This window comes from Erythrobacter dokdonensis DSW-74, assembly GCF_001677335.1.
In the GTDB taxonomy this organism is placed as follows: domain Bacteria; phylum Pseudomonadota; class Alphaproteobacteria; order Sphingomonadales; family Sphingomonadaceae; genus Erythrobacter; species Erythrobacter dokdonensis.
The window spans coordinates 1-57,230 of record NZ_LZYB01000002.1; the positions used below are offsets into that span (position 1 = coordinate 1).

A 57,230-nucleotide genomic window follows, 5' to 3' on the forward strand; every position below is an offset into this window, starting at 1 on the left:
GCCGAAGCCGGGCTCGGGCGCGGGTGTGACGGCAGCTTCCTGTGCGGCAGGCGCGGCGGTGGTCGCAGTTGCCGCGGGCACGGGCGTTGCGGCGGCCGGAGGCGCCGGAGGCGGTGATGGCGGCGGCGTCGGCCCCGCTTGCGGAGAGGTTTGCCCGGGAGGCTGCGAGGACAATGTTGGCGGGGCCTCGGGCATCAGCACCGGCTCTGGCGCGATGCGCGGCGTCTGCTGGCTGCGCGGCGGGATCGGCACGCCCGCAAGTTCGTCGGCAGGACCCTCGGGTACGGGGGCGGGCGCAGCGGTGGGCGTGGAGCGCGGTTCGGGCAGGGTGAAGTTGCCGGGTGTCTGCTGCGCACTTGCTGTCGCAGCGAGTGCCGCGACGAACAGCGCAGGGGCCAGCGTGGCGGGCAGCATCGCGGGAAGGCGGAGCGGGAGGCTGGGTCGGGTCATCATGTTCGGATCGAAAGGGTCTGGCCGGCCAAAGGGCCGCTTGCCCGTTCTCATAGGGATGGCGCGGCCCGCCCGTCCAGTTCCCTGCTTGCGCGCATCCTCCTTTCAAGGCAACAGCGCGGCATGAACAGCACACCCGAAAAGCCAGATGTCCGTCCCCAGTTCCTTGGAAAGGACACCCCGCTGCCCTCCTCGCCGGAAGAGGCGGTGCTCGATTATGTTCCGAACCCGCGACCGGGCCTCACCTATCTGGTGCGCTTCGTGTCGCCCGAATTCACCTCGCTGTGTCCGGTGACGAACCAGCCCGATTTCGCGCATCTGGTGATCGACTATGTGCCGGGCGAGACGATTGTCGAGAGCAAGAGCCTGAAGCTGTTTCTCGGCAGTTTTCGCAACCACAACGGCTTTCACGAAGACGTGACGGTCGGGATCGGGGCGCGCCTGTTCGAGGAGATGCGCCCGCAGTGGCTGCGCATCGGCGGCTACTGGTATCCGCGCGGCGGGATTCCGATCGATGTGTTCTGGCAGTCCGGAACGCCGCCCGAAGGCCTGTGGCTGCCCGATCAGGGCGTCCCGCCCTATCGCGGGCGTGGCTAGGGCCGCAGACCCTGCCAGACCCCTCTTCGACCCCGTCCAGACCCCTTTCAGCCCCCCGTCAGACCCGCATTGCGGGCCTGTTTCACGTGAAACAGGCCGGTCAAACGCCGAGATCGAGCTGCACGAAGGCCGGCGCGCTCTTGTGCGCCTCGCGCCACTTGGCAAGCGGGAAGGCTCCGGCTCCCAGCGCCGCCAGCGGAATGCCCGCCTCGGCCAGCGAATAGGGCGAGATCCGGTGCCGGGTCATGAACCCGCCGCTGCCATCGCTGATCAGCGGGGTCTCGAACTTGAGGCCCTGGCTGTTCTCGGTGGCGTTGACCACCTTGCTCACCACGAGCTGTCCGTGTCCGAGATCGAGCACCACGTCGGTGCCGACCGGAACACCCGCCAGACCGTTGATGCGGGCGCCGGTCTTTGACAGGTTGCGCAGGATCACATCGTAGTAGTGGTCTTCGTGGATCAGGCCGACCTTGCGGAAGATCGAGATGCGGTCAGCCCGATGCCGCGGCGGCCCGCTGGGCGTGACCTGAATGCTGCCGTCGGCGAACCTGGCCAGAACGTCTTCCTGCGGGATTGCAGGTGAATAGACGAAGCCCTGCACCAGATCCGCGCCGCGTTCGCGGACCAGCGCAAGCTCGTCCATGGCTTCCACGCCCTCGGCGACGGTTTCCATGCCGAGCGCCTTCGCAAGCGCGACGATGGCGCTGATGATCGCCGGGTTGATATCCCCGTTTTCGGTGCAGCCACGCACGAAACTCTGGTCGATCTTCAGCTTGTTGAAATGACCGTTCTTCAGATAGCCGAGCGAGGAATAGCCGGTGCCGAAGTCATCGAGGGCCAATCGCACGCCGAGCTTCTTGAGCTCCTCGAACACGGCATCGACCACCTTGAGATCGCCCACAAAGACGGTTTCGGTGATTTCCAGTTCCAGGCGGTGCGGGGCAAGCCCCGATGCTTCGAGCGCGGCAGCGACGATCTTGCGGAAACCCGGACGCACGAACTGCTTGGCCGAGACATTGACCGCAACATGGATGGAATCGGGCCAGCGGACCGCATCGCTGCAGGCCTGTCGCAGGGCCATTTCGCCGATCCGGATGATCAGATCGTCACTTTCGGCAACCGGAATGAAATCGGCGGGCGAAATCGCTCCCTCGTCCCCGTCGACCCAGCGCAGCAAGGCCTCGAAGGACTTGACTTCGTTGGTAAGCGGATCGACGAGCGGCTGATAGGCAAGGTCGATTTCGTTGCGCTCAACCGCGTCGCGAAGCCGGTCGCCCAGCTCGGCGGTCTTGGAAGCCGCATCGCGCAGGTCGGTCGTGAAGAAGCAGAAGGTGCCGCCGCGGGCCTCCTTGGAAGCATAGAGAGCCATGTCAGCTGCGCGGGTGAGCTCGTCTGCATCCACCCCGTCATAGGGGGCGATGGCAATCCCCACCGAGGTGCCGATAATCGCGCGCCTTCCCTTGATCTGATAGGGCTGTGACAGCGACTGGACGATCCGGTTGGCAAGTTCGCCCAGTGTGCCGCGATCATCCATGTCCGGCAGCAGCACCTGAAATTCGTCCCCGCCAAGGCGACCCACTTCGCCGCCGTCCCTGACGATGCCCTTCAGGCGTTCGGCTACCTGCCTTAGCAGTTCGTCGCCAGCCTGGTGACCCATGGTGTCGTTGACATGTTTGAAGCGGTCGAGATCGAGCATCATCAGCGCGCAGCTGCGCTGGCTCGCGCGGAACGCTGAAAGCGTTGTCGTGAGCCGGTCCGTCAGCTTGCGGCGATTGGCGAGACCGGTCAGCTCGTCGACCTGCGATTGCAGGGCGACCTGCATTTCATGCTCGTACTGGCTGGTGATGTCGATCGCGCTGCCGCGATAGCCCAGGAAGTTTCCCCTCTTGTCCATCATCGGTCGCCCGTTCAGTCGCCACCAGCGCGTGCGCGCCTCGCTGTCGCGCCTTCTGGCGGCTTTCACCGCGATGATATGCTCATCGATCTTGGAGCGGGCGTTGAGCTTGAAGCCGATCGCGCGCTGCTGTGTCGCGCCGATTTCGGGATCGCTGTCGCAGAACACCTGTGGCAGGGGCTTGCCCAACAGTTCTTCGCTTCCCTCCCCCAGCTCGTCGAGGGCGCGCTGCGAAAGGAAGGTCAACCGGCCTTCTGCATCGGTCGCCCAGAACATGCCGATGCCGAGTGCCTCGACATCGTTCAGCACGGCGATACGGCTTGACCGCGATGCGGTATCCCCAGGCCCGCGCCTGGCCGGGCCCTGCCGCCCGACCTGCTGCTTGACCGATTTCAGAAAGCCCATTGCCATGTGATTTCCCCGGGACGACGTTCGGACAGTCAAACGCCTGGTCCCAGACCATCGCTCCCCTGTCCGACCGGCTCGCCTGTGTCGCGCAAGTGCTTGTGATAGCTGGCGGCGATTGAAAAAGCGTTACGTGCGCGCAACCGCTCACAATCCGTCGACAGGGCTCTTTTGCCTCTGGAACGGATCCGGCGGTGCCGCGTTATGGAATGGAAGGTTACGCTGGCACATTATTGCCGTGAGGCAATTTCCGGCGTAATTTTTTTGCATTACTGCGGCCCGCGGGGGTGGTGCACGCGGATTTCTCACGTGTTGGGGGGGAGAAGATCATGCCTGAAGCTGCTACGGTCACAGCCGGAGCCGATGCTGCGGTCAATCGTGTCCGGACCCGTGCGGAGTGGGAAGCCATGCGAGCAGCGGCTCTGGCAGATCCGGGCGCCTTTCATGGCGATATCGCCGCGCGCAACATGCACTGGTTTGTCGCCGTTTGCGGTACGCAAGGCGCCTGGCTGGCGAAGGCTGAAGACGGGCGCTGGCATGGCTGGGATGCGGCCACCGCAGCGCCGGTCAGCCCTGATCTGCCTGCGGATTTCACGCCGTGGCATACCGGTTTCGACGGCTCCAATCCGCCGCACTGGCGCTGGTTCGTGGGCGGGCGCACCAATGCCGCCTTTTCCGAACTCGACCGCCACGTGCTCGCCGGCCACGGCGATGAAGCCGCGCTGATCTTCGAGGGTGACCGCTGGGACATGTCGGCGATGGGCGGCAAGGGCGCGCCGATCGACTGCTTTACCGTCACCCGCAAGCAGTTGCTGCTCGAAGTGGCGAAGTGCGCGGTCGCGCTTGAGCAGCTGGGCCTGAAGCCGGGCGACCGCATGGCATTGAACATGCCCAGCATCGTACCGCAGATCTACTGGACCGAAGCGGCCAAGCGCATGGGCGTGGTCTACACGGCGGTGTTCGGCGGCTTTTCCGACAAGACCCTGTCCGACCGTATCGCCGACACGGCAGCACGGGTCATCGTCACGAGTGACGGGTCCTATCGCAACGCGCAGGTCGCCGCCTTCAAGAACGCCTATACCGACCCTGCACTCGACAACTTCGTGCCGGTGACAACCGCGCTCGAAATCCTCGGCGGGCTCGATCTCGAGCTCCCGCAAGCGGATCACGATACCATCCTCGCCGCCGTGCGCGAGGCGCTTGCCGGAGAGATCACGGTCGATCGGTCGGACGTGATGCGCGGCGTGGGCCGGGCGCTGATCCAGCTTGGCAGCGATGGCCGTATCACCAGCGCCGATGCCGCCCGCGTGCGGATAGCGATTGCCTCCAGCCTCGTCACCCTGCCGCCGCGCGTGGAGGCGGTGATCGTCTGCCGTCACACCAACCAGCCCGACATGATCTGGCGCGAGGAACGCGACCGCTGGAGCCATGAACTGACCGACGCGGCGCTTGTCACCGTGCTCGAAAAGGCGCGCGATGCTGGCTTTGCGGTTCACACTGCCGATGATCTCCTGGCGCTGCCCGATGCCGATTTCGTGCGCGCGATTTGGGCTTCGTCCAAGCCCATGCCGGTCGATGCCGATTACCCGATGTTCTTCATCTACACCTCGGGTTCGACCGGCAAGCCCAAGGGCATCGTCCACAGCCACGGCTATGCCGCGGGCGTGGCCGAAACCATGGCAGCCAGCTTCGACGCGCGGCCGGGCGATGTGCTTTACGTGGTGGCCGATCCCGGCTGGATCACCGGCCAGAGCTACCTCATCTGTGCGCCGCTGATGACGCGGGTGACGAGCCTCGTGTCCGAAGGCTCGCCGGTCTTCCCGCATGCAGGCCGCTTCGCCTCTATGATCGAGCGGCACAAGGTCGCGATCTTCAAGGCCGGGGTGACCTTCCTCAAATCGGTGATGAGCGATCCCGACAACCTGGCCGATCTCCAGCGCTATGACATGAGCGGCTTGCGCGTTGCGACCTTCTGCGCTGAGCCGGTTTCGCCGTCCGTGCAGGCCTTCGGGATGGAGCACGTCACGCCCCGCTATATCAATTCGTACTGGGCGACCGAGCACGGCGGGATCGCCTGGACGCACATGTTCGGCAATGACGATTTCCCGCTGCGTCCTGATGCCCACGCCTATCCGCTGCCGTGGATCGTCGGCGATGTCTGGGTCGAGGACGCGGATGGCGCTCCGGCGGATGTGCCCTTCGCCCGCAGCGATGCCGGCGGGGTGCCGTGGCGACGCGCGCAAACCGGCGAAAAGGGCGAAATCGTCATCGCCGCGCCCTATCCCTATCTCGCCCGCACCATCTGGGGCGATATCGCGGGCTTCAAGGTCGAAGATGGCCGGGTCGATCCCTCGTGGCGCGGCGATGCAGCACGCTGGGAAGAGGGCTATTGGAAGCGCTGGAAGGGCGCCTGGGCCTATACCCAGGGCGACTTCGCCATCCAGCATCCGGACGGCTCCTTCTCGCTGCACGGCCGCTCTGACGACGTCATCAACGTTTCGGGCCACCGCATGGGAACGGAAGAAATCGAGGGTGCCGTGCTGCGGGACAAGGCGCTCGCTCCGGACTCGCCGGTCGGCAACGTGCTGGTGGTCGGCGCGCCGCACCGCGAGAAGGGGCTGACCCCGCTCGCCTTCGTCGTGCCGGTGGCGGGCCGCAAACTCACCATCGAGGACAAGCGCCGCCTGTTCGATCTGGTCCGCGCCGAAAAGGGCGCGGTCGCGGTTCCCGCTGACTTCATCGAGGTTTCGCAATTCCCGGAAACCCGCTCGGGCAAGTACATGCGCCGGATGGTGCGCGCGCTGGTGGTGGGCGAGGATGTGGGCGACGTGACCACGCTGCGCAATCCCGAGGCGCTCGAAGAATTGCGCACTGTCATCGCCGAGTGGCAGCGGAAGCAGCGGCTTTCGGACGAGCAGGCGCTGTTCGACCGGCATCGCTACTTCCTCGTGCAGTACAACACGGTAATGCCGGGCAAGCAGGTTGCGACCGTCACCATTACCAACCCCCCGGTCAATGCGCTCAACGAACGCGCGATCGACGAGCTGGTGCTGGTCACCGATTATCTCGCGCGCGACGATAATGTGGTCGCGGTGGTGTTCACCGGCCAGGGCACTTCGTCCTTCGTCGCGGGCGCGGATATCCGCCAGATGCTCGAGGAAATTCACTCGGTCGAAGAGGCGATGGTATTGCCCAACAACGCGCACCTCGCCTTCCGCACTATCGAGCGCATGGGCAAGCCCTGCATTGCGGCGGTGCAGGGTGTGGCGCTGGGCGGGGGCATGGAATTCGCGCTCGCCTGCCATTACCGCGTGGCCGAACCGACCGCGCGTTTCGGCCAGCCCGAAATCCGCCTGCGCCTGCTGCCCGGATACGGCGGCACCCAGCGCCTGCCGCGCCTGCTGCTCGACCGGCGCGGCGAAGAGGGCGTGCGCGATGCGATGGACCTGATCCTGGGCGGGCGCAGCATAGATGCCGATCAGGCCAGCGCCGTCGGTGTGATCGATGAACTGGTCAGCGGCGCGCATGATGCGCTCTCGCAGGCCCATGCCGCGGTGCGTGACTATGTGCGCTACGGCGCGGATTCCGCGCTGGGCAAGGCCTTTGCCGAGCGGCAGGCGGCGGTCACCCGCTGGGACGATGCGGCCAATGTCTCGCTCGACCGGGTGATGGAGGACGATTTCCTCCAGCGCATCCTGCGCCAGCTCGACTGGGCCGGGCGCGGACAGGCGGGCGCCCGTGCGCTCGAAGCCGTGCGGACCGGACTCGAACAGGGCATCACCGCAGGCCTCGCGCGCGAGGCGCGGCTGTTTGCCGAAGCCATCGTCGATCCTGAAGGCGGCAAGACCGGTATCCGGCAATTCATCGACAAGGTCGCCGCGCCGCTGCCCGTCCGGCGTGATGGCGTGTGGATCGATGCCGAGCACGAAATGCGCGCGCAGGCGTTGGAAGCGGAGGGCGATCTGCTGCCCGTCGGCGCGCCGTTCTACCCCGGCGTCACCCCGATCCCGCCTTACCAATATGCCTTCGGCATTGCCCGCGATCCCGATACCGGCCAGCCCCGCTTCGGCCCGCCCGCGAGCCACGAAAAGGAGCTGATCGTGAAGGTGCCGGAGCCCGCGCCCAACGAGGCGCTGCTGTACATGCTGACCAGCGAGGTCAACTTTAACGACATCTGGGCGCTGACCGGCATCCCGGTTTCGCCCTTCGATGCGCATGAGGAAGACGTGCAGATCACCGGATCGGGCGGGATTGCGCTGGTCGCGGCGCTCGGCTCGGAAACCCGCGCGCAAGGGCGGATCAAGGTCGGCGATCTGGTGACGGTTTACTCGGGGACCAATGACCTGCTTTCCCCGCAGGTCGGCAATGACCCGATGTATGCTGATTTCTCCATTCAGGGCTACGAGACCGAAACCGGCAGCCACGCGCAGTTCCTGACTGTGCAGGCCCCGCAAATGCACAAGGTGCCGCCTGACCTGACGCTGGAGCAGGCCGGCAGCTATGTTCTCAACCTCGGCACGATTGCCCGCTGCCTGTTCACCACCTTGCAGATCGCGCCGGGGCGGACGCTGTTCGTCGAGGGCGCGGCGACGGGGACGGGACTGGATGCGCTGCGTTCCTCGGTGCGCACGGGCTTGCAGGTGACGGGGCTGGTGTCGTCGCAGGATCGGGCGGACTTCATCACGCAGGTGCAGGGCGCGATGGGTGCGATCAACCGCAAGGATCCCCGCTTTGCCGAGCTCTACACCGCGGTACCCGAAGACAAGGCATCGGCGCAGGCCTGGGAAGCCGCGGGCGCACCGCTGATCGAGGAATACAAGGCGCTGAACGGCGGCAAGCTGGCCGATTACGTCGTCAGCCACGCAGGCGAGACGGCCTTTCCGCGCTCGTTCCAGCTGCTTGCGGAGAACGGCACGCTGGCCTTCTACGGTGCCTCGTCGGGCTATCACTTCAGCTTTATGGGCAAGAGCGGATCGGCCACGCCCGAAGAAATGCTCCGGCGCGCCGCGCTCAGGGGCGGAGAGGCAGTGCTGATCTTCTACGGGCCCGGTTCGTCCGAATTGCTCGACGAAACCGGGCTCGAGATGATCGAGGCTGCGCGCCTGTTCAACGCCCGCAGCGTCATCGCTACCACCACCGATGGCCAGCGCGAGTTTCTGCAATCGCTTGGCCTGGAGGATGCGATCGAAGGGATCGTTTCCCTCGAAGCGATCCGGCGGCGCGAGGGCGCGAACTTCCACTGGCCCGACACCATGCCGCGCCTGCCCGATGCCAAGGCCGATATTGAGGTCTTCAAGGCCGCGGTGCGCGATTATCAGGACCGGGTGATGAAGCCCTTCGGTTCGGCGGTGGGCAAGATCCTGCGCTCGCCCGACAATCCGCGCGGCAGCCCCGATCTGGTGTTCGAGCGTGCCGGGCAGGACACGCTCGGCATCTCGACCTCGCTGGTGAAGCCCTTCACGGGCCGCGTGATCTTTGCCGAGGACCTCTCCGGCTGCCGCTTCACCTTCTACGCCCCGCAGGTGTGGACCCGGCAGCGCCGCATCTACATGCCCACGGCCAACATCTTCGGCACGCACCTGTGCAACGCTTTCGAGGTGGCGCGGATGAACGACATGATCGCGGCCGGCCTGCTCGAAGTGACCGAGCCGCTGGTGGTGCCATGGGACGGCTTGCCCGAAGCGCATCAGGCGATGTGGGAGAACCGGCACACCGGCTCGACCTACGTCGTCAACCACGCTCTGCCCGAACTGGGGCTCAGGAGCCGCGACGCGCTGCTCGAGGCTTGGGCAGCCCATGAGACGGCGCGATCCGGCGGGGAACCTGAAGGCTGATCCGCGCGTTGCAATAATTGAAACGTTCTTCCCTCTCCTCCCCAGAGAATGAACGAAACGCAAAGCGAAGCCCTGCTTCGTGGTAATTCTGTGAGGAGAGAGCTTATGGCCAAATCGAAAGCTGCTGCCGCCGCGCCCGCCTTGCAGGGCGATGTTCCGGGCCGTCTGGCTGGGAAAATCGCGGTCGTCACCGGCGCTGCAGGCAATCTCGGCGGGCATATCGTCACGCACTATCTTGCAGAGGGTGCAACCGTAGTGATGACGGGCCGCACGCCCGATCGCACCAAGGCGGCTGCTGATGCGCTGCTCAAGTCGACTGGCGCAGATCCGTCGCGGCTTGCCACGGTCGCCTTGGACGGCGGAGACATAGCATCGGTGCGCGCCGCGATTGCCGAGGTGGTGCAGAAATTCGGCCGGATCGATATCCTCGTCAACAACGCCGGAAGCGCCGGGCCGAAGCAGCCGATCGAGAACCTGCCGCTCTCGCCGGAAGAACTGGCGGCGCTGCAGAAGACCGGCAGCACCGACAGCGAGACTGTCGCCGATGCTTTGCGCAACATTTTCGGAGTCGCATGGAATGTCGCGCGGGTGGCTGCGCCGCATATTCCGGAAGGCGGTTCGATCATCAACGTGTCGACCATCTTCAGCCGCACGCCCTATTACGCGCGCGCTGCCTACGTCGTCCCCAAAGCGGCAATGAATGCGTGGAGCCGCGAGCTGAGCCTTGAGCTCGGGCCTAAAGGCATCCGCGTGAACCTCGTCTATCCCGGCCCGATCGAGAGCGAGCGCATCCGCTCTGTCTTTGCCGCGATGGATGCAGCGCGCGGGGACGAGGCAGGCACCACTGCCACACAGTTCTTCGACATGATGAGCCTTGAACGGGCCACCGGCGGGAACGAGAAGGCCAAGACCTTCCCCACGCCCGAGGACATCGCCACCACCTGCGTATTCCTCGGCTCGGATGAAAGCGCGGCCTACAACGGCCACGATTTCGAAGTCACCCACGGCATGAGTGTGAGGAAGGAGCAGCGCTCGACCTATCTTGCGCGGCCGACCATGCGCTCGATGGACGGCACGGGTTTGGCCGTGCTGATCGCGGCGGGCGATGACTGGGAGGAAGCGCTGGAAATCGCGCAGGTGCAGCTGGCCTGCGGGGCGCAGGTGGTGCTCGGCCTGCCCCGCGCTGCCGATGTTGCCATTGCCGAGAAGCGCTGCAAGGCGCTGGGCCTTACCGAAGGCCTCTCGATCATCCGCTTCAGCCGCAAGGATCCGGCGGCAATGGAAGCCGCGCTCGAGGAATATACCAGGGGCGGCACGCCGATCAGCGGCGCGCTGTTCATGCCTGCGCTGGGTGCGGGCGAGCTTTCGGGCGCCGTCACCGAGGCGGAGGACAATGCAGTTGAGGCTCTGATGGATGCCGAACTTGCGGGCAACATGGCCCTGGCGCGGACAATGAGCCGCTACTGGAAGCGCCACGACAACCTGCTGCAGCCGCCGCGCTTCGTGTTCGTCAGCCATGCGAGCGACGGGAAGGGCGATATCTATGGTCACATCCTGCGCGCCGCCACGGAACAGTTGATCCGCATCTGGCGCGACGAATCCGAAATCGACACCGCCCATGGTCGCCGCCGACAGGCCGAGTGGGGCAACCAGATCGTGCGCTTCACCAACACCGAGGCGGAGAACATCCGCTTCACCGCGGGTCACGCGGCGCGCATCCTGCTGAAGGAAAGCAAGCTCGGAGAGATCACGCTCTACGTGCCCGCCAATATCGGCGAGGCGACCGGGGCGAGGAAGGCCATGCCGGGCTTCTCCGAGAACATCACCGGGCTGCACTTGGGCAAGGTGGCGCTGATTACCGGCGGGTCGGCGGGCATCGGCGGGCAGGTCGCGCGCCTGCTGGCGCTCGCGGGCGGCAAGGTGATGATGGTCGCCCGCCGTGAAAGCGAGCTGGCGGTGGCGCGGGCGCGGATCGTCTCGGAGCTGGAGGACATCGGTTTCGCCGGGGTCGAGCGCCGCGTGCAGACCCTAGCCAACGTCGATGTCAGCAACTTTGAATCCCTCAAAGGCGCGGTCGACGCGACGCTCAAGGCCTTCGGGCGGATCGACTACCTCATCAATAACGCAGGCGTGGCCGGCGCGGAGGACATGGTTGTCGACATGGGCGTGGATGCGTGGGACTACACGCTCGATGCGAACCTCGTGTCGAACTACTTCCTGATGCACCACGTCGCGCCGCTGATGAAGGCGCAGGGATCGGGATATATCCTCAATGTCTCGTCCTATTTCGGCGGAGAGAAGTATCTTGCCGTCGCCTATCCCAACCGCGCGGATTACGCCGTGTCCAAGGCCGGGCAGCGCGCGATGGTGGAGAGCATGGCGCGCTATCTGGGGCCGGAGGTGCAGTTCAACGCGATCGCGCCGGGGCCGGTGGATGGCGACCGCCTCTCGGGCACGGGCGGCAAGCCCGGCCTGTTCGAGCGGCGCGGGAAGCTGATTCTCGAAAACAAGCGTTTGAACGCCGTCCACGCCGCCGCGATCAAGGCGATCCGGCGCGGGGTGCGGGTCGAGGCAGTGCTGGCGCGGCTCGCGCGCAACGATACCGTCAAGATGAGCCACGACACCAACAACCCGCGCGAGTTGCGTGAACTCGCGCTGGCCTGCGCGCGCGAGGGGGACGGCACCTGTACCTGGGACCAGTATCTCCTGACCCCGCAGATCGCTGCCGCGCTGGTCAGCCGCTTGCGTCAGGCGGGTCTGTTCCTCGATGCGCCCGAATGGTCCGAACGTCCGGTAACCGAAGACGGCGACTGGCTGCTGCGCGTGCCGCCGGAGGACGCGCCTTTCCTTCCCGCCGACAAGATCGCGGCCGAAGCCAAGAAGGTCGGCGGCGGGGTGCTGTCCAAGCTCTATCTCGGCAAGATGCCGACCGAGCATGACGTGGCGCAGGCGACGGTGTTCTTCCTCGCGGACCGCGCTGTGTCGGGTGAAACCTTCATGCCTTCGGGCGGCCTCAGCGTGGAGCGCTCGACCACCGAGCGCGAGCTGTTCGGCAGTCCCAAGCAGGAGCGGCTCGACCAGATGCGGGGCAAGACAGTGTGGATTATCGGCGAACACCTCGTCGATTACCTCGCCGAAACCGCGCGCGCCTTCATCGAGGATTGCCATGCCGCCAACGTGGTGCTGATCACCCGCACCGCCGAAGGTTTCGATGCCGTCGAGGCGCAACTCGACGAGGACGTCGCGCAGTCGCTGACCTCGCTGGTTGTTTCGAGCGATATCGAGGCGGCGATGGACGAGGCGCTCAGCCAGTGGGGCAGGCCGACCACGATCCTCTCCACGCCGTTCACCGCACTGCCGGGCAAGCTGTTCGAAGCGCAAGACCCGCTGACGCCGGACGAATTCCGCGAAGTTGTGGCCGACAATCTCACCCACCACTTCCGCGTCTCGCGCCGCGCCTCGCTTTATGATGATTGCCAGCTGGTGCTGACCAGTCCCGACGTGGCCATGGGCGACAAGTCCCCGGCCTTCGCGCTGGCGAACTTCATCAAGACGACGCTCCACGCCTTCACCGCGACGCTGGCGGTCGAAAACGAACGTCTGGTTCACGATGTGCCGGTCAACCAGATCAACCTCACCCGCCGGGTGCAGTCGGAGGAGCCACGCGATCTCGACGAGCATCTTGAAGAGGTGCGGCGCTTTGCCCGCGCTGTGCTGCTGGTCGGCGCGCCGCTGCCGGACGCCGAAGATTCGCGTTATCGCGCGCGGATCTATCGCGGCATGTCGATGACGGTGTGATACAGGGTCAGGAATGATCCAGTATCTGCCCTTCGAAAAGCCGATCGAGGCGCTCGACAAGCATGTGGCGGACCTTGCCGCCCATGCCGAGGGTACCGAGGAAGCGCGGATGCTGCGCGAGCGGGCGGACAAGCTGCTGGCGGACACCTATGCGCGCCTCTCTCCATGGGAGCGCACGCTGGTGGCCCGCCATCCGCAGCGTCCACGGTTCGAGCGGTTGGTGGCCGGGCTGTTCTCCGAATTCATCCCCATCGCGGGCGACCGCACCTTTGGCGATGATCAGGCGATCATCGGCGGCTTTGCGTGCTTTGAAGGGCGCAAGGTGATGGTGATCGGCCACGTGAAGGGCGAAGACACGCCGGGGCGGCTCAAGCACAATTTCGGCATGGCGCGGCCCGAAGGTTATCGCAAGGCGATCCGGCTGATGGAACTGGCCGACCGGTTTGGGCTGCCGGTGGTGACGCTGGTCGATACCCCCGGCGCCTTCCCGGGCATCGATGCCGAGGCGAGAGGGCAGGCCGAGGCTATCGCCCGCTCGACCGAGGCCTGTCTCGGCTTGAGCGTTCCGCTGATCGCGGTGATCATCGGCGAGGGCGGATCGGGAGGCGCGGTGGCGCTTGCCGCGGCGAACCGCGTGCTGATGTTCGAACACGCGGTTTATTCGGTAATCTCGCCCGAAGGTTGTGCATCGATCCTGTGGCGCAGCGCCGCGCAAGGCCCGGCCGCTGCCGAGGCGATGAAGGTGACGGCGGGCGATCTGCTCAAACTCGGCGTGATCCACCGCATTGTCTACGAACCGCGCGGGGGCGCGCACCGCGATGCCGAGGAGACGGTGAAGCGCCTGACGCTGGCGCTGCGGGCGGAGCTGGATGCGCTATCGGCCATGTCACCGGCCGAGTTGCGCAACGAGCGTGAGGAATTCTTTCTCAGGCTCGGGTGAGACCCGTTTCAGGGGGCGGGGCGCACACCCTGGGTCACGATTGCCGTGTGGCTGTTCCCCGTTTGGCTGACGCTCGAAACGTGGGCATCACCGAACTGGCCCACGATAGCCGAGTTGCCTTGCCCGCCGGCCTGGGAAATCGTGCTCTGCGCGCCGTCGGCGATCTGGTCGAGATCTATGTCATTGCCCGACGCACTAAGAAAGCTCTGCTGAGAAATCGTGCTGACGTTGTCATTGCCCTGCTGGAGGACATTGGCGCGGTTATTGTCCGAATTGAAGCCCTGGTTGGTGGTGCTGGAGTTCCGGTTACCGGTCTGGATGAGCACGAAATTATTGAGCGTGGCGACGGCCGAAGTCCCCTGGTTGACCAGATTGCTGTTCGTGTTGCCGGTCTGGGTAACGGAAACCGCCCCTGTGCCATCGGCCCGCTGATTGACTGTGGAGATGTTGCTGTCGCCGATCTGGTTGACGAACGCCGTGGCCTGCCCGCTGAAGAAGGGTAGCCCTCCCTGGTCGATCAGGGACACGTTGTCGCCGCCCGTCTGGGTGTTTTCGGCGATATTCGCGTCGTCGATCTGAAGGATCGTCGAGGTGTTGCCGCTCCCAGCGTCCTGCAGGATCACCGCGCGGTTGGTGCTGGCACCCTAGCTGTTCTGGGTAATGGTCGCGCTGTTCGTGTCGGCGAGCGTGCCCTGCGTGATCGTCGCGCTATCCTCGAAAGCACCTTGGGCCTGCGTGATGAAAGCGGTGCTGTTCGTCCCCGACTGGGTGCTGGTCGCGGTGTTGCTGCCCCGCGCGCTGCGCTGGTCCACCCTTGACAGGTTGCCGGATCCCGACTGAGTCACTGTGGCCGTGTCATCGCCGTTGACCGAGGACTGGTCGATATCGGCTGCGTTTCCGGAGCCGTTCTGACCGACCGTGGCGGTATTGCCACTGGTGGTCTGGCCGATCACGGCGCAATTGCCCTGCGCGCCGGTGCATTCTGCAGGCGGGAGCGGCGGCATGGCGACCTGCGCAGCAAGAGGCGCTGCGATCCCCAGTGCCAGGATCGATAAGCCTGCCTGAACGCTTTTGTTCATTGTCCCCGTCCCTTCCCGCAAGGATTGCGTGTCAGGTGCAGGTTCTGGCCTTTTGCTTCGACAAGTCAATGCCTTGTGCACAGCATTTTTCCGGGGATGTATTGCGGAAGTGCCCGGGGAAATTGTGGGACGTAACAACAGCTTGGACTAGCGCGACCGATTTTCAACGGCTTAAGGGCGCTTTAGGGCCAAGATGATTGGACAAAAAATCACAAAAAGCTGGATGATCCTTCGCCTAGGTCAGAACAGCTTGGACAATCTTTCAAGCAGCCGCGTTATGCAAGCTGACCGACGGGGAAATTAGCACGCAGTCGTCGCGTCGAACCGGCCGCTGGAACTTCATATCAGACAGATCCCCAAGTCATAACGACCCTGTGAGGACAGCACCCACGATGATTGCTATACTGATCCATGACCAGGGCGAGGCCCAGAGGGATTTCGGCACGGGATGGGTTGCCACCGCCGTCTCGAGGCGCGCGATGCCTTGCACCAAAAGTGCTTGCTGCTGATGGAGTTCGGCCATGGCGGACACGAGCCGCGGATCGCCGGTGAGGTCCAGACAATCTTCGACGAGCAGCACCGCGTCCGCCAGCGCACCTTGCGCGGCCTTTACGCGGGGAAGGTCGAGCGGACGGGCCTGCACGGCAGCGATGGCTTCCGCGTGGCGGCTGCTGGCAAGCGTCAGCATCTCGCTGACGTGAGTAAAGGCAGGATCAATCATAAGGTCCTCTAGCGTCTACGCTCAGGCCGCAAGCGCCAGTTTATCCGTCTCCCAGTGGTCGCGGAGCGCTGCGAGCGTGGCGCGCATCTCGGCATCGGGCGTGTCGCGTTTCCAGCGGTTGGCGAACCAGCAGACAAGCTGGATATTGCCGCGAACGTAGCCTTTCTTGCTGTCAATGCGGTCGGGCGAAACGGCGAATTCGCCGCCGGACCCGTAACGCTGCATGGTCATGCCCGTCAGGGCGCAGCGCCGGTCTGGGTTGTTCCGAAGCAGTTCCTCGATGTAGCGCTGCAGCTCGGCTTCGCTCATGTCCGTGTCCTTCGCCTTTACGGTGGTTTGCACACTCTGCCCGTTGGCACCGCGAACAGTCTGCATGATCGCTCGGGCGATTGCGGATGCCTCGTCGGGATTTTCACTGTCGCGCTTGATCTGCTCGTCATTATCTGGCCGAGGACGCCAGCCCCGTTCCTTCGCGGCTTTCTGCCATTCGGGATCTGCGTAGTATTCCGCAAGGACGTTGTCGTCGCCGTCGATCAAGGCGCGAAAGAACGGCTCTGAGGCCCTTGCTTTGTCGAAGGTCTTGCGCGCGGAGACGATCTGGACCGCTCGCGGATGCAGGTTGTTGAGCGGGCGTCCGCGCCGGTCCTGATCCGACCAGCCACTCGTTTGTCGATACATGTGGACGATGGGTTGCTCGCCGGTCCGCTCGGGGACGTGCGTTTCAGCAGGCTCCCACTTGAGCGCCGGTTCGTCTATAAGTTCAGTCCACCACAACTGGCCATTGGAATACGTCGTCCAGATCGCCCCCTTGGGCGATTGTTTCAATTCAAGGTCGTAACCTCGGCCCCTGCGACAAGCCCTCATGTCCACAGGCTTAAGGTTTGTATCAAGCCCACCTCGCATCTTGAGCCAGAAGGCGTTTTCGTCCGCGTCGGCCTCGATAAGCGGGATCAGATCTGCATATGTCCAGACGATCATTCGCTTTTTCGCGATAGCCGTATGGAGCAGCTTGTTACCTTCGCCAACGTTGGCGCGATAGATGACAGACATGCGTGTGCTTTCTCATTCCAGTTGCTATGATGCATCACTTGTCATACATTTGATATGTACGCTGGGTGAATGTAATACACGCGATGACGCAGTGCTCGCGCGACCATCAAGAAAGGTAAGCCAGTGCCCGACCGGAAAGAATTGATCTCCTTGCGCCTGTCCAGCGAGGAGAAAGCCATTTTGAGCGAGCTTGCTGATGCCGACATGCGACCGCTTTCGGCCTACATTCGAGTACTACTGATGGAAGCCGTCCCAGAGGAGCGGAAACGCCTCAAGATCCAACCCAAGGCGAGTTAGATTCGCCCTGAGGCGGCCACAAACCGGAATGTACGGAAGCCGCTCATACCGGCAGTGGCCCTCCAACTCCTTCTCGATTTTGCCGAGGCCATAAAGTCGACGCGGCGCAGTCGGACTTTGTCGAGATCGATCGGGCGCCGCTCTATGGCCGCAATAGCCGCCGCGTGCTTTCTGGCTGCCAGCTCGAGAATCTGCCTTACGTGCGTTGCGACTGGGTCAGTCACAATCGTGCCTCGCCCAAGCTGGCAGGCCTGAAGTCCACAGGTCTTACGACTGTCCACCGGGCGTCGTCGTGCGGAGCCATGATGAAGAGCCGCTTCGGCTTTGGATCATCTTCCTCGTTAAGGGCGAACAACGCCTCGCCATAACCTCCCACCTGCCGATCAATCTCGGCGACGGCCTGCTGGTGATAGACGTCCATTGTCGACCACCGCTCACGGATACGCGGCCATTCGAGATAGGCCTTGGCACCCTCGTGAATGTAATTGATCTCGCCCCTCCAGGTCCGACAGACGGCGATTGCAGCAATCGGCTCGTCGATCCCGGGCAGGCGGCAAGCGAGCGACCGTGTCTTACGCGGAACAAATCGACCGAGAAGAGCCGGCCCCCTTGCGATCCTGCATGAAAGCCCGCCTTGTGTCTCGTCAGTCATAGGCGCTCCGTTGACCGCATTTCGATACCGTCCATCCGGTTCGGACAGATGCGCGACCGATTGCGGCGGTTGAGTTCCAGCGTTTCCTGGACGGTCAACACCACGACGCGGTAGTGGGTGCGTATCCAGTCAAAAATTTGCTCGTCATTCTTCCCATCGTCGACCATCGCTCCGATGTGAAGGGTCATTTCACGCTGGGGCAGTACATGCTCCAGCCGCAGGTTCTTCATGATCTCGTTGCGCGGCATGCCGCTTGCATAGCCATTCTCACGCCACTCGTACGCTGCGGCGCTGATCTCGGCGTCGGGGTGCATCTTGTAGGAGAGAAGCTGAATGTCGGGATACTTGGCCCAGGCAGCCATGATATCGGCGATCCGGGTGCAGGAATAGATGCCGCCCCAGTTGTCGGTGATGAGTCCCTGCGTGAGCACCTCGTTGCGCGCCTGCCAGAACAGCCGGAAAGCGCCCATCATGTTCTCGGGGCTGCGAAGCAGCGCGCGCGTCATGGTTGGCCTCCTCTGTCTACTTCAGGCAGGTCATCGATTGGATCAATTCTAGTCTTCATTGGAGAACATCCCATCGATGAGTTGTTGATACTCAATCAGAATCTTCGCCCTCCTTTCGAGGTGGGGCCGAGCCAGAGACTCCGCCTCCGCGATCAGCTTGTGGCCGATCTGATCTTCTTCGGGGCATTTCATGTTCGCGAAGATTGCTGCTGCAACAGTTCCTTCAAGCGCGGGCGTCTCTTCATCGTCCAAGACAGCGATTTGGGGATGGAACCAAGTATCGGGTTCATGGGCGAAAAGCAGCCTGTGCACTTCGGCGTCATTCTTGTCATGAAGCCACCCAGACGGCTCCCCGGGAATGTCACGGAGGTCGTCCACGATGAAGTATCGGGGGATGATCTTCTGTTCAGTGATTTCGAAACCATCAGTCTGGAATTGATCGATCAGCGACCAGTCGACAAATTCGTACTCAATCCGACTATCGAAGTGGTCGAGTTCTACTGACTCAAATATTATCCGGTCATAATATCTTTGCAGGGCAACCTTGAGCATCGGCGTTCTAGGCGTTGCTGGCCAATAATTATGGCCAGTCTCGTTGCGGCCGACCCATAGTTCGAGTCCCGGGGTTCCGTCGGGTTTTTCTTCGATCGAAAGATTGACCGTTGAGACATCGATTGATTCAAGCTCACACCAGCCAAAGCCGACGGCTTCATCATACTTGATTGCCGGCAACCGAAAATCGCCTTGGGTCAAGAATTTGCGGTCGTGCAGCCAGTCGATGCAGCGAACAGCCTTGGTTTCTTGATCATCGCCGGCTGTCGATCCATCCGCGCCGAAGAGGTGCGCCGGAACCACGAACGCAGCAACTCGTCTGCGTTTCATCAAGTACCCTAGTTTTATGTCGACGCTATCAAGGTAATGAATTTGAATTCCGTCAGCACATTTCTTCAGCCGGTGAGCCCAAAGCTCGACAAGCCTGGTCTTGTCGGAAAGCTGTTGCTCGACCTTGCGAGCAAAACTTGCAATTAGGCCGCGAGCCGTGACATCTGCAGAAGGGTCGAATTCCAGTTTCGGACCAAATTCGGTGCCGGCTAGAATCGTCCGAATGTATTTGGCGTGCGCCCTATCATATTGGTCGCCGATTACATGCGATCTCGCCAGTGCGAATTTGATCGCCTCCTCGATCAGTGCGGCCCAGTCCCGCCCGCTCGAAATAAAACTGTCGTTCTTCGTTTCGTCGCGCTCTTTGTCGGAGGGAAGCTGCACGTAGCGGCGCCGCTTCTGCCACCGATCTCCATGCGGCCAGCAGGTATCGAACCAGGCCCTGACAGTTTGCAGCGGTTCATCGGGCGATAACTCGCAGGCAAGATTGCCAAGCGCCTTCGCAATCAGCGGACGGTCCGCGAGCTTCACGCGCGACGTTGATCGCACCTTCTCGAGTTGACTGGGAACTTTTCTCATTTGCCGGCCTCCCAGATCAATTCAACCAGCCAGCTGTGATCACAGCCAGGTCTCTCTGATCAACAATAGCAAAGATGTTGCGATAGCGATCGAGCTTTGCGCTCGCGCCTGTCGCTTGCATGGCTTCAGCCCAAGTGTGGCGGTCGAAGCGATACTTGAAGCATCCATTGCCGGCGCTTGTCGCCTCGGCAAAATCAAGAAGGAGCTGGAGGGCCACTGCCGGTATACCCCGCTGTTGCAATCGCTGACGCGCGTGGATTGTTAGAGGGGCGAGACTGGCTCGACGGTGCAGGTTTTGGGTCAGAGAATTCATTGCATTGATGTCCGTTCGGTGAATTGCTTTCCGCGCTCTAGTGGCGCGACCTGCACAGCACACGGACAGATTTGCAATTTTTCTGGCTATTGGAAATCTTTTTCTGGCTATTAATCTGGCAATATCTCGGTGGCCCGTCAGGCGCTGCTTGAAGCAAAAGACATAAGAAGGGCCCCGGATGGCGCTGTGGCTAATCGAGCCATCACTCCATGATTTGATATGGCCAGCTAAAGTGTGCGTAGGTAAGCACAATTGCACGCGTAACCGGTGGACGATAAAACGCGAGGTCGAGGTGGCGCTGTCAGAGCTTGGGTTTCGCGCGCGAGCTTGATGCAAAGCAAAGAGACCAATCGAAGAAGCCGAGCGTGAAGGGAATCCGTTATCCCTCGAGTGTTTCGGAACAACTTAGATAGTCTTCTAGCGACCGAGTTTCCGCATAAGCAATTCGTCGACCTTCGGGCGGACAATTATCCCCTGCAACTCAAAATGCGCGATGCGCAGGGTCGGCAAGAAGTTGTGAACAGGTGGTAGAAGGTCTGCCAATGCGTCTCGAAATGCCCGCTGCCGATGACGCCCGCCCTCCATCGGAAAGAGCGGTGGGCAAGGGCGTCCAAAACCGCCGCCTTCTAACCTTGTCTTCATGCGAGAAGCCTTTGTCCACACTTCGCGATCGAAAGCGATTGGAGTGTCGTCCGGGTAGAGGCTCAAAGTGACGGCACGGAATGAGTTGAAATGCTGTTTTTCATCTACTTCAAGGAAACGAGACCGCCCATCATTGTCGATCAGTACGGCATCGATTTTCCGGCGCTCGCGTGAGGGCATCTCATCAGGCAAATCCTTCCCTGTGAGTTCGCGGTAGATGTTTTGCACTAGCGGCCAAGCGGGGCCGCACTCTACCTTGCCGGGTCGCATCAACCATTGCGGTGTTTCTGACAATCTCCAGCCTGTGATCGCTACCACCTGACTGACAATTTCGCGTTCGAATTCCCGCTGCGCCATAAGAAAACACTCCGAGCATCACGACGACGTAGATTGTTAGAGAATTCCAAGGCTATGGAGTTGAACTAAGTGGCCCTCAGCGCCCTGACGCGCGCCAAGGCGGTCTCTAGCACATTCTCGACAGCGACGAGATCGTGAGCGAGTTCCATGCTCGTGTGCCCGGTCGCATTCAGGATCACTGCCATCACGGCTTCCGACTGCGTGGCCAACTCAAGCAGATGCAGACTGCTCGGACTCGTGTGTCCGTTTAGCCAAGATCGGGCTGTATGGTCGCTCACATGGGTCCAGCGCATCACAGTCTTGGTCGCCTGGCGCGTTCCGCCGAGGTCGGTTTTCAGGGCCGCACCGATCATATGCGCAAGAGCCGCGTCGGATAGCCCGTTCGGCGCACCACGAAGTTTGCTTCCGCTATTAGGAACCATTTTTCCCTGCTTTCTCGTGTAGCGCAGAGGACTGAAGCGCTCTCGCAAGCTGCGCTCGAGTAATCGCATGATCATTCGATGGACGGACGACAATCGTGAAGATCCCAAGCCGCCCCAGATGATCCGGGCGGCACAATATGTCCGCATGTCGACCGAGCATCAGCAGTATTCGACCGACAACCAGGCCGCCACGATAGCCATCTATGCGCAGAAGCGTGGGCTCGAGATTGTCAAAACCTATGCAGACGAGGGCAAGAGCGGGCTGAACATCAAGGGTCGCCCAGCGCTTCAGGCTTTGCTTGATGACATCGAAACCGGACGCGCGGACTTCGAGGTGCTGCTCGTTTATGACGTCAGCCGTTGGGGACGGTTTCAGGATCCCGACGAGGCGGCCAGCTATGAACTGCGCTGCCGGAGCAAGGGCGTCCGGGTTCTCTATTGCGGCGAACAATGGGAAAATGACGGGAGCATAGCCTCGACAAGCTCCGCCATTGTCATGCCGCGACCATCATCGAGAACTGCCACCGCAGGCTCAGCCGACGTCGCATCAGACAATATCTCGATCTTGCGGGCACCTGCAGTGATCGAATTGTCGATGATGTCAGCGAGTGCAGTTTCGGCTGAATAACCGATATCGCGCAGGCTCTGGATCAGCGATGCAGCATGAGGCGTCGCATCTGCTGTCCGTCGATTGGAAGTGGCCTTGGGCGGGTCAGAGTACATGGAAACTCATGCAATTCGGCGGTTCGCCAAGATGTTATAGGGATCGAAGTCTTAAGCAACCTTGATCAAGGGAAATGCCCCCAGAGCTCTCATTAGGACTTGGATCCTAGCGTTCCTGTCACAGATTCTCTTCCGCTACCCTGCGGGCAACCTGCTCTATTCGCTGGCGCGGACCGGACCCGTGGCCCCGCTCATCCGGGTGACGATCATGAGCGGCTGGAAGCGGAGCGGAGGGCTCTGGAGGACGCGCCCTGTCCCATACTGTGAGGTGGTGCGCACGACGTTCTCGTACTTTTAGGCAGGCGTTTTTGCCTTGCAAGACACGATACAGCTTCTTCGGCTAGATGACGAGGCAACCGTCGGAGGGCGCTCCTATTCAGCTACGTTCCACCTGCGATTAGCCATAGCACCGCGTCCGATGCACTAACTGTGTGTGCGGGCCACTCATTTGAGGCAAGTCAGATGGAATCAATATCTGCTGTAATAACTTAGTCGGCTCGTGAGCCACCTCCATGACCCCCGAATTTGTCCAAGCTTCTTGGATTTTGTCCAATCACTTGTGACGTCCCACAGAAATGGTGCCGGCTGTCGGAATCGAACCAACGACCTGATGATTACAAATCAACTGCTCTACCAACTGAGCTAAGCCGGCACATGGCTTTATGGAGCGCGCCTTAATCACAAACCCGCGCGCCCTCAAGCAGCGAAGCGTTAGGGTGACCAAAACACCCTCAAGAAGCGAAGCGCCAGGGAGACCAAAACACCCTCAAGCAGCGAAGCGTCAGGGCGAACTACAAAGCGCCGAAAGTCCAGCCTTCGGTGCGAGCGATGGCGGGCGTCAGGGCCGGGGGATGCCAAAGGTCTTGCTGGCCGTGCACACGCCGCAGCCAGGCAGAGGTCAGGAGTGCATCGGAGGAGTGATCGTCGAGCGCGCCTGTCCCTTCGACCGGCGGCGAGCCCAGCAGATCGAGCGCATCGTTCAGCGCCTCGAAGCTCCGCAGCTTGGTCGCTGCGCCCGTCACGCCGCCGAGCCTTGCGGCAACCGAGGTGTAAATCTCGGTTACCACGGATCCGTTGTCCGGCAAGGGATCGACCGGCCACACCGGCACCCGCCCGCCGAGGCGGTGCAGCATGCGCATTCCCGTCAGGCTCGACTTGCCGACCTGCGCTGCGCCGACGAGGTTGAAATTGCTTACCGGTCGCACGCCCTGATTGCGCTGTGCCGCCTCGGCGACGCGAAAGCGGCCTTCGCGACTGGCGGCGCCGGGGAGCAGGAAGCGGTCGCCTGTCGCGTCCTTGCCGTGGCGGAAATAGCGCGAAGCCTCGGCGTGGCTGACGAAGCCGCCCGCCTCGAGGTGCGGATCAGCGGCGCACAGCCTATCGATCAGCGCCCATAGGCCGGGCGCGTTCTGCGGCGAGGCGTCCCATCCCGGAAAGAAGGCGCCCGCATCGGCGAAAGGCAGGCCGATGCCCAGATCGAGGCCGACCAGCGTCGCGCCAGGCAGATCGCAAAGCAGCGCCAGCACTTCGGTGCGCGCCCATCCGCGCGGATCGGGCGGGGCGATCAGAACCGGCGGCCCGCCTTCGGCCAGCGCGACGGCGAGCGCGATGCCTTTCTGCCGCGCGCCCTTTGCGCCTGACCAGTCGACCGCAAGGAAGTGGGAGAAGCGGCTCACCCCCGCTCCGCCCGCAGCTTGTCCCAATAGTCCAGCCGCTTGCGCACCTCGCGCTCGAATCCGCGGGGGGCGGGCGTGTAGAACTGTTCCGGTGCCATCCCTTCCGGCCAATAATTGTCGCCCGAAAAGCCCTCGGGCGTGTCGTGATCATAGGTGTAGCCCTTGCCGTAGCCGAGGCTCTCCATCAGGCCGGTCGCCGGATTGACGATATTCATCGGCGGCATCAGGCTGCCGCTCTCCTTCGCCGATTTCCACGCCGCCTTCTGCGCCATATAGGCCGCGTTCGATTTGGGGGCGGTGGCGAGGTAGAGGCAAGCCTGAACCAGCGCCAGTTCGCCTTCGGGCGAACCGAGGAATCGGTACGCCTCCATCGCCGCCATGCATTGGGGAAGCGCTTGCGGGTCGGCCATGCCGATATCTTCCACTGCCATGCGCACCAGCCGCCGGGCGAGGAACAGCGGCTCCTCGCCCGCCACCAGCATCCGCGCCAGCCAGTAGAGGGCGGCCTGCGGATCGCTCCCGCGCACCGATTTGTGCAGGGCGGAGATCAGGTTGTAATGCCCGTCGCGGTCCTTGTCGTAGACTGCTAAGCGCCGTTGCAGGAACCGGGCCAGACCCGCCGGATCGAGCGGTTCGGCCAGACCTGCATGGTAGAGCGTCTCGGCCTGCCCGAGCAGGAAGCGTCCGTCGCCGTCGGTGCTGGCAATCAGGGCGGCGCGCGCTTCGGGGGCGAGGGGGAGGGCGCCTTCGAGGTCTTCCGCCTTTGCCAGCAATGCCTCCAGCGCAGCCTCGTCCAGCCGGTTCAGCACCAGCACCTGCGCGCGGCTGAGCAGAGCGGCATTCAATGCAAAACTCGGGTTCTCGGTGGTTGCGCCAACCAGCGTCACCACGCCGCGTTCGACGTAGGGCAGAAAGCCGTCCTGCTGGGCGCGGTTGAAGCGGTGGATCTCGTCCACGAACAAGAGCGTCTTGCGGCCTGCCTTCGCCATTTTTTCGGCTTCGGCAAAGGCCTGCTTCAAGTCGGCCACGCCAGAGAACACCGCGCTGATCGCAGCGTAACGCATCCCCACCGCATCGGCGAGCAGGCGGGCGATGCTGGTCTTGCCGGTGCCGGGCGGCCCCCACAGGATCATGCTGGACAGCTTGCCTGCCGCCACCATTCGCCCGATCGCACCTTGGGGTCCGGTGAGGTGCTCTTGCCCGACAACTTCGGCAAGGTTCGCCGGACGCAGCCGGTCGGCCAGCGGCGCATCGGCGCGCGGGGTATCGGGCGCGCCTTCGGGCGCATCGTCTGCGAACAGGTCAGCCATTCGTCGGGCGTGATACGCCGATCGTCGGAAAAGGGAACAGCGTGCGGCGATGCCTCTTGTTTCGATAGGTCTAAGATATATCTTAGATGCATCTCAAGACCCGAGGAGGATCACATGACCTGGAACAGATATGGCCGCGGCGGCGGCTGGGAAAAGTTTGCCGAGACAATGGCGATGATGGCGATGAACAATGCCGCCAACATGGGCGGCCAGGGCTTCAAGGCGCGTTGGCGCTACGATAGCGAGGATGACGCCGAGGACGGCGGTCGCCAGCGCCGCCGCGAACGCCGCGGGCGGATGTTCGGACAGGGCGAGTTGCGGCTTGCGCTGCTGGCGCTGATCGCGGAGCAGCCCTCGCACGGCTATGAATTGATCAAGCAGATCGAGGACATGACCGGCGGTGCCTATGCGCCCAGTCCCGGTGCGGTCTATCCGACGCTGCAGATGCTGGCCGACGAAGGCCAGATCGAGGAGGCCGAGGCCGAAGGGGCAAAGAAGCCGTTTGCCGCCACCGATGCCGGCCGCGCGGAGCTGGAGACCCGCAAGGACGAGGTCGACGAACTGATGCGCCGCCTCGGTCGCCACGCCGAACGCACCACCACGGTTCGCTCGCACGATCTGTTTCGCGCCATGGGCAATCTCGGCACCGTGCTCAAGAACCGCGCGCGTTCGGGCAAGCTCGACGAGCGTACCATCAACGAAATCGTCGACATGATCGACGAAATGGCCAAGCGTATCGAGCGGCTGTGACCCCGCGCGATTGCGCCGAACCCGACTGAGGCCTATTTTCTCCCCCGTTGCGCCTATGCCGATGGGGGAGGGAAGACCAGATGAACCGGATGACCGGATCGCGCGCCAAGGCGCCGTGGCACTTGTGGGTGCTGGCTATCGTCAGCCTGCTGTGGTTTGCCGGAGGTGCAAACGACTATGTCATGACCAAGACCGATAACGCGGCCTATCTCGGCATGGCGGCGGAGAACACGGGCGTGAGCATCGAGACGATGCGCGCCTATTTCGATGCCTATCCGCTGTGGGCGACGGTGTGCTGGGCATTCGGCGTCTGGGGAGCAGTGGCGGGTTCGATCCTGCTGCTGTTCCGCAGCCGATTCGCCTTTCATGCGCTGGCAATTTCACTCGCCGGACTGGCCGGCTCGACGGCCTATACCTTCACGTCCGATATGCCGCCGGAATTTGCCGGCACCGGGCAACTGGTGTTCAGCGCGCTGATCTGGGCCTCGGTGATCGGCATGGCCGTTTATGCCCGGGCCATGACGCGCGCAGGGGTGCTGCGTTAGGCGGCGTCGCGCCGCTCGCGTTCCTGTAGCGCCCGGCGGTCTTCGACCAGCCGCACATAGGTATCGGCCACGACCTGGTTGATCGCCTCCCAGCTGTATTCGCAGGCCCTGGTCTCGCCTGCTGCGCCATGCGCCGCGCGCAAAGCCCGGTCCGTGCAATAACTTGCCAGCGCATCGGCGCATCCTGCGACATCTGCCGACAGGCCGGCCAGCGGGACGAGCTTGCCGGTCACGCCTTCCCTGACGATGCTGGCGCTGCCGGTGGCTCCGGCCGCAACCACCGGCAGGCCGCAGGCCATCGCCTCAAGCGTCACATTGCCGAAGGCTTCGGTAACGGAAGGGTTGAAGAACACATCACCGCTGGCGAGTGCCGCACCAAGCGCTTCGCCGGTCTTGAAACCGGCAAAGATGCCGCCCGGCAGATTTTTCTCGAACCATTCGCGCGCGGGCCCGTCGCCGATGACCAGCACCTTGTGCGGCACCTGCTTGCGGCGCAGATGGATGATGGTTTCGGCAAAGACATCGAGTCCCTTTTCCATCACCAGACGCCCGAGGAAGACGATTGCCACATCATCATCGGCCAGGCCGATGCTGCGGCGCCATTCGGGATCGCGGCGGGCGGACGAGAAGATGGTGCGATCGACCCCGCGCGTCCACAGCCCGATATCGTCGTGCATCTCCATCGCCAGCAGTTCGTCGATCATGCTTTGCGAAGGCGCCACCAGCGCATCGCAGCGATTGTAGAAACGCCGCAACATCCGCACGATGAGCGGTTCGAGAAAGGCCATCTTGTAATAGCGCGGATAGGTCTCGAACCGGGTGTGGACGCTGGCCAGCACCGGAATGTCGTGATCCTGTGCCCAGCGCAGCGCTGCATGGCCCGAAGGGTCGGGCGAGGACAGGTGCACGATGTTGGGCGCGAACTTGTCGAGGTCGCGTCTTACCGCCGCATTGAAGCCCAGCGGCAGGCGATATTCACCGCGTCCCTTCACCGGCATGGCGATGCTCGGCAGGCTGACGAGGTCGCCCGTCGGGGGAAAGGCAGGCTCGGCTACGGTGGGCGAATAGACTCGCACCGCCGCGCCTTTGGCCAGCAGCGAGCCGACCAAGCGGTTGAGGGCCTGATTGGCCCCGTCCCGGGTGTAGTTATAGTTGCCGCTGAACAGGGCAATGCGAAGGTCGGAAATCTGCATGGAGACGCCCGTTTAGGCGAGCCGGACGCAATTGGCGAGAGGCTATGCTCTCGTTTGCAGGCCAGGGATTGACCGGAATCATTCATTGACTTGTCGCGCGCTGCCACTAGAGCGGCCAGCGGGCCACGCGGTCCCAACGCCGCGCGTGCTCTCTGCAAGGAGAGAATACATGACTGACTATGTTCGCGGGCTCGCGCATGAGCCTACGCTGAAGCCTGAGCGCCCCTTTTTCTCGTCGGGCCCCACGGCAAAATTCCCCGGCTGGTCGCTCGACAAGCTCAAGACCGAATCGCTTGGCCGCTCGCACCGCTCGGCGCTGGGCAAGGCGCGGCTGAAATATGCCATTGACCTCAGCCGCGAACTGCTCGGCATCCCCGATGATTATCTGGTGGGCATCATGCCCGCGTCCGACACCGGCGCGATCGAAGCGGCGATGTGGTCGATGCTCGATCCTGCGCGCCCGGTGACGGTCGCAGCGTGGGAAAGCTTCGGCAATGTCTGGATCCAGGACGCGGTGAAGCAGTTGAAGCTGCCCAACCTGCAGGTGATGACCGCCGACTATGGCGAAATCCCCGATCTCACCACCATCCCCCAGCGCAACGACGTGGTGTTCACCTGGAATGGTACGACGAGCGGCGCGATGATCCCGGACACCGACTGGCTCGAGCCGGGCCGCGAGGGTGTGACCATCAACGATGCCACCAGCGCCATCTTCGCCCAGGAGATGGACTGGGCCAAGCTCGATGCCACGACCTACAGCTGGCAGAAGGTGATGGGCTCTGAAGCCCAGCACGGCATGCTGATCCTCAGCCCCAAGGCGGTCGAGCGGATCGAGAGCTATGATCCGGCCTGGCCGCTGCCCAAGCTGTTCCGCATGAAGAAGGGTGACAAGCTCAACCGCGGTATCTTCGCGGGCGAGACGATCAACACGCCCTCGATGCTGGCGACCGAGGATTACATCGCGGCACTGGAATGGGCCAAGAGCATCGGCGGACGCAAGGCGCTGGTTGAACGCGCCAATGCCAATTCCAGGCTTGTGAAGGACTGGATCGAGGCCACCCCGTGGCTGCGCAACATGGTCGCCGACCCGGCCAAGCAGACCAATACCGGCGTGTGCATGGTGTTTCAGGGCGACTGGTACGAAAGCCTTTCGGCCGAGGACCAGGCCGGCGTGCCGAAGAAGATCGTCAAGCTGCTCGAAGAGCGCAACGTCGGCTATGACTTCAACGGCTACCGCGACGCGCCGCCGTCGTTGCGCATCTGGTGCGGTTCTACCGTCGAGCAGGAGGACATCAAGCGCCTGCTGCCGTGGATCGAGTGGGCCTACGAAAAGGTCAAGAACGGCTGAGGCCGTCCGAATGTCCTATCGCCCCGGCCACCGCGCCGGGGCCGCTTTCCCCAATTCCCAATGCGCGCATCGCGCAATCCCGTGCAGAAGCGGGATGACGAGTGGAAGGAATTTCCCATGACCAAGCCCAAAGTTCTCATCAGCGACAAGATGGACCCCAACGCCGCGCGCATCTTCGAAGAGCGCGGCTGCGATGTCGATGTGATTACCGGCGAAACGCCCGAACAGCTGATCGCCCGGATCGGCGAGTATGATGGCCTCGCCATCCGCTCCTCGACCAAGGTGACCAAGGCGGTGCTTGATGCCGCCACCAACCTCAAGGTCATCGGCCGCGCCGGGATTGGCGTCGATAACGTCGATATCCCCTATGCCTCGTCCAAGGGCGTGGTGGTGATGAACACTCCCTTCGGCAATTCGATTACCACCGCCGAACACGCCATCGCGCTGATGTTCGCGCTCGCTCGCCAGATCCCTGACGCGAACGCCCAGACGCAGGCCGGCCTGTGGCCCAAGAGCGGGTTCATGGGGGTGGAGCTGACCAACAAGACGCTTGGCCTGATCGGGGCGGGCAATATCGGCTCGATCGTTGCCAGCCGCGCCCTCGGCCTGCGCATGAAGGTGATCGCCTATGATCCCTTCCTGACCGAAGATCGCGCGGTCGAAATGGGCGTGGAGAAGGTCGATCTCGACACGCTCCTGAGCCGCGCCGATTTCGTCACGCTGCACACGCCCTTGACGGAGGAGACGCGCAACATCCTCAGCCGCGAACGTCTGGAAGGCGCCAAGAAGGGCATCCGCATCATCAATTGCGCGCGCGGGGGGCTGATCGACGAGGCGGCGCTCAGGGATTGCCTGGAAAGCGGACAGGTTGCAGGCGCCGCGCTCGACGTGTTCGAGACCGAGCCGCCGGCCAAGGATCATCCGCTGTTCGGTACGCCCAACTTCATCTGCACCCCGCACCTCGGAGCCTCTACCACCGAAGCGCAGGTCAATGTCGCGCTGCAGGTGGCCGAACAATTGTCCGATTACCTCGTCAATGGCGGGGTCACCAACGCCTTGAACGTTCCTTCGCTTTCTGCCGAGGAAGCTCCCAAGCTTAAGCCCTACATGGCGCTCGCCGAAAAGCTCGGCAGCCTCGTTGGGCAGCTGGCGCACGGTAACCTGACCAATATCAGTATCGAACGCGAGGGTGCGGCCGCCGGTCTTAACGGCAAGCCTATCACCGCCGCTGTGCTGGCCGGTTTCATGCGGCGCTATTCGGACACCGTGAACATGGTCAACGCGCCGTTCCTCGCCAAGGAGCGCGGGCTCGACGTGCGTGAGGTCCGGCATGACCGCGAAGGCGCCTATAATACGCTGATCCGGGTGACGGTTGAAACAGCGCAGGGTTCGCGTTCGGTCGCCGGCACGCTGTTCGGGACCGAAGCGCCGCGTCTTGTCGAGATCTTCGGCATCGGTATCGAGGCGGACCTGTCCGGCCACATGCTCTACATCGTCAATGACGACAAGCCGGGCTTCATCGGCCGCATTGGGACCCTGCTCGGCAGCCACGGTATCAACATCGGCACCTTCAACCTGGGTCGCCGCGAGGCCGGCGGGGAAGCAGTGCTGCTGCTGAGCCTCGACGACGCTCTGACACCCGAGGTGATTGCCGAGGCAGAGAAGGTCGAAGGCGTGAAGCTGGTCAAGGCGCTGTCGTTCTGATGTCTCGGCTTCACCCCCTGCTCCCCTCGCTTGGGGAGGGGCCGGGGGTGGGGCAGTGCAAGCCCCTTCACCCGCGCGTGATTGCCCGCTAAGCGCGCAGTGCATGACCCAGCCCAACGATCTCCTGCCCGCCGACCTGCTACCAGAGGGCCTCGAAGACCGTCTCCCGCTTGAAGCGGCGCGGATCACGGCGGCGATGCGCGCCTGCCTCGCGGTGCTCGATGCCCATGGCTATGACCGCGTGCGCCCGCCGTTGCTCGAATTCGAGGCTTCGCTGGCGGGCCGCATGGCAGGTGTTGCCAAGGGCGAAGGGCGCGCGATGTTCCGCTTCGTCGATCCGGCGTCCTTGCGCACCCTCGCCCTGCGCAGCGACATGACCCCGCAGGTCGGGCGCATCGCTGCGACCAGTCTTGCGGCTGCGGCCCGGCCGCTGCGCCTTTGCTATTGCGGCGATACGGTGGTGATCAAGGCGAGCCAGCTCGATCCTGCACGTGAACGGCTGCAACTGGGCGCGGAGCTGATCGGTGCAGATTCCGTCGCTGCCGCCAGCGAGGCGGTGATGCTGGCGGTCGAGGCGTTGAAGGCGGCAGGCCTCAACGGCATCTCGGTCGATTTCACGCTGCCCGATCTGGTCGATACGCTGGCCGAAAAGGCCTTTCCGCTGGCGCCCGAGCGGCGCGAGGCGGTACGGCGCGAGCTCGATACCAAGGATGCAGGCGGATTGCGCGCGGCAGGGGGAGAGGCCTATCTGCCGCTGCTTTATGCCACCGGGCCGTTTGCCGATGCGCTTGCGGGGCTGCGCGCCGTCGACGCGGGCGGCGCGTTGAAATCGCGGCTTGACGGGCTGGAGGCGATTGCCGCGCAAATCGGTGATGCTGCGCGCATCACGCTCGACCCGACCGAACGGCACGGCTTCGAATACCAGTCATGGTTCGGCTTTACACTCTATGCCGAAGGATTGCGCAGTGCGGTGGGGCGGGGCGGTACCTACCGCATCGCGGGCAGCGAGGAACCGGCGACGGGGTTCACCCTGTATCTCGATCGTCTTGCCGAAGCCGCTCCGCAGCCCGGAGCGGTGCCGATGGTCTGGCTTCCCTTCGGCCATGATCGCGCGGCGGCAGCGGCGCTCAGGGCGCAAGGCATGCGCACCCGCGCGCAACTGGCCGAGGGCGAGGATGGACGAGTTCTGGGATGCACCCACATCCTCGAGGGTGGAATACCCGTCGCGCTGGAGGCCCCTTCGTGACTGATATAATCAAGCCGATCGCGCTCGAAAACGACCCGCTTGCGCCCTATTTTATCGCGCCCGGCTGGCAGGTGGGCAACCTGCTTTTTCTCTCCGGGCAGGCGAGCATCGGCGCGGACGGCAGCATTGTCGGCATCGGCGATTTTGACGCGCAGCTGGCCCGGACTTTCGCCAATATCGAGAAGGTGCTGGCCGCGGGCGGCAGTGATCTGTCGAAGGTGGTCAAGGTCACGATCTACCTCACCGACATGGACAACTTCCCGAAGATCGTCGAAGCCCGCCAGCGCTATTTCACCGCGCCCTATCCGGCCGACACCACGGTGGAGGTGCGCAGCCTCGCGCTGCCCGAGCTCATGGTCGAGATCGACGTGATCGCGACCACCTCGGCCAGCTAACTGAACACTCGCTCCAGGAAGGCATCGACGGCCTCGGTCTGGGCCTTGCCCGCCTCGGTACCAAGCTCGCGGTTCATCCGTCCGTGATCGGTGCCGGTTATCGCCACCGCCGATGCATCCTTGCCCGCCTTCGCGAGCGCGCCGGCAAGCGCCTCGGACTGGGCTTTCGAGCCGGGACGCTCGGCAACGTAGAGCGCCAGCCAGTGGGGCGCATCCCTGCCGCCCACGTGAGCAATGGGAGACAGCGCCTTGTGCCGCGCCGGATCAGTCCCGAACACGTCCCTGTAAAGCGTCGGCAGTTCCATTGTCGGACGCGCGACAGCATCGGCCACGTCATAGCCGGCCCCGTCCAGCAGCACGACGCCCTTGATCGCATCGAAGGCGTCTCCGGCATATTGCGGATCACTCGCCACCAGCGCCGCGAGATGCGCGCCTGCGCTGTGGCCCATCAGCACGATCCGGTCAGGATCGAAGCCACCGCTTTCCGCCTGCGCCCTCAACGCGCGCAGAGCCGCGCCGATATCGGCAGCCTGGTTCTCGACCGGCGCGTCCGGCAGCACCCGGTAGCCTGCCGAGGCAAAGACATAGCCCCGATCCTTGAAATGCTGCGGCTTGGCCTGCACCGTCGCCTTGTGGTTGCCCATCTGCCAGCCACCGCCGTGGACGAACAGCACCAGCGGCGCATCGCCGACCGCGTCATTGGGGGTGTAGACATCGACCTGCTGGCGCAGGTGATCGCCATAGACCACCGTGCTCGAAACCCTGCCGCTGGCAAACCTGCCCGCGCCCTGCCCCGCTCGCGCGCCCTCGCGCCCGCCACGTGCCTCCATGCGCTGGCGCAGTTCGGTGCGGCAGGTTTCGGACAGTTCGGCGGCTTTCTCGCGCAGACAGGCGCGCATCTTGGCGCGGTCTGCCTGTCCCTGCGTGCCGCACAGCTGCATGATCTCCTCGCGGCATTCGGCGGGCAGGCGTCCCTGACCGCGCTGCTGGGCCAGGATCGGCGAGGCTATCGCGGCAATGGCAGCGGCAGCAAGCAGGGCTTTGGTGGCAGTCTTCATGCGGGGGTCCTTGTGCATAGCGTTACCGTGCTTCAACGCGCCATAGCAGGCAACCCTTCGCGCAGGGCCTCGCGCACGCTTGCCACCCTGCGCCGGACAGCCTAGTGCGCCTGCGGTTTTGACGCCACCGGATAAGGATAAAGATGGCCAACGTCACCGTGATCGGCGCCCAGTGGGGCGATGAGGGCAAGGGCAAGATCGTCGACTGGCTGGCCAGCCGCGCCGATGCCGTGGTCCGCTTTCAGGGCGGGCACAATGCCGGCCACACGCTGGTGATCGACGGCAAGACCTACAAGCTCTCGCTGCTGCCTTCCGGCATTGTCTCGGGCACGCTGTCGGTGATCGGCAATGGCGTGGTCCTCGACCCCTGGGCGCTGCGGGACGAGGTCGCCAAGGTCGAAGCACAGGGCGTCAGCATTACCGACGAGAACCTGGCGATTGCCGATAATTGCCCGCTGATCCTGCCGCTCCACCGTGACCTTGACGGCTTGCGCGAAACGGCGGCGGGCAAGGGCAAGATCGGCACCACCGGGCGCGGGATCGGCCCGGCTTACGAGGACAAGGTCGGCAGGCGGGCGATCCGCGTGTGCGATCTGGCGCATCTCGAAAGCCTTGAGCCGCAGCTCGATCGCCTCTGCGCCCACCATGACGCGCTGCGGGCAGGCTTCGGCCAGCCGCCTGTCGACCGCGCCGCGTTGCTGGAGGAGCTGCGCGAAATTGCCCCCTTCGTGCTGCGCTTTGCCCAGCCGGTGTGGAAGCGCCTCAAGAAGGTGCGCCGCGCGGGCGCCAAGATCCTGTTCGAGGGCGCGCAGGGCGTGCTGCTCGATGTCGATCACGGCACCTATCCCTTCGTCACCTCGTCCAACACGGTGAGCGGCACGGCGGCATCGGGCTCCGGCCTCGGCCCCAATTCGACCGGCTTCGTGCTCGGCATCGTCAAGGCCTACACCACCCGCGTCGGCTCCGGCCCGTTCCCGACGGAACTCGAGGACGAGGTGGGCCAGCGTCTGGGCGAGCGGGGCCATGAATTCGGCACGGTGACGGGGCGCAAGCGGCGCGTCGGCTGGTTCGATGCGGTGCTGGTGCGCCAGTCCTGCGCCATCAGCGGCGTGACCGGCATCGCGCTGACCAAGATCGACGTGCTCGACGGGCTGGAGAAGGTCGCGATCTGCACCGGCTACCGGCTGCGCGGGAAGGTGTATGATTACCTGCCCAGCCACGCCGCCGATCAGGCCGAATGCGAGCCGATCTACGAGGAAATGCCCGGCTGGAGCGAGAGCACGGCTGGTGCGCGCTCCTATGCCGACCTGCCCGCAAACGCGATCAAGTACATCCAGCGCATTCAGGAACTGATTGAATGCCCGGTGGCGCTGGTCTCGACCTCGCCCGAACGTGACGACACGATCCTGATGCGCGATCCCTTCGTGGATTGATCGCAGGCGCCGCAAAGGGTTATCCTGCGCGGCGATGAACCGTCTGTCTTTCCTGCCGCTGCTGGCGCTTGCCGCCTGCGCGCAGCCTCCGCCCAAGGTGGCCGAGGCACCCTCGGCGCTGCCGCCGCTGGAGCGGGAAGCCGCGCGGATCATCCCCGAGCGGCGCTTTGCCCATGTCGACTACCTGCTGGTCGACAAGTCCGAACGGATGATGATCGGCTATGCCGACGGGCAGCCGGTCAAGGTGTGGCGGGGCTTGCAGTTCGGCGACCAGCCGCTCGGGCACAAGCGGTTCGAGGGCGACGAGCGCACGCCCGAGGGACGCTATTTCATCGAAGGCCGCAATCCGGGCAGCGCCTATCACCTCAGCCTCAAGATCTCTTATCCCAACGACAAGGACCGCGCATTCGCGCGGCAATACGGCCGTTCCCCGGGGGGCGATATCTTCCTTCATGGCCAGCCCAATGCGCTGCCTTTCGGCCGTGTGCCGGGCGACTGGACCGACGGCTGCATCGCCTTTTCGAATGCGGAGATCGAGGAACTGTGGCGCATCGTGCCTGATGGGACGGTGATCGAAATCAGGCCGTAAGCCGGCCAGCTTCTGCAGCAACTACGCGTATTTACTTGACCTGATCCGTTTTTGTTCTACTCTCGTTCCAACATTGTTGGAGTCGAGTCGATGCTGATCCAGTCGAGCGAACAGGCCGATTTTTCCTATGACGTGGCACGCGACGGGGCAGGATTGCCTGCACGGGTGGCAATCTATGGCGAGAGCGCGGGTTTGCGCGAACAGATGGCGGCAGATCTTGGCGGGGCGGGGTTCCGCACTATCGACGGTGGAAGCATCGCTGCGCTGATCGAAGGGCCGATCGCGTTATTGGGCGATGTGGTGCTGGTCGATTGCGTGGGGACCGGAAGCCGCGGGCTCGACGGGCTGATGCTGGCAGGCCTTGCGCGGCTCGACATGCGGGTTGCGCGTGCGGGCGCGAAGCTGATCGTGGCGACCTCCATGGCCGCACTGGACGACGTGTTTGCGGTTCTCGACCAGTCCAATCCCCAGCTTCTCGTCGATCCCGGCCGGGCCGAACGTGTCGTCGCGGTCGGGCGTGTCATGGGAGAGGCAGGCGCTTCGCGGGTGCGCGAGATGGCGGATGAAGATCGCCTGGCTCTCCTGCGCCTGTCCCAGCAGGTCGAGGCCATTGCCCACTCGCTTGACCGCATCTCCCAGCCCGAAAGCACCGGTGCGACCTCGCTCAGCGAGTTCAAGCGCGATTACCGTGGGGCCGATCCGGTGCAGGGCGGGTTTGCGGGCACTGCGTCCCAACTGCCCGATCCGCATACGATCCGGCAGGTCATCGCCAATCGTCAGGCGCGAGCGAAGTTCTTCGATCCGGCCCTGTTCGGCGATCCGGCGTGGGATATGCTGTTGGATCTGGCTGCGGCCCATGGCGAGGGCGCGCGTGTCTCGGTCACCTCGCTCTGCATCGCGGCAGGAGTGCCGGCTACCACCGCGCTGCGCTGGCTCTCGCAGATGGTCGAAAGCGGTATTTTCGTGCGCCTGCCCGATCCGGCCGACAAACGCCGCGCCTTCATCGCATTGAGCGAGCGTTCGCTGGCAGGGATGGCGGGCTATTTCGCCAGTCTGCGCACCCCGATGACGCTCGCGGCCTAGGATTTCAGGGGCGAAAGCGCAGCAGGAGCGTAAGCCCGGCTGGGTCGCTATCGCCCGCTGGCGACACTTCGTGCCATGCCAGCCGCGCCGCATCGGCCCGCGCACGGGCAAGGATCGCGTCAGGAACGGCGCCGTCAAGCAGCAATACGTCTGCCTCGCCCAGCATTCGCGCCTGTCTCAGCGTGAGGTCTTCCGGATCGGGGCTGGTCAGAGTGATCTCGACCATGCCGCCCGCCTGCGGTCCGGCAAGCCCTGCCGCCCATTCCGTCACCCGCGCATGCGCCAGCGGATCGAAAGGATCCAGAGCGCCGCCTTCGCGCAGCGCGGCATCCACCGCGCGCCGCCGCTCCGCACCATCCGGGAACCGTTCGCGCAGCACCGGCCGCACCGCCTCAAGCGCTTTCGCCAGCAGGCCCAGCGTCTGCGGCAGTACGCGTTCAAGCCTCAGCCGCACGTGCTTTGTCAGCCCGGCCGAGGCCCCGCCCGTGCCGATCGCCACCAGTAACGGATCGCGGTCGAGAATGCTGGGCGTGGTGAAGTCGCACAGCTCGGGCCGGTCGACGACATTGACCAGCATCCCCGCGCAGCGCGCATTGATGGCCGCCACCTCGCAGGCCTGGCGGTCGTCATAGGCGATGAAGGCGAGCCGCACGCCCTCGTCGATCGCGCGGGCGAGATCGTCAACCACCACGCCGCCCGCGCGTTCGACCAGCCGCCGCTTGGGCTCGGCAGCGTCGCCATCCCCCAGAACCAGCACCTCGCTCCCCGCGATCTGGTGGAACAGCGGCAGGCTGGCGATGTCGCTCATGGCCGGATCAGCCGAGCCATTCGGGCACGCGCTCGGCATCCATGATCGCGCCCGCTTCGATCCGGTCGGCAACCACTGCAAATTTGTCCCCATCGACCAGCACTTCGGCGACGAAGCCGCGCGAATTGTAGGACGAGGCCATTGTCGCCCCATAGGCCCCGGCGGTGCGGAACACGGCGAGATCGCCTGCCTGCAATGCATCGCATTCGCGCCCCATGGCGAAGGTGTCGCCCGTCTCGCAGATCGGGCCGACGATGTTGGCGGTCATGCGCGCGCCTGGGGGTTCGACCGCCTCGAAGTGGTGGTAAGCCCCGTAAAGCGCGGGTCGCGCAAGGTCGTTCATGGCCGCATCGACGATCACGAAGGGATCCTTGATCCCGCGCTTCACCCGCACCACCCGGGTCAGCAGCACGCCGGCATTCCCCGCAATGACCCGTCCGGGCTCGAAGATCAGTGTCACGCCCCAGTCCTTCGTCACGCGGGCGACCATCGCGCCATATTCGGCCGGTTCGGGCAGCACTTCACCAACCTTGTAAGGCACGCCCAGTCCGCCGCCGAGATCGACATGGGTGACGGTATGGCCCGCCCCCCGCAGCGCGGCGACCAGCGCACCGAGCTTTTCGAAAGCGGCCTCCAGCGGCGCAAGATCGGCGAGTTGGCTGCCGATATGCACCGCCACGCCGCGCAGGTTCACGCCCGGCAGGCCCGCCAGCTTGCCGAAGATCTGCCCGGCCTCGCTGATCGGCACGCCGAATTTGTTGTCGGCCTTGCCGGTCGAGATCTTGTCGTGCGTTCCGGCATCGACATCGGGATTGATGCGCAGCGCGCATTGCGCCGTCATCCCGCGCGCGGCGGCGAGTTCGGCCAGCTCGACGCCCTCTTCCTCGCTCTCGATATTGAACTGGCCGATCCCTGCCTCGAGCGCGGCGATCATCTCTGCAGCGGTCTTGCCGACACCCGAAAACACGATCTTGTCAGGTGCGATGCCTGCCGCCAGCGCGCGGCGCATCTCGCCCACCGACACCACGTCGGCGCCCATGCCCGCCGCGCCCAGCACCTTGAGCACGGCAAGGTTGGGATTGGCCTTGACCGCAAAGGCGATCAGCTTGTCCGGCACCCCGGCGAGCGCCTCGTGGAACACCCGCGCGTGGCGTTCCAGCGTCGCGCGGGAATAGACATAGACGGGGGTGCCGACTTCGGCGGCAATGCGCGGCAGCGGCACATCTTCGGCGTGCATCACGCCGTCCAGATAAGTGAAATGGTCCATGGTTCTTTTCGTTTATTCGGGCGGCAGGTCGAAGGGATCGTCCTCGCGCTCTTCCGAGCGCCGCCGCAATTCCACGCTGCGCTCGGGCGCGGCAAGCGCGTCGCGGCGAAGCAGTTCGTCGGCATTGGGCGGAGTGGTCGCGCCGTGCGGGGCGACCGGAAGGCTGGCACCGGCGGGCGGGGTCAGCGGCGCGGCAGCACCGCACCCTGCGAGCAGCGCCGCGCTGGCGAGAAGAAGCAGATTGCGCATCATTCCTCCATTCCCAGCGAATAGCGCGCGCGCGCGACCTGCAAACGGACTTGTTCGGGCGCGGTTCCCCCGAAACTGGCACGCGCTGCGACCGAGGCATCGACTGACAGCGCGGCATAGACCCGCTCGTCGATCCGTTCATCGATTGCCTTGAGGTCCTCAAGCGGCAGTTGATCGAGCGCAAGGCCCCGGCTTTCAGCCAGTTTCACGGCGCTTCCCGTGATGTGGTGCGCCTCGCGAAAGGGGATGTCGGCCACGCGGACCAGCCAGTCGGCAAGGTCGGTGGCGGTGGCATAGCCGAGTTCGGCCGCTGCGCGCATCCGCTCGCTGTTGAAGGTGCTGCCCGCGATCATCCCGGTCATTGCCGCGATGCTCAGTTCCATCAGGCTGGCCGCCTCGAACACCGGCGGCTTGTCGTCCTGCATGTCCTTGGAATAGGCCAGCGGCAGGCCTTTCATGGTGATCATCAGGCTGGTCAGGTTGCCGATCACCCGCCCGCTATGCCCGCGCACCAGTTCGGCAGCATCGGGGTTCTTCTTCTGCGGCATGATCGAGGAGCCGGTCGAAAGGCTGTCGGGCAGGCGGATGAAGCCGAAGGGCTGGCTCGCCCACAGGATCAGTTCTTCCGCCAGGCGCGAGAGGTGCAGCGCAGTGGCCGAGCAGGACCACAGGAAATCGAGCGCAAAGTCGCGGTCGGAAACCGCATCGAGCGAATTGGCGGTGGGCGCATAGAAGCCGAGCGCCTGCGCGGTCGCCTCGCGGTCGATCGGGAAGCCGGTGCCCGCCAGCGCGGCAGAGCCGAGCGGACATTCGTTCATCCGTGCGCGCGTATCCGCCAGCCGCGAACGGTCGCGCCGGAACATTTCGTAATAGGCCATGAGGTGATGACCGAGGGTCACGGGCTGGGCGGTCTGCAGGTGGGTGAAGCCCGGCATGATGCTGTCCGCGTGTTCCCCGGCACGGGTGACCAGCGCGCGTTGCAGACCGGCGAGGCTCCCGTCCATCGCGTCGATCGCCCCGCGCACCCACAGGCGGAAGTCGGTCGCCACCTGATCATTGCGGCTGCGCGCGGTGTGGAGCCGCCCCGCGACCGGGCCGACCAGTTCGGCCAGCCGCGCCTCGGTGGTCATGTGGATGTCTTCAAGGTCCCAGTTCTCGGGCACGCCTTGCGCTTCATATTCGGCGGCGACCTTGTCGAGCCCGGCACTGATCGTGGCGGCATCCTCTCCCGAGACGATCCCGCAGGCGCCCAGCATCGCGACATGGGCCTTGGACGCGGTGATATCCTCGCGCCAGAGCGCCTTGTCGAACGGGATCGAGGCGTTGATTTCGCGCATGATGGCGCTAGGGCCGTCGGCGAAGCGGCCGCCCCACATCGCGTTGGTCGCAGCGCCTTCCTCTGTCCCTGCTCCGGAGCCCGTCATGTCACGCTCGCCGCTCATTCTCGCTGTGTCGCTCCTGCTGCTGGCGGGATGCGATAGGCCCGCCGAAGCGCCAGCGCAACCGGCTGGCGAAAGCGCAGGGACGGCGGCGGGCGAAGTGGTGCGGCAATTCGCCGGAACGCCTCTGCCCGCGATGAGCTTTGCCGATGGCGAGGGGCGCAGCCTCGATCTCGCCGCTCAGGATGGCCCGGTGCTGATCAACCTGTGGGCCACCTGGTGTCCGCCCTGCGTGGTCGAAATGCCCCAGCTCGATGCCCTTGCCGCGGAGCTGGAAGGCGAGGTCAGGGTCATCACCGTCAGCCAGGACATCCGCGCAGGCGAGGTGGTGACGCCGTTCTTCGCCGAAAAGCGCTTTGCCCGGCTCGAACCCTGGCTCGATCCCGAAACGCAGCTTTCCGCCCAGTTCAGCCCCGAAGGCGTGCTGCCGCTGACGATCCTGTTCGACGCGCAGGGCAAGGAAGTGCTGCGGGTGGCGGGCGGCTATGAATGGGACAGCCCCGAAGCCATCGCGTTGATCCGCGACAGCCTCAGGGCCGAATAATCACCGCCCCGCGATCACAGGGTCGCGGTTTGCCCGCCGTCGACCTTGATCGCGCAGCCGTTGATGAACGCGGCGCGCGGGGAGGCGAGGAAGGCGGCGATGTCGCCGAATTCCTCAGGCCGCCCCAGCCGCCCTGCCGGGATTGCGGCGACAGCCCGCGCGCGCTGGGCCGCGGCATCGATCCCGCTGCCCGCTGCCATCGCGGCGTGCAGGCTCTCCAGCCGGTCGGTCGCGATTTGGCCGGGCAACAGCAGGTTGACCGTCACCCCGTCCGCCGCAACCTCGGCCGCGAGGGTCTTCATCCAAGAGGCCAGCATCGCGCGCACCGCGTTGGACAGGACGAGGCCGGGGATCGGGGTAACAAGGCTGGTCGAGGCGACCGCGAGGATCCGCCCGAACCCGCGCGCGCGCATCTGCGGCAGGAAGCCTTGCGCGAGTGTCAGCTGGGCGTTGAACATCCGGTCCATCACCGCGGCGAACTGTTCGGGCGTGGTGCCAGCCGCGCCGCCGGGGGGCGGCCCACCGCTATTGAGCACGAGGATATCGGGCGAGACACCCGCCGCCGCGAGCGCGGCGATGATCGTGTCCGGCGCGGCGGGATCATCGAGATCGGCGATGATATGGCGCGTCCCCGGCACTTCGCTGACCGAGCGCGCGACGGTGGTCACATCGGCCCCTTCGGCAGCGAGGCTTTCGGCAATGGCGCGGCCCAGTCCCTTGCTCGCGCCCAGCACAAGAGCCGTTTTTCCTGCAAGCTGGAGATCCATGGTGCTTCCTCCTCCCGATCGAACGACGCCAGGCGACCTTGCCCGAATGGCAGACGATGCGCGCCTGATAAAACGGGCGGGAAGAAGCTGGTGCCGCTACGCCCTTCGCTTGCGCTCGGGAGTTTCCGCCCAAAACCATCCCCCGGATGGTTTTGTGCAGCTGCACTCCTTCGCTGGCGCTCGGGAGTTTTCACGTGAAACCATCCCCCGGATGGTTTCATCCAGTGAAAACTGGTGGGCGGTGACGGGCTCGAACCGCCGACCCTCTCGGTGTAAACGAGATGCTCTACCAACTGAGCTAACCGCCCTACGGTCGGCGCTCTCTAGCGTCCCCGGCGGCAAATGCAATTGCGCTGTGGCGCTTGGGCGGGCTGCGGGTTAGGGCAGCGGCTATGACCCGGCCCTGCATTCTCGTTCTCGGCACCGGCGGCACCATCGCAGGTGCGGCCGGTTCTGCCACCGGCGGCGGCTACCGCGCGGGCGGTCTGGCGCTGGATGCGATGCTGGAGGCGCTGGCAGGCCTTGGCCTCGATGCCGATCTGGTGGGGCGGGAAGTGGCGCGAATCGGCTCGCAGGATATCGGCTGGGACGAATGGCGCGCGCTCCACGCCGCCTGCCTTGAGGCGATCGCGGATCCGGCGATTACCGGCATCATCATCACCCACGGCACCGATACGGCAGAGGAAACTGGCTTCCTGCTTGACCTCACGTTGCCGGCAGTCAAGCCCGTCGTGCTGGTCGGCGCGATGCGGCCGGCCGATGCGGTGGGGGCGGACGGGATGCGCAACTTCGCCAATGCGGTGAAGGTGGCGAGCGACCGCCACGCCGCCGGGCGCGGGGTGATGCTGGTGATGGGCGATGCCGTGCTGGCGGCGCGCGATGCGAGGAAGGCGGCGACCTCCGCCATCGATGCCTTCCGCAGCTTTCCGAGAGGGCCGCTCGCCCGCGTCACCCCGGCGCGGCTCGACTGGTTCGGCCCGCCGCACCGCGCGGGCGAAGGGGCGCGCTATCGCTTTCCGGACAGTCTGCCGCGCATCGCCATTCTCACCGCCGGGGCAGGGATGGATGCGCAGCCGGTCGAGGCGCTGCTGGGCATCGGCGCGAGGGGCATCGTGCTGGCGGGCATGGGGCAGGGCAATGCGCCGCGTGCAGTGCTCGATGCGCTCGCCCGTGCGGCGGCAAGCGGCGTGCCGGTGGTGCGCGCCAGCCGGGTCGACGAGGGGCTGGTGGACCGCAATGTCGAGGTCGATGACGACGCGCTGGGCCTCGTCGCCGCCCGCGCACTCGGCCCGGCGCGGGCGCGGGTGCTGCTGATGGTGCTGGTAGCGAACGGGATCACCGACGCGGCGGCGGTGCAGGCGGCGTTCGACGGGTGAGGGGACGGCTGCTTTGCTGATGGTTCTGCCAAAAGCCGCCCGTCAGCTATCGACCCCATTGCGGACATTAGTGTAGTCGTTCAAAACTGCCCACGATGAAGCAAGATGCCCCAGATTGCGTCGTTACATTGATAAGTCTCGCGCAGAAGTTCCAACTTGAAAACGGAGGCTTCTTGCCCTTCGGTTACGTTCTCGACGGAGGCGAACGAAAGTATCAGGCCACGGATTCGGAGGATGCGAAGGAAATTATCAGCGTGCTCGACACTATCTTCCGTGATCGGGCAGCGCAGGGCTCTCTAGAGTGGGCTTCTTTGTGCACCGACATTCGAGTTTTTGATAGAGAAGCCTATCCTGACGGGACCGACGCCATTCAAGTGGCCTATGAAAACCGGGCCGGGCAATCCGTTAATTATTATGTCCCTTATCAAGAAGGCGCAGATGGAGCGCTGGACTATCAGCCTCTATTCGCCCGCGACAAAGAACGTCGCTGGTTCAGTTGACACTCCGTCCTCTCGTTTCCGTTGATCTCCGAAAACCACCCAGTTCCCGCCGTTCGCGCGCAAAGTCTCTATCGCTGAATGCGGCCATTCTGATGGGGTCCGAATGCCGCATTCTTCACAGAGCGAAGCGACCCCTCACCCCCAGGGTGTGACCAGATATTTCTCGCCGGTCTTCATCTGGCGGTAGTCGAGGATCGCGGCCTTCTCCAGCATCCCTTCCAGCGTCACCTTGGCCTTGTAGTGCGAAGCGAAAGTGGTGGTCAGGTTCTGCTGCACGCGCGTGCGCATCCGCACCACCGTCTCCATGCCCGCGCGCTGGAGGAACGGGGTCAGCAGCCAGCCGGCCACGCACCATTGGAGGCCGTAGGAGGGCGTCAGGATGGTCGGGTTCTGAAGGTCGAGCCGGCCGTAGATGTACATCTTCTTCTGCTGGTTCGAGCCATAGCGCGAAAACTCGCTCATCTGGCTCACCGCGACCTGTTCCATCGCCTTGAGCACGCCATCGCTGGCCTGCCCGCCGCCGATCGGATCGAAGCCGAGGAAGGCGCCGGTCTCGGCAATCGCGGCGCGCAGGTCGGCCATGTAGGTGGGGGCCGAGGAATTGACGACATATTGCGCGCCCTGCGACTTGAGCAGGTCCACGTGCTCCTGCTTGCGCACGATGTTCACCAGCTTCATCCCGTCCTCGATGCAGATGCGGTTGAGCATCTGGCCGAGGTTCGAGGCGGCGGCGAGGTGGACGATGGCGTCATGGCCCTCCATTCGCGCGGTCTCGACAAAGCCCAGCGCGGTCATCGGATTGACGAAGCTCGAGGCGCCTTCTTCCGCCGAGTGATCGCCGAGCGGCAGGCACATCATCGCGTCGGCAATGGCATACTGGCTGAAGGCATTGCCTGGAACGCAGGCGACACGCTGGCCCATCAGGGCCTTGGCCATGTCGCTGTCACCGGTGGCGATCACCGTGCCTGCGCCCTCGTTACCGGCGGGCAGGCGCTGGCCGTGGCGGGCCTTCTGGCCCGACAGGAACGGTTCGGGCATGGTGGCGACGACCTTACCGGGGGTGTATTCAGCATTCTCGAAATCGGCCGCGCTGGTGAGAATCGCGAGATCGGACGGGTTGATCGGCGCGGCTTCCATCTTGACCAGCACCTGATTGCCGGTGGGGGCGGGGAAGGTGCTGTCCGCGACTTCCAGCGTCAGCTTGCCGTCGGCGGTGAGGGTGGTGAAGAGCTGCTTTCCGGTGGTGGTCATTCGTCGTTCTCCTGTGATGGGGCGTTGTTCTGTCTTTCGCGCGGTAGCAATTCGACCAGCGCGACCATACTGGCCCAGACGGCAAGGGTCGGCTGAAGATAGGGTATCGGGTTCTGCTTGAGCTGATCGGTCAGGATGCTGGGGATGAAGAAGATCAGCAGGGTCACTCCCGCGCCATAGAACAGAATGTATTCGGTCGACCCGAGATAGAGGATCAGGATCACCGCCAGCGCGCTCACGAACAGCACGATCATGAAATCGATGGGAGCAAGCCCTTCGGCACCAGCGAGCACAAAGCCGAGTACCGCACCGAAGACGATATTTATACCGCTGATATTGGCGCGATATTCGCGCTCGGAAATGTGCCGGGAGGGCGGGATCTTGTACCAGTTGGCCATGCTTAGTCTCTGCTTTCGATTGGATAGGTTGCCTCGACGAAGTAGAGGCCGTGAGGGGGCGCGTTAAGCCCCAAAGCGCCCCGGTCCCGCGCGGCCAGCGCCTCGGCGATGCGCGCTTCCGGCCATGTCCCCGCGCCGACCAGCTTGAGGCACCCCACCATCGAGCGCACCTGATGATGCAGAAAGCTGCGTGCGGAGGCGTGGATATGGATTTCGTCGCCATCACGCTCGACATCCAGTCGTTCGAGCGTCTTGACCGGATCGGCGGCCTGACAATGGACCGAGCGGAAGGTGGTGAAATCGTGCCGCCCGACCAGCGCCTGCGCGGCGCGGTGCATCGCCTCGGCGTCGAGCGGCTGGGCGACGTGCCACGCGCGGTCCCGCATCAGCGTGAGCGGCGCGCGGCGGTTGACGATGCGGTAGAGATAACGCCGCCCGGTGCAGGAAAAGCGCGCGTGCCAGTCCTCCGACACCGCCTCGCAATGGGTCACGGCGATCGGATCGGGCCTGAGGTGCGCATTGAGCGCTTCCATCAGCCGGAAGGGATCGAAGGGCTTTTCGAGGTCCACATGGCTGCGCATCGCCAGCGCGTGCACGCCTGCATCGGTTCGCCCGGCGCTGTGGAGCACGACCTCTTCGCCGGTAATCCGGTGCAGTGCGTCCTCCACAGCCTGCTGCACGCTCGGCCCGTTGGACTGGCGTTGCAGCCCGAAGAACGGCGTGCCGTCGAATTCAAGGGTGAGGGCGAAGCGGGTCACCCCAGCACCGTCCCCGCCGCCACCGGCCGGCCACGCAGGAATTCCTCGCACGCCATTGCCGGTTTCCCTGCGCGCTGGAGCCGGAGGGGCCGGATTGCGCCTTGCCCGCAGGCGATGGTGAAGTCGTCATCGCACACCGTGCCGGGTGCGCCTGCGGCATCCACCACTTCGGCAAGCAGCACCTTGATCCGCTCGCCCTCAAGTGCGAACCACGCGCCGGGGAACGGGGCAAGGCCCCGCACCAACCGCTCGATCGCCCCGGCATCTGCCATCCAGTCGATCCGGCTTTCCGCCTTGTCGATCTTGGGCGCGTAGATCGCCGCCGCATCGTCCTGCGCTTGCGGAGGGAAGGCGGAAAGGTCGGACAGCACCTCGACCATCGCCGCTGCGCCCACCGCGCCAAGCTCAGCAAACAGCTCGCCCGTTGTCTTGCGCCCCACCGGCACCGTCACCTTGTGGAGCATCGGCCCGGTATCGAGCCCGGCTTCCATCCGCATGATGGTGACGCCGGTCTGCGCATCCCCTGCCATCACCGCGCGGTGGATCGGCGCCGCCCCGCGCCAGCGCGGCAGGAGCGAGGCGTGGATGTTGAGGCAGCCGTGCCTGGGCGCGTCCAGCACCGGTTGCGGCAGGATCAGGCCATAGGCCGCGACCACCGCGACATCGGCGTTCAAGGCGGCAAACTCCGCCTGTGCCTCGGCATTGCGCAGCGACACGGGGGCACGCACCGGCACGCCAAGCCGCTCGGCCTCCATTTGCACCGGAGAGGGCATCAGCTTCTTGCCCCGGCCTGCCGGACGCGGCGGCTGGGTGTAGGCGCACACCACCTCATGCCCCGCTTCGTGCAGCGCCCGCAGCGCCGGCACCGCGAATTCGGGCGTTCCCATGAAGATGATGCGCATAAGCTTTGCCCGGAGCCTTTGTGAAGCGGAGTGCAGCCCCTATCTCTCCCCCCATGGCATCGCAAGAGATCGAGGCTCTGAGTTCCGCGCTAGCCCGCCTGCCGGGCTTGGGCCCGCGTTCGGCGCGGCGGGCGGTGCTGTGGCTGGTCAAGCACCGCGAAAGCGCCTTGCCCGCGCTGCTGGAGGCGCTGGCGGCGGTATCGGAGACGCTGGTGGAATGTTCGGTATGCGGCAATGTCGACACCAGTGACCCCTGCGGCATCTGCACCGATCCGCGCCGCGATGCGCGTGCACTATGCGTGGTGGAGGATGTCTCGGATGTCTGGGCGCTTGACCGTTCGCGCCTGTTCCCGGGGCGCTATCATGTGCTCGGCGGCAGGCTTTCGGCGCTCGACGGGGTGGGGCCGGAAGATCTCAACATCGCCAGCCTGCTGTCCCGCGTCGAAGGCGGCGAACTGGACGAGGTGGTGCTCGCCATGAACGCCACATTGGAAGGCCAGACCACGGCGCATTACCTTGCCGAACGGCTCGAGGCTTTCCCCTTGCGCGTCACCCAGCTCGCCCACGGCCTGCCGGTCGGCGGCGAGCTCGACTATCTCGACGAAGGCACGCTGGCGCAGGCGCTGAGAGCAAGGCGGCCTGTGGCGTAACGCCGCGTTGAATAAATCACCCGGCTCGCCTAAATAGCGGCCCATGGCTATCCGCGAAATCCTCGAAGTGCCGGACCCCCGGCTCAAGATCGTCTCGACCCCGGTCGAACCGCATGAGTTCGGCGACGACCTGCGCCAGCTCGTCGAAGACATGTTCGAGACGATGTATGACGCCCCCGGCATCGGCCTCGCCGCGATCCAGGTCGGCGTGCCCAAGCGGGTGCTGGTGATCGACCTCCAGCCCGAAGATCCGGACGGCGAGCCGGTGGAATGCTCGCACAACGGCCACAAGCACACGCACCCCGCTACCAAGAAGGAACCGCGGGTGTTCATCAACCCCGTGATCCTCGATCCGGCGGACGAGCTTTCGACCTATCAGGAAGGCTGCCTCTCGGTCCCCGAGATCTACGCCGATGTCGATCGCCCGGCGACCTGCCGCGTGCGCTATCAGGACCTCGATGGCAACACCCACGAGGAAGCGCTCGACGGGCTGATGGCGACCTGCCTCCAGCACGAGATGGATCACTTGGAAGGCATCCTGTTCATCGATCACCTCAGCCGTCTCAAACGGGCGATGGCGCTGAAGAAGCTGAAGAAGATCAGGCAAGCGGCGTAATCTGTTTTGCGAAGGCGCCTCCGCGCCTTCGTCCTCGGCGCTGTTTCTGCCGCTGCGCGGCAGAGCACCTGCGGCTCGCGCCGTGCGCTCGCGGCGCTTTGCGCCGACTCTATGCCACTTCCCCCGCCCCGGACTTGAACCGGGGTCCCGCTTTTCTGTTGGAAATCCGCGCAGCCCATCTAGCGTTCTCTATACGTTCCGTGTAGGAATGCGGGATGGAGCTTGCGATTCTCTCGATCATTGCTCTCGTTCTCGGTGCTGCGCTCGGCTGGTTTATCGCCTCGCGTCCGCTCGCCGATCTGCGCGCGCGGCTGGCCGAGGCCGAGCGGGCGGGGGCCGAGCAGGCGGGCGAGTTCAAGCGCGCGATTACGGAACTGGGCGAGACGCGGATCGAGGTCGCGGCTTTGGGCGAGCGGGCGGCACGGGCCGATGGGCTGGAGGCGCAACTCGATGCCGCGCGCGCCGAAAACGCGCAGTTCCGTGCCGAACGCGCCGCCTTCGAGGAACAGAAGCGGTTGCTCGAAGAATCGCGCGCGAACCTGCTCAAGGAATTCGAGAACACCGGCGCGGCTGTGCTGAACCGCGCGCAGGAAGCCTTTCTCAAGCGCGCCGAGGAACGGCTCGGCCATTCCGAAAAGGCGAGCGAGGAAAAGCTCAAGGCGCTGCTCGCTCCGGTCGGCGATCGGCTCAAAAGCTACGAGGAACAGGTCAAGGCGCTGGAGGAAAAGCGGGTCGATGCCTTCGGCCAGCTTGCCGGCGTGATCGAGGAAATGCGCAAGGGCCAGGACGAGGTGAAACGCGAGGCGCAGCGGCTCGGCAATTCGCTTACCAATGCCCCAAAGGCGCGCGGGCGCTGGGGAGAGAAGGCGCTGCAGAACCTGCTCGAACAATGTGGCCTCGCGCAGCACACCGATTTTCTGATGGAGCACTCGGTCGAGACCGAGGATGGCCGCCTGCGCCCCGATGCGATCGTGCGGATTCCGGGCGGCAAGGTGCTGGTGATCGATTCCAAGGTCTCGCTCAACGCCTATCAGGAAGCCTTCGAGGCGGATTCGGACGAAGCCCGCGCGCGGGCACTGGGCGAGCATGTGCGCTCGATGCGCAATCACGTGCAGACGCTCGGGGCCAAGAGCTATCAGAGCCAGTTCGAGGAAGCGCCCGATTACGTGGTGATGTTCGTCCCCGGCGAACATTTCGTCGCCGCCGCGCTCGAAGCCGATCCCGATCTGTGGAACTTCGCCTTCGACAAGCGCGTGCTGCTGGCGACGCCCACCAATCTCGTCGCCATCGCCCGCACCGTGGCGCAGGTGTGGCGGCAGGACGGTCTGGCGAAAGAGGCGCAGGAAATCGGGCGGATGGGAGCGGAGCTCTATGATCGCCTCGCCACGGCCGCCGAACACCTGAAGCGCGTCGGCGGCGGGCTGGAAAGCGCGGTCAACAATTACAACAAGTTTGTGGGCAGCTTCGAACGCAACGTGCTGTCCTCCGGGCGGCGGCTGGCGGACAAGGGCGTCGAGATCGGCAAGCGCGTAATCGACGATGTGCCGCTGGTCGAAAGCGCCCCGCGCTACAACGCCGCCGATGCCGATGCGGTGGAGGCCGAATATCCGGCGCTCGAGACCCGCAAGGACGCTGCCGAGTAGGGCGCTTTCCTACGCCGGCCTGAGGCTGCATCATCGCGCCGGCTCTTTCCCATCGTCCGCACCCGCTTTTGCGGCAGAACTGGCGGAAACGGCCCCGCTCCCCTGTCCGTCAAGCGCCAAATTCGGTGTTCAAAGCATTGAATATCAATGATTAATTTGCAGATTATCAGCTTGACAGGGTGTCAACTTTGTCACCTGCGGGCGTCGATGGCCGCCAGCACCTCATAGGCCAGCACCGCCCCCGCCACAGCGGCATTGAGCGAATCCGCGCGGCCCTTCATCGGCATGGTCACACGCAGATCGCACGCCGCCTCGTAATCCTCGGGCAGGCCTTGCGATTCGTTGCCGACCAGAATGAAGCACGGCGCGCGGTAATCCGCTCCGCGATAGGGCACCGCATCCCGCAGCGAGGCGGCGACCAGCTGGCCGTCTCCGGCCCGAAGCCACGGCAGGAACTCGTCCCACCGGGCCTGCGCCAGCCCCACGGTGAACAGCGCGCCCATGCTCGCGCGCACGGCTTCGGCGCTGAAGGGATCGGCGCAGTCGTCGATCAGGATCAGCCCGCCCGCGCCCACCGCATCGCAGGTGCGCAACATGGTGCCGAGATTGCCGGGATCGCGCAGCGCCTGCGCCACCAGCCAGATCGGCGCGGTCTCCCGGTCAAGCACCGCGAGGCTCGTGTCCCATTCGTCGAACACCCCCGCCACGCTCTGGGCATTGTCCTTGCCCGTGATCTTGGAGAGGATGTCGGGTGTGGTCGCGATCACCTCGCCGCCCGCCGCCATGACGTCAGCTTCCAGGCGGGTCAGCAGGTCATGCTCGCGTCCCTCGGCCATCACCAGCATCTGCGGCACCCGGCCCGAACTGCGCGCATCCTCCAGCAGCCGCAGCCCCTCGACCAGCAACTGGCCCGCGCGCCTGCGGTGCTTCTTGTCGCGCAGGGACCGAAGGTATTTGACCGTCGGATTGGAAAAGCCGGTGATGTGCTTGCGCATGGGCGTTACCGCTGGAGCCTGAAGCTTCCCGCGTCAATCTTCCCCGAAGCCGGATTCGACCAGTGCGACCAGTTCGGCCAGCACCGCGTCGGCATCATCGCCCGACACTGACACCTCGATAGTGTCTCCCTTGGCCGCGCCAAGCATCATCAGTCCGAGGATCGAGCCGCCCGCCGCGCTGTTTGGCGCCTTGCTGACGGTAACGCAGATGCCTTCCGGCAGCCCGGCGACCGCGCCGACGAACTTGGCGCTTGCCCGCGCGTGCAGCCCGCGGCGGTTGACGATCGTGACTTCCTGCCGTGCTTCCCCCACGCGCGGCTCTCCTCAGGCCTTGGCCCGCGCCGGCGCCGCGTCCTGACCGAGCAGTTCGCTGGCAATGGTGATGTAGTTTCGCCCCGCCGCCTGCGCGGCAGCGACCGCTGCCGTCACATCCATCACCTTGCGCGCGCCGGCCAGCCGGATCAGCATCGGCAGGTTGATCCCCGCGATGACCTCGACATGCCCTGCATCGAGCAGCGAGATCGCGAGGTTGGACGGTGTTCCGCCGAACAGGTCGGTGAGGATGATGACGCCGCTACCGGTATCGACCGCGCTGATTGCCTGCGCGATGTCGGCGCGGCGCTGCTCCATGTCGTCATTGGGGCCAATGCAAACCGTGACGATCCCGTCCTGCGGGCCGACAACGTGCTCCATTGCCTCGACGAATTGGTCGGCGAGACGACCGTGAGTAACCAGGATCAAGCCGATCATGCGTGAAATTGGGTCCGTTAATTGCCCGCCCGTCGCGAGGCCTTACGCGTTTCAACCGATCTGGACAATGGTGCGGTCAACGCCGATCGCGTTCAATCTCGTCCGCCGCGCGCGAGCCCAGGTTGCGGTGCCGGACAGTGGGCGAAAATCCCGCCGCGCGCAAGCCTGCCGCCATCGCTTCGGCAGTATAGACCGAGCGGTGTCTCCCCCCGGTACAGCCGAAGGCGACGTGGACATAGGGTTTGCCCTGTGCGGCATAGCGCGGCAGCAGCATCAGCAGCAGGTCGCGAATCCGCGCAAAGGCATCGCCAAAAGCCGGATCCTTCTCGATATGCTCGCCCACGGGTGCGTCCTGACCGGTCAGCTCGCGCAGTTCCGGTACCCAGTGCGGATTGTCGAGAAAGCGCATGTCGAACACCAGGTCGGCGAGTGGTGGCATCCCCCGCGCGAAGCCGAAGCTGGACAAGGTCAGCGTCATCGCCGCCTTGTCTGCTTCGGGCGCGAAAAGCTGGCGGACGTGGCCTTGCAGGTCGTTGCTGGTCATGGCCGAGGTATCGATCATGATCTCGGCCCAGCGCCGCAGCGGCTCCAGCAGTTCGCGTTCGGCGGCAATGCCTTCCATGACCGGGCGGCCATCGGCCATCGGATGGCGTCGGCGGGTCTCGTTGTAGCGCCGTTCCAGCTCGCTGCCCGAACAGTCGAGGAAGACGAAGGTGAGCGCAATGTCCTCGCGCGCCGCAAGATCCTTTACCAGCGCGATGATCTCCGCCGGGACAAAGCCGCGGGTGCGCGAATCGAAACCGATCGCAAGCGGCGCGCGAGCCTCGTCCGGCATCGCCACCAGACGCTTGAGCAGGCGCACCGGAAAATTGTCGATGACCTCCCAGCCGAGGTCTTCCAGCACAGCCAGCGCGGTCGACTTGCCCGCGCCGGCAAGGCCGGTGACCAGCAGCAGACGCCGGGGAGGTAGCGGGTTCGGTTCCGAAACGACATTCATCACCCCAGTTTCGCTGGACGCGGCGATGAAGGGAAGCGCAATTTTACGAAGTGGCGCAGTGATCAGCGGTCAGCCCACCGCCAGTCCATGGATGCGCAGTGCCCATTCGGCACGGACCGCCGGGGCCTTGTCGCCCGGAACGAAGGGCAGGACCGGGATGGACATGCCAAGATAGTCACGCGTTACCAGCATCCCCGGCAGGCGTTCGGCATGACCCACGCCAACCAGCGAGAGAACCAGAGCAACCGGGGCATCCGCGACCGTAGGCAGGTTAACCAGACCCACGCCGCGGATTTCGAGCAGCCCTGTGATGTTGGGGGGCGGGCTGGCGACCAGCCGGCCACCCTCGCGCGCCAGCATCACCCCGTCATCGCCAATCAGGCGGGCGCCGCGATCGATCAGCGACAGGGCGAGGCTCGATTTGCCGCTGCCCGGCGGCCCTTCGAGGATGGCGGCGCGTCCTTCGATTTCGACCGCGCTGGCCTGGATCAGCATCGGCAATCCTCCGTTCACTTGGCCGGCAACCTCAGGCACAGGCATGCACCGCTTGCGCCATCGGGTCTGCTCCGCGCCGTCAGGGAGCCATCATGGGCCTCCGCGATCGCCCGTGCAATGGCAAGACCCAGGCCCGAGTGGTTGCCGAAATCCTCCTCGGCCGGGCGCACCGAGTGGAACCGCTGGAACACCTTCTCGCGCGAGCTCTCCGGAATGCCCGGACCGTGATCGCAGACCATCAAGGTGACCCATTCCCCGTCATTCTCGACATCAACCTCGATCGGCGCATCAGGGGGGGAGAAAGACACGGCATTGTCGAGCAGGTTCTCGATCACGCGTTCGAGCCGGACCCCGACACCGCGCACATTGGCAGCATAACCGCGCGACGAAAGTTCGATCGGACGGCCTCCGTTCTCGGCACGGTCTTCCCGCCCGCCGATGATGGCGCGGGCGAGGTCGCCGAGATCGATCCGCTCAAGCGTCGCGCGGCTCATCTCGGCATCGATCCGGCTGGCATCGGAGATCTCGCTCACCAGCCGGTCGATCCGGCGCACATCATGGGTGGCGATCTGGATCAGTTCCCGCCGCAGCGCGGGGTCTTCGACCCGGGGGAGCGATTCGATCGCGCTGCGAAGGCTGGCGAGCGGGTTCTTGATCTCGTGCGCCACATCGGCCGCGAAGCTGTCGACCGCATCGATGCGTTGCCGCAATGCGCCCGTCATGTCGGAGACGGCGCGGGCGAGCAGGCCGATCTCGTCGCTGCGCTGGGGCAGACGCGGAACCTCGACCTCGCGCTCGCGGCCCTGTCGCACCCGCACCGCAGCGCGCGCCAGCTGGCGCAGAGGCGTAACGATGGTGCGGGCAAGGAAGAGCGAGAGCAGCGCCGATGCCGCCAGCACAACCAGCATGGCGATCAGCAGGGTGGTGCGCGCGGCGCGCACACTTTCGGTAATGTCGACCGCGTTTCGCACCGTCAGCAGGGTTGCGCCGTTGAGCCCGACGGGGGCTGCCGCGGTTATCACCGGCGTCCCGTCGCGCCAGTCGTAGAGGCGAACCTGCGACAGGCCGAGTTCACGCGCGCGCGCCAGTTCGGGCCAGGCATCGGCTTCCTGGGCTTCAGGCTCGACGTAGTCCTGCACCGCTTCGGCGCTGACGATGGTATCGACCGTGCGATCGAGCCAGCGGGCGAACTGTTGCTCCCAGTCATCGTCGGTGATGTCGTTGAAGCGGAATGCCGGTTCGGCGAGCGCAAAGCTGTCGGCGGTGAGGCGGCCTTCGGCATCGAACATGCGCAGGCGCATGCGCTGTTCCTTGCCGATCTGCACCAGCAGCGCCTCCTGCCGCTCGCGCGTGGCTCCGGCGAGTGCCTCGGCGGTAATCTGTGCCTCGATCCGGGCGAGCTTGAAGCGCTCGTTGATCAGCTGGGTACGGTAGCTGTCGAGATAGAACAGCCCGCCGCCCAGCAGCGCCAGCGGCAGGATGTTGACGACCAGGATACGCGCGGTGAGCGCAAAGCGTCCGGTTGCGGTGAGCTGTTCGCCGCTTGCCGCGGTGCGGCCCGTCTCAGCCATCGGTGAAACTGTAGCCCGCGCCGTAAAGCGTATCGATCGCGGCGAATTCGGGATCGACCATCCGGAACTTGCGCCGCATCCGCTTGATGTGGCTGTCGACCGTGCGATCATCGACGAAGATATCGTCGGGATAGGCCGCATCCATCAGCTGGTTGCGGCTCTTGATCACGCCGGGGCGGATGGCGAGCGCCTCGAGGATGAGGAATTCGGTAACGGTCAGGCTGACGGGCTGGCCGTCCCAGGTGACGTGGTGGCGGGCCGGATCCATGAACAGCCGCCCGCGCGAGAGACTGGCGGGCTGGGGCTCGCCCGGATCGGCCGCGTTGCCGCCGCCCGCCACAGGCTCGGCCCGGCGCAGGATCGCGCGGATACGGGCGACCAGCAGGCGCAGGGAGAAGGGCTTGGCGATGTAATCGTCCGCGCCGAGTTCGAGCCCGGCTTCCTCGTCGCTTTCGTCGTCCTTGCTGGTGAGGAAGATGACCGGCAGCGGCGAATGTTCGCGCAGGCGGCGCAGCAGCTCCATCCCGTCCATCTTCGGCATCTTGATGTCGAACACGGCAAGATCGGGCGGATTGTCGAGCAGCGCCTTCAGCGCGGTCTCGCCATCGGAATAGAGCCGCGTGGCAAAGCCTTCGGCCTGAAGCGCGATCGAAACCGTGGTCAGGATGTTGCGGTCATCGTCGACCAGTGCGATCTGCACCGCACGCTCGCCGGCGCAGGGCGGATCGACGTTTGTCGCGGCACTGCCCAAGGTGCTGTCGGACATGCTGCCTATCCCTTTTGCCGCCACCATCCCATTACGATAGCGGTAGCGCCATTGCGCGCCAGAGACAATTGGCGAGACAAGCGATCGGCGGGCTGTTGCAGGCAGAGGCACGATCCTCGCAAAAATGTCATGGGACAGCGGGTTTGACGCGCCCGAGGGCGCAAACTAAGCCGCGCCGCGCGAGGGACGGGACAAGTTGCGTATCCCGTAGCGGCTGGTGGTTGCATACGTATGCGCGGATGCTACTTGGAGCGCTACGCGAGGGGTGCGGATTCGCTTGCTTCCCGGCTCTTGCGACCTTGCCAATCCGACCGGCTCAGGAGACCTGCCTTGACCTCGCTTGCATACCCGCTGGCCGCCCAGAACCTCACCACCCGGGCCCGCATCCACGCCAATCTGGGCACGCCTGCACTGGTCGAGCACGCGCTGGCGAGGGGTGAGGGCAAGCTGACAAAGCACGGCGCGCTGCTGGTGGAAACCGGCAAGTTCACCGGTCGCAGCGTCAAGGACAAGTTCATTGTCCGCGATGCCGAGACGGAAAACACGATCAATTGGGGCGCCATCAACCAGCCGATGAGCGAAGAGCATTTCGCCAATCTGAAGGCTGATTTCCTTGCGCACCTTGAAGGGCAGGACGAACTTTATGTCGCCGACCTGTTCGGCGGATCGCAGCCGGAATACCGAGTGAACGTGCGCGTCATCAACCAGATGGCCTGGCACAACCTGTTCATCCGCACGCTGCTGGTGCGCCCCACGGCTGAAGAGCTCGCCAGCTTCGTTCCCGAATACACCATCATCAACCTGCCGAGCTTCAAGGCGAACCCCGAACGCCACGGCTGCCGCAGCGACACGGTGATCGCGGTGAGCTTCACCGAAAAGCTGATCCTGATCGGCAACACCGAATATTCGGGCGAGATGAAGAAGGGCGTGTTCGGCCTCTTGAACTACCTGCTGCCCGCGCAGGGCGTGATGCCGATGCACTGCAGCGCCAATATCGGCGCGGACGGCAAGAGTGCGATCTTCTTCGGCCTGTCGGGCACCGGCAAGACCACGCTTTCGGCCGATGCCAGCCGCACGCTCATCGGTGATGACGAGCACGGCTGGTCGGACACCGCGGTCTTCAACTTCGAAGGCGGCTGCTACGCCAAGATGATCAACCTTTCCGAAGACGGCGAACCCGAAATCTACGCGACGACGAAGATGTTCGGCACGATCCTCGAAAACGTCGCGATGGACGAGGCGACCCGCGAGCTGGACTTCACGGATTCGAGCAAGACCGAGAATACCCGCGGTGCCTATCCGATCGAGTTCATCCCCAACACTTCGGAAAAGAACCTCGGCCCGGCGCCGTCGAACGTCATCATGCTCACCGCCGACGCTTTCGGCGTGCTGCCTCCGATCGCCCGGCTGACCCCCGATCAGGCGATGTATTATTTCCTCAGCGGCTACACCGCCAAGGTTGCCGGGACCGAGATCGGCGTTACCGAGCCGGAAGCGACCTTCTCGACCTGCTTCGGCGCGGCCTTCATGCCGCGTCATCCGAGCGTTTACGGCAACCTGCTGAAAGAACGCATCGGCAAGGGCGGAGCGGAGTGCTGGCTGGTCAACACCGGCTGGACCGGCGGCAAGTACGGCACCGGCAGCCGCATGCCGATCAAGGCGACCCGCGCGCTGCTCAACGCCGTGCTTGACGGCAAGATGGACGAGGTCGAATTCCGCAAGGACCCCAATTTCGGCTTCGATGTGCCGGTCTTCGTGCCTGCTCTGGCCGAAGCCGGCCTTGACCAGACCATTCTCGACCCGCGCAGCACCTGGGCCGACGGCGCCGAGTATGACGCGACCGCAAAGAAGCTGGTGCAGCTGTTCATCGACAACTTCGCGCAGTTCGAGCCCCACGTCGACGAAGGCGTGCGCCAGGCTGCTCCGGCACCGGTCGCCGCCTGATCCGTTCACGAGTTGGAGAGGAGAGCCCCGCCCGGCGCAAGACCGGAGCGGGGCTTTTTCCTTGAATCGTCCC

General features: G+C 64.5%; 51 protein-coding genes, 2 tRNA genes and 2 pseudogenes. 21 read left to right on the plus strand and 34 right to left on the minus strand.

Annotation, left to right across the window (positions count from 1 at the left end; translation table 11 throughout):
- Positions 1-453, minus strand: a pseudogene (locus tag I603_RS03950) (hypothetical protein); the annotation flags it as partial.
- Between the two features lie 120 nt (positions 454-573).
- Here I603_RS03950 and queF point away from each other — a divergent pair.
- A complete protein-coding gene (gene queF, locus I603_RS03955; protein ID WP_068862555.1) occupies positions 574-1,047 on the plus strand; it encodes a preQ(1) synthase in 474 nt (157 codons plus the stop codon).
- A gap of 100 nt (positions 1,048-1,147) precedes the next feature.
- Here queF and I603_RS03960 read toward each other — a convergent pair whose 3' ends face one another.
- Complete coding sequence (locus I603_RS03960; RefSeq protein WP_086621879.1) at positions 1,148-3,352, minus strand: putative bifunctional diguanylate cyclase/phosphodiesterase; 2,205 nt, start codon at positions 3,350-3,352, stop codon at positions 1,148-1,150.
- Between the two features lie 323 nt (positions 3,353-3,675).
- Here I603_RS03960 and I603_RS03965 point away from each other — a divergent pair, with 323 nt between their 5' ends.
- The 3 genes from I603_RS03965 (at position 3,676) to I603_RS03975 (ending at position 13,918) form a co-directional block, all read left to right on the plus strand.
- Positions 3,676-9,180, plus strand: coding sequence for an AMP-binding protein (locus tag I603_RS03965; RefSeq protein WP_068862556.1), 5,505 nt, complete (start codon positions 3,676-3,678; stop codon positions 9,178-9,180).
- Positions 9,181-9,285: 105 nt separating this feature from the next.
- The gene (locus tag I603_RS03970; RefSeq protein ID WP_068862557.1) at positions 9,286-12,978 is read left to right on the plus strand and encodes an SDR family oxidoreductase; all 3,693 of its coding nucleotides are present in this window, start codon (positions 9,286-9,288) and stop codon (positions 12,976-12,978) included.
- A 13-nt stretch (positions 12,979-12,991) separates the two neighbouring features.
- Complete coding sequence (locus tag I603_RS03975; RefSeq protein WP_068862558.1) at positions 12,992-13,918, plus strand: acetyl-CoA carboxylase carboxyltransferase subunit alpha; 927 nt, start codon at positions 12,992-12,994, stop codon at positions 13,916-13,918.
- An 8-nt stretch (positions 13,919-13,926) separates the two neighbouring features.
- Here the strand turns inward: I603_RS03975 and I603_RS03980 are convergent, their stop codons facing one another.
- The 9 genes from I603_RS03980 to I603_RS14435 form a co-directional block, all read right to left on the minus strand.
- Positions 13,927-14,541: a hypothetical protein gene (locus I603_RS03980; RefSeq protein ID WP_068862559.1), complete on the minus strand. Its 615-nt coding sequence runs from the start codon at positions 14,539-14,541 to the stop codon at positions 13,927-13,929.
- Positions 14,542-14,562: 21 nt separating this feature from the next.
- Complete coding sequence (locus I603_RS03985; protein WP_068862560.1) at positions 14,563-14,997, minus strand: hypothetical protein; 435 nt, start codon at positions 14,995-14,997, stop codon at positions 14,563-14,565.
- A gap of 361 nt (positions 14,998-15,358) precedes the next feature.
- The gene (locus I603_RS03990) at positions 15,359-15,718 is read right to left on the minus strand and encodes a hypothetical protein (RefSeq protein ID WP_068862561.1); all 360 of its coding nucleotides are present in this window, start codon (positions 15,716-15,718) and stop codon (positions 15,359-15,361) included.
- A 21-nt stretch (positions 15,719-15,739) separates the two neighbouring features.
- Positions 15,740-16,768 (minus strand): hypothetical protein, encoded by a 1,029-nt coding sequence (locus I603_RS03995; RefSeq protein ID WP_068862562.1) that lies wholly within the window; start codon positions 16,766-16,768, stop codon positions 15,740-15,742.
- A 517-nt stretch (positions 16,769-17,285) separates the two neighbouring features.
- The gene (locus I603_RS04000; protein WP_068862563.1) at positions 17,286-17,717 is read right to left on the minus strand and encodes a hypothetical protein; all 432 of its coding nucleotides are present in this window, start codon (positions 17,715-17,717) and stop codon (positions 17,286-17,288) included.
- Complete coding sequence (locus I603_RS04005) at positions 17,714-18,223, minus strand: hypothetical protein (protein WP_068862564.1); 510 nt, start codon at positions 18,221-18,223, stop codon at positions 17,714-17,716. The genes I603_RS04000 and I603_RS04005 overlap by 4 nt, the downstream gene beginning before the upstream one ends.
- Before the next feature lie 48 nt (positions 18,224-18,271).
- The gene (locus I603_RS04010) at positions 18,272-19,684 is read right to left on the minus strand and encodes a hypothetical protein (protein WP_068862565.1); all 1,413 of its coding nucleotides are present in this window, start codon (positions 19,682-19,684) and stop codon (positions 18,272-18,274) included.
- Positions 19,685-19,700: 16 nt separating this feature from the next.
- On the minus strand, positions 19,701-19,901 hold the full coding sequence (locus I603_RS04015; protein ID WP_068862566.1) for a hypothetical protein: 201 nt from the start codon (positions 19,899-19,901) through the stop codon (positions 19,701-19,703).
- Positions 19,902-20,414: 513 nt separating this feature from the next.
- Positions 20,415-20,996, minus strand: a complete 582-nt coding sequence (locus I603_RS14435) for a hypothetical protein (protein WP_143736752.1) — start codon at positions 20,994-20,996, stop codon at positions 20,415-20,417.
- Positions 20,997-21,536: 540 nt separating this feature from the next.
- On the opposite strand from I603_RS14435, the pseudogene I603_RS04025 reads away from it, so the two are divergent.
- A pseudogene (locus tag I603_RS04025) lies at positions 21,537-21,857 on the plus strand (recombinase family protein); the annotation flags it as partial.
- On the opposite strand, the gene I603_RS14775 reads toward I603_RS04025, so the two are convergent.
- From I603_RS14775 to I603_RS04040, 4 genes are all read right to left on the minus strand, one after another.
- Complete coding sequence (locus tag I603_RS14775; RefSeq protein WP_232305244.1) at positions 21,854-22,141, minus strand: ATP-binding protein; 288 nt, start codon at positions 22,139-22,141, stop codon at positions 21,854-21,856. The pseudogene I603_RS04025 and the gene I603_RS14775 overlap by 4 nt on opposite strands.
- 576 nt (positions 22,142-22,717) lie before the next feature.
- Positions 22,718-22,793, minus strand: a tRNA-Thr gene (locus tag I603_RS04030).
- Between the two features lie 139 nt (positions 22,794-22,932).
- A complete protein-coding gene (locus I603_RS04035) occupies positions 22,933-23,817 on the minus strand; it encodes a hypothetical protein (protein ID WP_068862569.1) in 885 nt (294 codons plus the stop codon).
- Positions 23,814-25,127 (minus strand): replication-associated recombination protein A, encoded by a 1,314-nt coding sequence (locus I603_RS04040; RefSeq protein WP_068862570.1) that lies wholly within the window; start codon positions 25,125-25,127, stop codon positions 23,814-23,816. The genes I603_RS04035 and I603_RS04040 overlap by 4 nt, the downstream gene beginning before the upstream one ends.
- 114 nt (positions 25,128-25,241) lie before the next feature.
- Between I603_RS04040 and I603_RS04045 the strand changes: the two genes are divergently transcribed.
- Both I603_RS04045 and I603_RS04050 read left to right on the plus strand, forming a co-directional pair.
- Positions 25,242-25,877 carry a PadR family transcriptional regulator gene (locus I603_RS04045; RefSeq protein ID WP_068862571.1) on the plus strand — a complete coding sequence of 212 codons (636 nt, stop codon included), beginning with the start codon at positions 25,242-25,244 and terminating at the stop codon, positions 25,875-25,877.
- Between the two features lie 80 nt (positions 25,878-25,957).
- Entirely contained in the window at positions 25,958-26,422 is a 465-nt protein-coding gene (locus tag I603_RS04050) for a hypothetical protein (protein WP_068862572.1), read from the plus strand.
- On the opposite strand, the gene I603_RS04055 is transcribed toward I603_RS04050, so the two are convergent.
- On the minus strand, positions 26,419-27,615 hold the full coding sequence (locus I603_RS04055; protein WP_068862573.1) for a glycosyltransferase family 4 protein: 1,197 nt from the start codon (positions 27,613-27,615) through the stop codon (positions 26,419-26,421). The genes I603_RS04050 and I603_RS04055 overlap by 4 nt on opposite strands.
- Before the next feature lie 169 nt (positions 27,616-27,784).
- Between I603_RS04055 and I603_RS04060 the strand changes: the two genes are divergently transcribed.
- The 4 genes from I603_RS04060 to I603_RS04075 all read left to right on the plus strand — a co-directional run bounded on the left by I603_RS04060 (position 27,785) and on the right by I603_RS04075 (position 32,308).
- Entirely contained in the window at positions 27,785-28,963 is a 1,179-nt protein-coding gene (locus I603_RS04060; protein ID WP_068862574.1) for a phosphoserine transaminase, read from the plus strand.
- A 117-nt stretch (positions 28,964-29,080) separates the two neighbouring features.
- Positions 29,081-30,667 (plus strand): phosphoglycerate dehydrogenase, encoded by a 1,587-nt coding sequence (gene serA / locus I603_RS04065; protein ID WP_068863251.1) that lies wholly within the window; start codon positions 29,081-29,083, stop codon positions 30,665-30,667.
- A 103-nt stretch (positions 30,668-30,770) separates the two neighbouring features.
- Positions 30,771-31,913, plus strand: a complete 1,143-nt coding sequence (locus I603_RS04070; protein ID WP_068862575.1) for an ATP phosphoribosyltransferase regulatory subunit — start codon at positions 30,771-30,773, stop codon at positions 31,911-31,913.
- On the plus strand, positions 31,910-32,308 hold the full coding sequence (locus I603_RS04075; protein ID WP_068862576.1) for a RidA family protein: 399 nt from the start codon (positions 31,910-31,912) through the stop codon (positions 32,306-32,308). Before I603_RS04070 ends, I603_RS04075 begins: the two co-directional genes overlap by 4 nt.
- On the opposite strand, the gene I603_RS04080 is transcribed toward I603_RS04075, so the two are convergent.
- Positions 32,305-33,366: an alpha/beta hydrolase gene (locus tag I603_RS04080; RefSeq protein ID WP_068863252.1), complete on the minus strand. Its 1,062-nt coding sequence runs from the start codon at positions 33,364-33,366 to the stop codon at positions 32,305-32,307. The two genes, I603_RS04075 and I603_RS04080, sit on opposite strands and share 4 nt — an antisense overlap.
- A gap of 143 nt (positions 33,367-33,509) precedes the next feature.
- Between I603_RS04080 and I603_RS04085 the strand changes: the two genes are divergently transcribed.
- The 3 genes from I603_RS04085 to I603_RS04095 all read left to right on the plus strand — a co-directional run bounded on the left by I603_RS04085 (position 33,510) and on the right by I603_RS04095 (position 36,471).
- Positions 33,510-34,799: an adenylosuccinate synthase gene (locus I603_RS04085; RefSeq protein WP_068862577.1), complete on the plus strand. Its 1,290-nt coding sequence runs from the start codon at positions 33,510-33,512 to the stop codon at positions 34,797-34,799.
- A gap of 34 nt (positions 34,800-34,833) precedes the next feature.
- On the plus strand, positions 34,834-35,388 hold the full coding sequence (locus tag I603_RS04090; protein ID WP_068862578.1) for a L,D-transpeptidase family protein: 555 nt from the start codon (positions 34,834-34,836) through the stop codon (positions 35,386-35,388).
- A gap of 90 nt (positions 35,389-35,478) precedes the next feature.
- A complete protein-coding gene (locus tag I603_RS04095; protein WP_068862579.1) occupies positions 35,479-36,471 on the plus strand; it encodes a helix-turn-helix domain-containing protein in 993 nt (330 codons plus the stop codon).
- 4 nt (positions 36,472-36,475) lie between these two features.
- Here I603_RS04095 and I603_RS04100 read toward each other — a convergent pair whose 3' ends face one another.
- Genes I603_RS04100 through argH form a run of 4 tightly spaced genes read right to left on the minus strand, consistent with a single transcriptional unit; the run spans position 36,476 to position 40,171 of the window.
- On the minus strand, positions 36,476-37,279 hold the full coding sequence (locus I603_RS04100) for a precorrin-2 dehydrogenase/sirohydrochlorin ferrochelatase family protein (protein WP_068862580.1): 804 nt from the start codon (positions 37,277-37,279) through the stop codon (positions 36,476-36,478).
- A 7-nt stretch (positions 37,280-37,286) separates the two neighbouring features.
- Positions 37,287-38,546: a diaminopimelate decarboxylase gene (gene lysA, locus I603_RS04105; protein ID WP_068862581.1), complete on the minus strand. Its 1,260-nt coding sequence runs from the start codon at positions 38,544-38,546 to the stop codon at positions 37,287-37,289.
- 12 nt (positions 38,547-38,558) lie between these two features.
- Entirely contained in the window at positions 38,559-38,798 is a 240-nt protein-coding gene (locus I603_RS04110) for a hypothetical protein (protein WP_068862582.1), read from the minus strand.
- Positions 38,795-40,171 carry an argininosuccinate lyase gene (gene argH, locus I603_RS04115; protein WP_068863254.1) on the minus strand — a complete coding sequence of 459 codons (1,377 nt, stop codon included), beginning with the start codon at positions 40,169-40,171 and terminating at the stop codon, positions 38,795-38,797. Before argH ends, I603_RS04110 begins: the two co-directional genes overlap by 4 nt.
- Before the next feature lie 46 nt (positions 40,172-40,217).
- On the opposite strand from argH, the gene I603_RS04120 reads away from it, so the two are divergent.
- Entirely contained in the window at positions 40,218-40,778 is a 561-nt protein-coding gene (locus tag I603_RS04120) for a TlpA family protein disulfide reductase (protein ID WP_232305245.1), read from the plus strand.
- A gap of 14 nt (positions 40,779-40,792) precedes the next feature.
- On the opposite strand, the gene I603_RS04125 is transcribed toward I603_RS04120, so the two are convergent.
- Complete coding sequence (locus I603_RS04125; RefSeq protein WP_068862584.1) at positions 40,793-41,545, minus strand: SDR family oxidoreductase; 753 nt, start codon at positions 41,543-41,545, stop codon at positions 40,793-40,795.
- A gap of 232 nt (positions 41,546-41,777) precedes the next feature.
- Positions 41,778-41,853 (minus strand) — tRNA-Val (locus I603_RS04130).
- 84 nt (positions 41,854-41,937) lie between these two features.
- On the opposite strand from I603_RS04130, the gene I603_RS04135 reads away from it, so the two are divergent.
- The gene (locus I603_RS04135; RefSeq protein WP_068862585.1) at positions 41,938-42,921 is read left to right on the plus strand and encodes an asparaginase; all 984 of its coding nucleotides are present in this window, start codon (positions 41,938-41,940) and stop codon (positions 42,919-42,921) included.
- Between the two features lie 95 nt (positions 42,922-43,016).
- Positions 43,017-43,421 (plus strand): hypothetical protein, encoded by a 405-nt coding sequence (locus tag I603_RS04140; RefSeq protein WP_068862586.1) that lies wholly within the window; start codon positions 43,017-43,019, stop codon positions 43,419-43,421.
- A gap of 135 nt (positions 43,422-43,556) precedes the next feature.
- Here I603_RS04140 and I603_RS04145 read toward each other — a convergent pair whose 3' ends face one another.
- Genes I603_RS04145 through fmt form a run of 4 tightly spaced genes read right to left on the minus strand, consistent with a single transcriptional unit; the run spans position 43,557 to position 46,730 of the window.
- Complete coding sequence (locus I603_RS04145; RefSeq protein WP_068862587.1) at positions 43,557-44,672, minus strand: zinc-binding dehydrogenase; 1,116 nt, start codon at positions 44,670-44,672, stop codon at positions 43,557-43,559.
- Entirely contained in the window at positions 44,669-45,070 is a 402-nt protein-coding gene (locus I603_RS04150) for a hypothetical protein (protein WP_068862588.1), read from the minus strand. Before I603_RS04150 ends, I603_RS04145 begins: the two co-directional genes overlap by 4 nt.
- Before the next feature lie 2 nt (positions 45,071-45,072).
- Positions 45,073-45,828 (minus strand): tRNA pseudouridine(38-40) synthase TruA, encoded by a 756-nt coding sequence (gene truA / locus I603_RS04155; protein WP_068862589.1) that lies wholly within the window; start codon positions 45,826-45,828, stop codon positions 45,073-45,075.
- A complete protein-coding gene (fmt, locus tag I603_RS04160) occupies positions 45,825-46,730 on the minus strand; it encodes a methionyl-tRNA formyltransferase (RefSeq protein ID WP_068862590.1) in 906 nt (301 codons plus the stop codon). The genes truA and fmt overlap by 4 nt, the downstream gene beginning before the upstream one ends.
- 53 nt (positions 46,731-46,783) lie before the next feature.
- Here fmt and recR point away from each other — a divergent pair, with 53 nt between their 5' ends.
- The 3 genes from recR (at position 46,784) to I603_RS04175 (ending at position 49,639) form a co-directional block, all read left to right on the plus strand.
- Positions 46,784-47,380: a recombination mediator RecR gene (gene recR, locus I603_RS04165; protein WP_068862591.1), complete on the plus strand. Its 597-nt coding sequence runs from the start codon at positions 46,784-46,786 to the stop codon at positions 47,378-47,380.
- Positions 47,381-47,423: 43 nt separating this feature from the next.
- On the plus strand, positions 47,424-47,996 hold the full coding sequence (locus I603_RS04170; protein WP_068862592.1) for a peptide deformylase: 573 nt from the start codon (positions 47,424-47,426) through the stop codon (positions 47,994-47,996).
- Positions 47,997-48,211: 215 nt separating this feature from the next.
- Entirely contained in the window at positions 48,212-49,639 is a 1,428-nt protein-coding gene (locus tag I603_RS04175) for a DNA recombination protein RmuC (RefSeq protein WP_068862593.1), read from the plus strand.
- Between the two features lie 191 nt (positions 49,640-49,830).
- On the opposite strand, the gene I603_RS04180 is transcribed toward I603_RS04175, so the two are convergent.
- The 7 genes from I603_RS04180 to I603_RS04210 form a co-directional block, all read right to left on the minus strand.
- Entirely contained in the window at positions 49,831-50,634 is an 804-nt protein-coding gene (locus I603_RS04180; RefSeq protein ID WP_068862594.1) for a TrmH family RNA methyltransferase, read from the minus strand.
- Between the two features lie 33 nt (positions 50,635-50,667).
- The gene (locus I603_RS04185; protein WP_068862595.1) at positions 50,668-50,946 is read right to left on the minus strand and encodes an HPr family phosphocarrier protein; all 279 of its coding nucleotides are present in this window, start codon (positions 50,944-50,946) and stop codon (positions 50,668-50,670) included.
- A 12-nt stretch (positions 50,947-50,958) separates the two neighbouring features.
- Complete coding sequence (locus tag I603_RS04190) at positions 50,959-51,384, minus strand: PTS sugar transporter subunit IIA (protein WP_068862596.1); 426 nt, start codon at positions 51,382-51,384, stop codon at positions 50,959-50,961.
- Positions 51,385-51,460: 76 nt separating this feature from the next.
- Positions 51,461-52,381, minus strand: a complete 921-nt coding sequence (gene rapZ, locus I603_RS04195) for an RNase adapter RapZ (RefSeq protein WP_068862597.1) — start codon at positions 52,379-52,381, stop codon at positions 51,461-51,463.
- A 69-nt stretch (positions 52,382-52,450) separates the two neighbouring features.
- Positions 52,451-52,876, minus strand: a complete 426-nt coding sequence (locus tag I603_RS04200; RefSeq protein WP_068862598.1) for an HPr kinase/phosphorylase — start codon at positions 52,874-52,876, stop codon at positions 52,451-52,453.
- Between the two features lie 14 nt (positions 52,877-52,890).
- Complete coding sequence (locus I603_RS04205; protein WP_068862599.1) at positions 52,891-54,447, minus strand: sensor histidine kinase; 1,557 nt, start codon at positions 54,445-54,447, stop codon at positions 52,891-52,893.
- Positions 54,440-55,213: a response regulator transcription factor gene (locus I603_RS04210; protein WP_084439905.1), complete on the minus strand. Its 774-nt coding sequence runs from the start codon at positions 55,211-55,213 to the stop codon at positions 54,440-54,442. The genes I603_RS04205 and I603_RS04210 overlap by 8 nt, the downstream gene beginning before the upstream one ends.
- Before the next feature lie 330 nt (positions 55,214-55,543).
- Between I603_RS04210 and I603_RS04215 the strand changes: the two genes are divergently transcribed.
- The gene (locus I603_RS04215) at positions 55,544-57,157 is read left to right on the plus strand and encodes a phosphoenolpyruvate carboxykinase (RefSeq protein ID WP_068862600.1); all 1,614 of its coding nucleotides are present in this window, start codon (positions 55,544-55,546) and stop codon (positions 57,155-57,157) included.
- Positions 57,158-57,230 lie beyond the last annotated feature (73 nt).

Coding starts and splice junctions, on each gene's coding strand:
- queF (WP_068862555.1), top strand. CDS start 574: ATGAACAGCACACCCGAAAAGCCAGATGTCCGTCCCCAGTTCCTTGGA.
- I603_RS03960 (WP_086621879.1), bottom strand. CDS start 3,352: ATGGCAATGGGCTTTCTGAAATCGGTCAAGCAGCAGGTCGGGCGGCAG.
- I603_RS03965 (WP_068862556.1), top strand. CDS start 3,676: ATGCCTGAAGCTGCTACGGTCACAGCCGGAGCCGATGCTGCGGTCAAT.
- I603_RS03970 (WP_068862557.1), top strand. CDS start 9,286: ATGGCCAAATCGAAAGCTGCTGCCGCCGCGCCCGCCTTGCAGGGCGAT.
- I603_RS03975 (WP_068862558.1), top strand. CDS start 12,992: ATGATCCAGTATCTGCCCTTCGAAAAGCCGATCGAGGCGCTCGACAAG.
- I603_RS03985 (WP_068862560.1), bottom strand. CDS start 14,997: ATGAACAAAAGCGTTCAGGCAGGCTTATCGATCCTGGCACTGGGGATC.
- I603_RS03990 (WP_068862561.1), bottom strand. CDS start 15,718: ATGATTGATCCTGCCTTTACTCACGTCAGCGAGATGCTGACGCTTGCC.
- I603_RS03995 (WP_068862562.1), bottom strand. CDS start 16,768: ATGTCTGTCATCTATCGCGCCAACGTTGGCGAAGGTAACAAGCTGCTC.
- I603_RS04000 (WP_068862563.1), bottom strand. CDS start 17,717: ATGACTGACGAGACACAAGGCGGGCTTTCATGCAGGATCGCAAGGGGG.
- I603_RS04005 (WP_068862564.1), bottom strand. CDS start 18,223: ATGACGCGCGCGCTGCTTCGCAGCCCCGAGAACATGATGGGCGCTTTC.
- I603_RS04010 (WP_068862565.1), bottom strand. CDS start 19,684: ATGAGAAAAGTTCCCAGTCAACTCGAGAAGGTGCGATCAACGTCGCGC.
- I603_RS14435 (WP_143736752.1), bottom strand. CDS start 20,996: ATGGCGCAGCGGGAATTCGAACGCGAAATTGTCAGTCAGGTGGTAGCG.
- I603_RS14775 (WP_232305244.1), bottom strand. CDS start 22,141: ATGTACTCTGACCCGCCCAAGGCCACTTCCAATCGACGGACAGCAGAT.
- I603_RS04040 (WP_068862570.1), bottom strand. CDS start 25,127: ATGGCTGACCTGTTCGCAGACGATGCGCCCGAAGGCGCGCCCGATACC.
- I603_RS04045 (WP_068862571.1), top strand. CDS start 25,242: ATGACCTGGAACAGATATGGCCGCGGCGGCGGCTGGGAAAAGTTTGCC.
- I603_RS04050 (WP_068862572.1), top strand. CDS start 25,958: ATGAACCGGATGACCGGATCGCGCGCCAAGGCGCCGTGGCACTTGTGG.
- I603_RS04055 (WP_068862573.1), bottom strand. CDS start 27,615: ATGCAGATTTCCGACCTTCGCATTGCCCTGTTCAGCGGCAACTATAAC.
- I603_RS04060 (WP_068862574.1), top strand. CDS start 27,785: ATGACTGACTATGTTCGCGGGCTCGCGCATGAGCCTACGCTGAAGCCT.
- serA (WP_068863251.1), top strand. CDS start 29,081: ATGACCAAGCCCAAAGTTCTCATCAGCGACAAGATGGACCCCAACGCC.
- I603_RS04070 (WP_068862575.1), top strand. CDS start 30,771: ATGACCCAGCCCAACGATCTCCTGCCCGCCGACCTGCTACCAGAGGGC.
- I603_RS04080 (WP_068863252.1), bottom strand. CDS start 33,366: ATGAAGACTGCCACCAAAGCCCTGCTTGCTGCCGCTGCCATTGCCGCG.
- I603_RS04085 (WP_068862577.1), top strand. CDS start 33,510: ATGGCCAACGTCACCGTGATCGGCGCCCAGTGGGGCGATGAGGGCAAG.
- I603_RS04090 (WP_068862578.1), top strand. CDS start 34,834: ATGAACCGTCTGTCTTTCCTGCCGCTGCTGGCGCTTGCCGCCTGCGCG.
- I603_RS04095 (WP_068862579.1), top strand. CDS start 35,479: ATGCTGATCCAGTCGAGCGAACAGGCCGATTTTTCCTATGACGTGGCA.
- I603_RS04100 (WP_068862580.1), bottom strand. CDS start 37,279: ATGAGCGACATCGCCAGCCTGCCGCTGTTCCACCAGATCGCGGGGAGC.
- lysA (WP_068862581.1), bottom strand. CDS start 38,546: ATGGACCATTTCACTTATCTGGACGGCGTGATGCACGCCGAAGATGTG.
- I603_RS04110 (WP_068862582.1), bottom strand. CDS start 38,798: ATGATGCGCAATCTGCTTCTTCTCGCCAGCGCGGCGCTGCTCGCAGGG.
- argH (WP_068863254.1), bottom strand. CDS start 40,171: ATGTGGGGCGGCCGCTTCGCCGACGGCCCTAGCGCCATCATGCGCGAA.
- I603_RS04120 (WP_232305245.1), top strand. CDS start 40,218: ATGTCACGCTCGCCGCTCATTCTCGCTGTGTCGCTCCTGCTGCTGGCG.
- I603_RS04125 (WP_068862584.1), bottom strand. CDS start 41,545: ATGGATCTCCAGCTTGCAGGAAAAACGGCTCTTGTGCTGGGCGCGAGC.
- I603_RS04135 (WP_068862585.1), top strand. CDS start 41,938: ATGACCCGGCCCTGCATTCTCGTTCTCGGCACCGGCGGCACCATCGCA.
- I603_RS04140 (WP_068862586.1), top strand. CDS start 43,017: ATGAAGCAAGATGCCCCAGATTGCGTCGTTACATTGATAAGTCTCGCG.
- I603_RS04145 (WP_068862587.1), bottom strand. CDS start 44,672: ATGACCACCACCGGAAAGCAGCTCTTCACCACCCTCACCGCCGACGGC.
- I603_RS04150 (WP_068862588.1), bottom strand. CDS start 45,070: ATGGCCAACTGGTACAAGATCCCGCCCTCCCGGCACATTTCCGAGCGC.
- fmt (WP_068862590.1), bottom strand. CDS start 46,730: ATGCGCATCATCTTCATGGGAACGCCCGAATTCGCGGTGCCGGCGCTG.
- recR (WP_068862591.1), top strand. CDS start 46,784: ATGGCATCGCAAGAGATCGAGGCTCTGAGTTCCGCGCTAGCCCGCCTG.
- I603_RS04170 (WP_068862592.1), top strand. CDS start 47,424: ATGGCTATCCGCGAAATCCTCGAAGTGCCGGACCCCCGGCTCAAGATC.
- I603_RS04175 (WP_068862593.1), top strand. CDS start 48,212: ATGGAGCTTGCGATTCTCTCGATCATTGCTCTCGTTCTCGGTGCTGCG.
- I603_RS04180 (WP_068862594.1), bottom strand. CDS start 50,634: ATGCGCAAGCACATCACCGGCTTTTCCAATCCGACGGTCAAATACCTT.
- I603_RS04190 (WP_068862596.1), bottom strand. CDS start 51,384: ATGATCGGCTTGATCCTGGTTACTCACGGTCGTCTCGCCGACCAATTC.
- rapZ (WP_068862597.1), bottom strand. CDS start 52,381: ATGAATGTCGTTTCGGAACCGAACCCGCTACCTCCCCGGCGTCTGCTG.
- I603_RS04200 (WP_068862598.1), bottom strand. CDS start 52,876: ATGCTGATCCAGGCCAGCGCGGTCGAAATCGAAGGACGCGCCGCCATC.
- I603_RS04205 (WP_068862599.1), bottom strand. CDS start 54,447: ATGGCTGAGACGGGCCGCACCGCGGCAAGCGGCGAACAGCTCACCGCA.
- I603_RS04210 (WP_084439905.1), bottom strand. CDS start 55,213: ATGTCCGACAGCACCTTGGGCAGTGCCGCGACAAACGTCGATCCGCCC.